The 53,313-nt window shown below is 68.6% G+C and carries 49 protein-coding genes and 15 pseudogenes; 37 read left to right on the forward strand and 27 right to left on the reverse strand.

The window, feature by feature from the left end; all coding sequences use genetic code 11:
- A partial coding sequence (locus tag ACZ4YY_RS34595; RefSeq protein WP_468298981.1) for an RICIN domain-containing protein occupies positions 1 to 544 on the forward strand: 544 nt, incomplete at its 5' end.
- 234 nt (positions 545 to 778) lie between these two features.
- Here the strand turns inward: ACZ4YY_RS34595 and ACZ4YY_RS34600 are convergent.
- Positions 779 to 1,084 carry an AbfB domain-containing protein gene (locus tag ACZ4YY_RS34600; protein ID WP_468299063.1) on the reverse strand — a complete coding sequence of 102 codons (306 nt, stop codon included), beginning with the start codon at positions 1,082 to 1,084 and terminating at the stop codon, positions 779 to 781.
- Positions 1,085 to 1,189: 105 nt separating this feature from the next.
- A pseudogene (locus ACZ4YY_RS34605) lies at positions 1,190 to 1,614 on the reverse strand (sugar ABC transporter substrate-binding protein); the annotation flags it as partial.
- 629 nt (positions 1,615 to 2,243) lie between these two features.
- Between ACZ4YY_RS34605 and ACZ4YY_RS34610 the strand changes: the two are divergent.
- On the forward strand, positions 2,244 to 4,196 hold the full coding sequence (locus ACZ4YY_RS34610; protein ID WP_468298983.1) for an RICIN domain-containing protein: 1,953 nt from the start codon (positions 2,244 to 2,246) through the stop codon (positions 4,194 to 4,196).
- Positions 4,197 to 4,216: 20 nt separating this feature from the next.
- Positions 4,217 to 4,639: a Tn3 family transposase gene (locus ACZ4YY_RS34615; RefSeq protein ID WP_468298985.1), complete on the forward strand. Its 423-nt coding sequence runs from the start codon at positions 4,217 to 4,219 to the stop codon at positions 4,637 to 4,639.
- Positions 4,640 to 5,114: 475 nt separating this feature from the next.
- On the opposite strand, the pseudogene ACZ4YY_RS34620 reads toward ACZ4YY_RS34615, so the two are convergent.
- Positions 5,115 to 5,681, reverse strand: a pseudogene (locus ACZ4YY_RS34620) (MFS transporter); the annotation flags it as partial.
- 2 nt (positions 5,682 to 5,683) lie between these two features.
- Between ACZ4YY_RS34620 and ACZ4YY_RS34625 the strand changes: the two are divergent.
- The 3 genes and pseudogenes from ACZ4YY_RS34625 to ACZ4YY_RS34635 all read left to right on the forward strand — a co-directional run.
- Positions 5,684 to 5,830: pseudogene (locus ACZ4YY_RS34625) on the forward strand (ArsR/SmtB family transcription factor); the annotation flags it as partial.
- A gap of 462 nt (positions 5,831 to 6,292) precedes the next feature.
- Positions 6,293 to 6,460, forward strand: coding sequence for a hypothetical protein (locus ACZ4YY_RS34630; protein WP_468298987.1), 168 nt, complete (start codon positions 6,293 to 6,295; stop codon positions 6,458 to 6,460).
- Between the two features lie 235 nt (positions 6,461 to 6,695).
- Positions 6,696 to 6,845 (forward strand): annotated as a pseudogene (locus ACZ4YY_RS34635) (DUF4440 domain-containing protein); the annotation flags it as partial.
- Between the two features lie 83 nt (positions 6,846 to 6,928).
- Here ACZ4YY_RS34635 and ACZ4YY_RS34640 read toward each other — a convergent pair.
- The gene (locus ACZ4YY_RS34640; RefSeq protein ID WP_468298988.1) at positions 6,929 to 9,160 is read right to left on the reverse strand and encodes an alpha-L-fucosidase; all 2,232 of its coding nucleotides are present in this window, start codon (positions 9,158 to 9,160) and stop codon (positions 6,929 to 6,931) included.
- Between the two features lie 483 nt (positions 9,161 to 9,643).
- Between ACZ4YY_RS34640 and ACZ4YY_RS34645 the strand changes: the two genes are divergently transcribed.
- The 12 genes from ACZ4YY_RS34645 to ACZ4YY_RS34700 all read left to right on the forward strand — a co-directional run bounded on the left by ACZ4YY_RS34645 (position 9,644) and on the right by ACZ4YY_RS34700 (position 21,404).
- Positions 9,644 to 10,705: a sugar ABC transporter substrate-binding protein gene (locus tag ACZ4YY_RS34645; protein ID WP_468298990.1), complete on the forward strand. Its 1,062-nt coding sequence runs from the start codon at positions 9,644 to 9,646 to the stop codon at positions 10,703 to 10,705.
- Positions 10,706 to 10,752: 47 nt separating this feature from the next.
- The gene (locus ACZ4YY_RS34650; protein WP_468298992.1) at positions 10,753 to 12,318 is read left to right on the forward strand and encodes a sugar ABC transporter ATP-binding protein; all 1,566 of its coding nucleotides are present in this window, start codon (positions 10,753 to 10,755) and stop codon (positions 12,316 to 12,318) included.
- A complete protein-coding gene (locus ACZ4YY_RS34655; protein ID WP_468298993.1) occupies positions 12,311 to 13,351 on the forward strand; it encodes an ABC transporter permease in 1,041 nt (346 codons plus the stop codon). Before ACZ4YY_RS34650 ends, ACZ4YY_RS34655 begins: the two co-directional genes overlap by 8 nt.
- Positions 13,352 to 13,446: 95 nt before the next feature.
- Positions 13,447 to 14,772, forward strand: a complete 1,326-nt coding sequence (locus ACZ4YY_RS34660; RefSeq protein WP_468298995.1) for an L-fuconate dehydratase — start codon at positions 13,447 to 13,449, stop codon at positions 14,770 to 14,772.
- A complete protein-coding gene (locus tag ACZ4YY_RS34665; RefSeq protein ID WP_468298997.1) occupies positions 14,765 to 15,664 on the forward strand; it encodes an amidohydrolase family protein in 900 nt (299 codons plus the stop codon). The genes ACZ4YY_RS34660 and ACZ4YY_RS34665 overlap by 8 nt, the downstream gene beginning before the upstream one ends.
- On the forward strand, positions 15,658 to 16,089 hold the full coding sequence (locus ACZ4YY_RS34670; protein ID WP_468298999.1) for an RbsD/FucU domain-containing protein: 432 nt from the start codon (positions 15,658 to 15,660) through the stop codon (positions 16,087 to 16,089). The genes ACZ4YY_RS34665 and ACZ4YY_RS34670 overlap by 7 nt, the downstream gene beginning before the upstream one ends.
- A complete protein-coding gene (locus tag ACZ4YY_RS34675; RefSeq protein ID WP_468299001.1) occupies positions 16,086 to 17,129 on the forward strand; it encodes a zinc-dependent alcohol dehydrogenase in 1,044 nt (347 codons plus the stop codon). Before ACZ4YY_RS34670 ends, ACZ4YY_RS34675 begins: the two co-directional genes overlap by 4 nt.
- Positions 17,126 to 17,887, forward strand: coding sequence for an SDR family oxidoreductase (locus ACZ4YY_RS34680; protein ID WP_468299003.1), 762 nt, complete (start codon positions 17,126 to 17,128; stop codon positions 17,885 to 17,887). The genes ACZ4YY_RS34675 and ACZ4YY_RS34680 overlap by 4 nt, the downstream gene beginning before the upstream one ends.
- Positions 17,884 to 18,516 (forward strand): bifunctional 4-hydroxy-2-oxoglutarate aldolase/2-dehydro-3-deoxy-phosphogluconate aldolase, encoded by a 633-nt coding sequence (locus tag ACZ4YY_RS34685; RefSeq protein ID WP_468299005.1) that lies wholly within the window; start codon positions 17,884 to 17,886, stop codon positions 18,514 to 18,516. Before ACZ4YY_RS34680 ends, ACZ4YY_RS34685 begins: the two co-directional genes overlap by 4 nt.
- Entirely contained in the window at positions 18,513 to 19,616 is a 1,104-nt protein-coding gene (locus ACZ4YY_RS34690) for a PfkB family carbohydrate kinase (RefSeq protein WP_468299007.1), read from the forward strand. The genes ACZ4YY_RS34685 and ACZ4YY_RS34690 overlap by 4 nt, the downstream gene beginning before the upstream one ends.
- A 7-nt stretch (positions 19,617 to 19,623) precedes the next feature.
- Entirely contained in the window at positions 19,624 to 20,691 is a 1,068-nt protein-coding gene (locus ACZ4YY_RS34695) for an aldo/keto reductase (protein WP_468299009.1), read from the forward strand.
- Positions 20,682 to 21,404, forward strand: a complete 723-nt coding sequence (locus ACZ4YY_RS34700) for a FadR/GntR family transcriptional regulator (RefSeq protein WP_468299011.1) — start codon at positions 20,682 to 20,684, stop codon at positions 21,402 to 21,404. The genes ACZ4YY_RS34695 and ACZ4YY_RS34700 overlap by 10 nt, the downstream gene beginning before the upstream one ends.
- Before the next feature lie 148 nt (positions 21,405 to 21,552).
- Here the strand turns inward: ACZ4YY_RS34700 and ACZ4YY_RS34705 are convergent.
- Positions 21,553 to 22,064, reverse strand: a pseudogene (locus ACZ4YY_RS34705) (sugar nucleotide-binding protein); the annotation flags it as partial.
- A 141-nt stretch (positions 22,065 to 22,205) separates the two neighbouring features.
- A pseudogene (locus ACZ4YY_RS34710) lies at positions 22,206 to 23,112 on the reverse strand (oxidoreductase).
- 71 nt (positions 23,113 to 23,183) lie between these two features.
- On the opposite strand from ACZ4YY_RS34710, the gene ACZ4YY_RS34715 reads away from it, so the two are divergent.
- Positions 23,184 to 23,807, forward strand: a complete 624-nt coding sequence (locus ACZ4YY_RS34715) for a TetR/AcrR family transcriptional regulator (protein WP_468299013.1) — start codon at positions 23,184 to 23,186, stop codon at positions 23,805 to 23,807.
- A 256-nt stretch (positions 23,808 to 24,063) separates the two neighbouring features.
- Here ACZ4YY_RS34715 and ACZ4YY_RS34720 read toward each other — a convergent pair.
- Positions 24,064 to 24,338, reverse strand: a pseudogene (locus ACZ4YY_RS34720) (transposase); the annotation flags it as partial.
- A 287-nt stretch (positions 24,339 to 24,625) separates the two neighbouring features.
- On the opposite strand from ACZ4YY_RS34720, the pseudogene ACZ4YY_RS34725 reads away from it, so the two are divergent.
- Positions 24,626 to 24,796, forward strand: a pseudogene (locus ACZ4YY_RS34725) (transposase); the annotation flags it as partial.
- The gene (locus ACZ4YY_RS34730) at positions 24,769 to 25,083 is read left to right on the forward strand and encodes a transposase (RefSeq protein ID WP_468299065.1); all 315 of its coding nucleotides are present in this window, start codon (positions 24,769 to 24,771) and stop codon (positions 25,081 to 25,083) included. The pseudogene ACZ4YY_RS34725 and the gene ACZ4YY_RS34730, both read left to right, overlap by 28 nt.
- 99 nt (positions 25,084 to 25,182) lie before the next feature.
- Here the strand turns inward: ACZ4YY_RS34730 and ACZ4YY_RS34735 are convergent, their stop codons facing one another.
- From ACZ4YY_RS34735 to ACZ4YY_RS34755, 5 genes are all read right to left on the reverse strand, one after another.
- On the reverse strand, positions 25,183 to 26,052 hold the full coding sequence (locus tag ACZ4YY_RS34735) for an alpha/beta fold hydrolase (protein WP_468299067.1): 870 nt from the start codon (positions 26,050 to 26,052) through the stop codon (positions 25,183 to 25,185).
- 814 nt (positions 26,053 to 26,866) lie between these two features.
- Positions 26,867 to 27,064, reverse strand: a complete 198-nt coding sequence (locus ACZ4YY_RS34740) for a hypothetical protein (protein WP_468299015.1) — start codon at positions 27,062 to 27,064, stop codon at positions 26,867 to 26,869.
- 59 nt (positions 27,065 to 27,123) lie between these two features.
- Positions 27,124 to 27,549: an MBL fold metallo-hydrolase gene (locus ACZ4YY_RS34745; protein WP_468299017.1), complete on the reverse strand. Its 426-nt coding sequence runs from the start codon at positions 27,547 to 27,549 to the stop codon at positions 27,124 to 27,126.
- Positions 27,476 to 27,874 carry an SDR family NAD(P)-dependent oxidoreductase gene (locus ACZ4YY_RS34750; protein WP_468299068.1) on the reverse strand — a complete coding sequence of 133 codons (399 nt, stop codon included), beginning with the start codon at positions 27,872 to 27,874 and terminating at the stop codon, positions 27,476 to 27,478. The genes ACZ4YY_RS34745 and ACZ4YY_RS34750 overlap by 74 nt, the downstream gene beginning before the upstream one ends.
- Positions 27,875 to 27,938: 64 nt before the next feature.
- The gene (locus ACZ4YY_RS34755; protein ID WP_468299019.1) at positions 27,939 to 28,790 is read right to left on the reverse strand and encodes an oxidoreductase; all 852 of its coding nucleotides are present in this window, start codon (positions 28,788 to 28,790) and stop codon (positions 27,939 to 27,941) included.
- Between the two features lie 186 nt (positions 28,791 to 28,976).
- Here ACZ4YY_RS34755 and ACZ4YY_RS34760 point away from each other — a divergent pair, with 186 nt between their 5' ends.
- The gene (locus tag ACZ4YY_RS34760; RefSeq protein WP_468299021.1) at positions 28,977 to 29,975 is read left to right on the forward strand and encodes an AraC family transcriptional regulator; all 999 of its coding nucleotides are present in this window, start codon (positions 28,977 to 28,979) and stop codon (positions 29,973 to 29,975) included.
- Positions 29,976 to 30,034: 59 nt separating this feature from the next.
- Here ACZ4YY_RS34760 and ACZ4YY_RS34765 read toward each other — a convergent pair whose 3' ends face one another.
- The 5 genes and pseudogenes from ACZ4YY_RS34765 to ACZ4YY_RS34785 form a co-directional block, all read right to left on the reverse strand.
- Positions 30,035 to 30,193 (reverse strand): hypothetical protein, encoded by a 159-nt coding sequence (locus tag ACZ4YY_RS34765; protein ID WP_468299023.1) that lies wholly within the window; start codon positions 30,191 to 30,193, stop codon positions 30,035 to 30,037.
- Between the two features lie 251 nt (positions 30,194 to 30,444).
- On the reverse strand, positions 30,445 to 31,959 hold the full coding sequence (locus ACZ4YY_RS34770; protein ID WP_468299070.1) for a family 43 glycosylhydrolase: 1,515 nt from the start codon (positions 31,957 to 31,959) through the stop codon (positions 30,445 to 30,447).
- A 328-nt stretch (positions 31,960 to 32,287) separates the two neighbouring features.
- On the reverse strand, positions 32,288 to 33,712 hold the full coding sequence (locus tag ACZ4YY_RS34775) for a family 43 glycosylhydrolase (RefSeq protein WP_468299072.1): 1,425 nt from the start codon (positions 33,710 to 33,712) through the stop codon (positions 32,288 to 32,290).
- A 558-nt stretch (positions 33,713 to 34,270) separates the two neighbouring features.
- Positions 34,271 to 35,027, reverse strand: a pseudogene (locus ACZ4YY_RS34780) (IS6 family transposase).
- Between the two features lie 331 nt (positions 35,028 to 35,358).
- On the reverse strand, positions 35,359 to 35,613 hold the full coding sequence (locus ACZ4YY_RS34785; RefSeq protein WP_468299025.1) for a hypothetical protein: 255 nt from the start codon (positions 35,611 to 35,613) through the stop codon (positions 35,359 to 35,361).
- Between the two features lie 594 nt (positions 35,614 to 36,207).
- On the opposite strand from ACZ4YY_RS34785, the gene ACZ4YY_RS34790 reads away from it, so the two are divergent.
- The 6 genes from ACZ4YY_RS34790 (at position 36,208) to ACZ4YY_RS34815 (ending at position 39,665) form a co-directional block, all read left to right on the forward strand.
- The gene (locus ACZ4YY_RS34790; protein WP_468299027.1) at positions 36,208 to 36,714 is read left to right on the forward strand and encodes a hypothetical protein; all 507 of its coding nucleotides are present in this window, start codon (positions 36,208 to 36,210) and stop codon (positions 36,712 to 36,714) included.
- Positions 36,715 to 36,892: 178 nt separating this feature from the next.
- Positions 36,893 to 37,189: a putative ATP-grasp-modified RiPP gene (gene tgmA, locus ACZ4YY_RS34795; protein ID WP_468299029.1), complete on the forward strand. Its 297-nt coding sequence runs from the start codon at positions 36,893 to 36,895 to the stop codon at positions 37,187 to 37,189.
- A complete protein-coding gene (locus ACZ4YY_RS34800) occupies positions 37,189 to 37,533 on the forward strand; it encodes an MvdC/MvdD family ATP grasp protein (protein WP_468299031.1) in 345 nt (114 codons plus the stop codon). Before tgmA ends, ACZ4YY_RS34800 begins: the two co-directional genes overlap by 1 nt.
- Positions 37,530 to 38,153 carry an MvdC/MvdD family ATP grasp protein gene (locus tag ACZ4YY_RS34805; protein ID WP_468299032.1) on the forward strand — a complete coding sequence of 208 codons (624 nt, stop codon included), beginning with the start codon at positions 37,530 to 37,532 and terminating at the stop codon, positions 38,151 to 38,153. The genes ACZ4YY_RS34800 and ACZ4YY_RS34805 overlap by 4 nt, the downstream gene beginning before the upstream one ends.
- Positions 38,153 to 39,118 (forward strand): methyltransferase domain-containing protein, encoded by a 966-nt coding sequence (locus ACZ4YY_RS34810; protein WP_468299034.1) that lies wholly within the window; start codon positions 38,153 to 38,155, stop codon positions 39,116 to 39,118. Before ACZ4YY_RS34805 ends, ACZ4YY_RS34810 begins: the two co-directional genes overlap by 1 nt.
- A gap of 229 nt (positions 39,119 to 39,347) precedes the next feature.
- The gene (locus ACZ4YY_RS34815) at positions 39,348 to 39,665 is read left to right on the forward strand and encodes a DUF6087 family protein (protein ID WP_468299036.1); all 318 of its coding nucleotides are present in this window, start codon (positions 39,348 to 39,350) and stop codon (positions 39,663 to 39,665) included.
- 97 nt (positions 39,666 to 39,762) lie between these two features.
- Here ACZ4YY_RS34815 and ACZ4YY_RS34820 read toward each other — a convergent pair.
- From ACZ4YY_RS34820 to ACZ4YY_RS34830, 3 genes and pseudogenes are all read right to left on the reverse strand, one after another.
- A pseudogene (locus ACZ4YY_RS34820) lies at positions 39,763 to 40,013 on the reverse strand (DUF6233 domain-containing protein); the annotation flags it as partial.
- A 61-nt stretch (positions 40,014 to 40,074) separates the two neighbouring features.
- Positions 40,075 to 40,173 carry an excalibur calcium-binding domain-containing protein gene (locus ACZ4YY_RS34825; RefSeq protein ID WP_468299038.1) on the reverse strand — a complete coding sequence of 33 codons (99 nt, stop codon included), beginning with the start codon at positions 40,171 to 40,173 and terminating at the stop codon, positions 40,075 to 40,077.
- A 357-nt stretch (positions 40,174 to 40,530) separates the two neighbouring features.
- Entirely contained in the window at positions 40,531 to 40,701 is a 171-nt protein-coding gene (locus ACZ4YY_RS34830; protein WP_468299040.1) for a transposase, read from the reverse strand.
- Between the two features lie 693 nt (positions 40,702 to 41,394).
- Between ACZ4YY_RS34830 and ACZ4YY_RS34835 the strand changes: the two genes are divergently transcribed.
- Both ACZ4YY_RS34835 and ACZ4YY_RS34840 read left to right on the forward strand, forming a co-directional pair.
- Positions 41,395 to 41,859, forward strand: a complete 465-nt coding sequence (locus ACZ4YY_RS34835) for a DUF6623 family protein (RefSeq protein WP_468299042.1) — start codon at positions 41,395 to 41,397, stop codon at positions 41,857 to 41,859.
- Positions 41,860 to 42,035: 176 nt separating this feature from the next.
- A pseudogene (locus ACZ4YY_RS34840) lies at positions 42,036 to 42,487 on the forward strand (transposase); the annotation flags it as partial.
- A 34-nt stretch (positions 42,488 to 42,521) separates the two neighbouring features.
- On the opposite strand, the gene ACZ4YY_RS34845 reads toward ACZ4YY_RS34840, so the two are convergent.
- On the reverse strand, positions 42,522 to 43,040 hold the full coding sequence (locus tag ACZ4YY_RS34845; RefSeq protein WP_468299043.1) for a helix-turn-helix domain-containing protein: 519 nt from the start codon (positions 43,038 to 43,040) through the stop codon (positions 42,522 to 42,524).
- Positions 43,041 to 43,161: 121 nt separating this feature from the next.
- Here ACZ4YY_RS34845 and ACZ4YY_RS34850 point away from each other — a divergent pair, with 121 nt between their 5' ends.
- A complete protein-coding gene (locus tag ACZ4YY_RS34850; RefSeq protein WP_468299045.1) occupies positions 43,162 to 43,653 on the forward strand; it encodes a YbaK/EbsC family protein in 492 nt (163 codons plus the stop codon).
- 42 nt (positions 43,654 to 43,695) lie between these two features.
- Positions 43,696 to 44,430, forward strand: a complete 735-nt coding sequence (locus ACZ4YY_RS34855) for an SDR family NAD(P)-dependent oxidoreductase (protein WP_468299047.1) — start codon at positions 43,696 to 43,698, stop codon at positions 44,428 to 44,430.
- Positions 44,431 to 44,834: 404 nt separating this feature from the next.
- Here the strand turns inward: ACZ4YY_RS34855 and ACZ4YY_RS34860 are convergent, their stop codons facing one another.
- A complete protein-coding gene (locus ACZ4YY_RS34860; RefSeq protein ID WP_468299049.1) occupies positions 44,835 to 45,401 on the reverse strand; it encodes a TetR/AcrR family transcriptional regulator in 567 nt (188 codons plus the stop codon).
- 778 nt (positions 45,402 to 46,179) lie between these two features.
- Positions 46,180 to 46,653: a hypothetical protein gene (locus ACZ4YY_RS34865; protein ID WP_468299051.1), complete on the reverse strand. Its 474-nt coding sequence runs from the start codon at positions 46,651 to 46,653 to the stop codon at positions 46,180 to 46,182.
- Between the two features lie 81 nt (positions 46,654 to 46,734).
- On the opposite strand from ACZ4YY_RS34865, the gene ACZ4YY_RS34870 reads away from it, so the two are divergent.
- The 5 genes and pseudogenes from ACZ4YY_RS34870 (at position 46,735) to cas2e (ending at position 49,799) form a co-directional block, all read left to right on the forward strand.
- Positions 46,735 to 47,151 carry a PPOX class F420-dependent oxidoreductase gene (locus ACZ4YY_RS34870; RefSeq protein WP_468299053.1) on the forward strand — a complete coding sequence of 139 codons (417 nt, stop codon included), beginning with the start codon at positions 46,735 to 46,737 and terminating at the stop codon, positions 47,149 to 47,151.
- Positions 47,152 to 47,282: 131 nt separating this feature from the next.
- A pseudogene (locus ACZ4YY_RS34875) lies at positions 47,283 to 47,795 on the forward strand (MFS transporter); the annotation flags it as partial.
- A gap of 40 nt (positions 47,796 to 47,835) precedes the next feature.
- Positions 47,836 to 48,474, forward strand: coding sequence for a hypothetical protein (locus tag ACZ4YY_RS34880; RefSeq protein ID WP_468299055.1), 639 nt, complete (start codon positions 47,836 to 47,838; stop codon positions 48,472 to 48,474).
- A pseudogene (locus ACZ4YY_RS34885) lies at positions 48,390 to 49,328 on the forward strand (carboxylesterase family protein); the annotation flags it as partial. The gene ACZ4YY_RS34880 and the pseudogene ACZ4YY_RS34885, both read left to right, overlap by 85 nt.
- Before the next feature lie 154 nt (positions 49,329 to 49,482).
- Positions 49,483 to 49,799, forward strand: a pseudogene (gene cas2e / locus ACZ4YY_RS34890) (type I-E CRISPR-associated endoribonuclease Cas2e).
- Positions 49,800 to 49,951: 152 nt separating this feature from the next.
- Here the strand turns inward: cas2e and ACZ4YY_RS34895 are convergent.
- The 4 genes and pseudogenes from ACZ4YY_RS34895 to ACZ4YY_RS34910 all read right to left on the reverse strand — a co-directional run bounded on the left by ACZ4YY_RS34895 (position 49,952) and on the right by ACZ4YY_RS34910 (position 53,063).
- Positions 49,952 to 50,680: a transposase family protein gene (locus tag ACZ4YY_RS34895; RefSeq protein WP_468299057.1), complete on the reverse strand. Its 729-nt coding sequence runs from the start codon at positions 50,678 to 50,680 to the stop codon at positions 49,952 to 49,954.
- Between the two features lie 171 nt (positions 50,681 to 50,851).
- Positions 50,852 to 51,406, reverse strand: coding sequence for a hypothetical protein (locus ACZ4YY_RS34900; RefSeq protein WP_468299059.1), 555 nt, complete (start codon positions 51,404 to 51,406; stop codon positions 50,852 to 50,854).
- Positions 51,407 to 51,803: 397 nt separating this feature from the next.
- A pseudogene (locus ACZ4YY_RS34905) lies at positions 51,804 to 52,556 on the reverse strand (transposase); the annotation flags it as partial.
- Positions 52,557 to 52,598: 42 nt separating this feature from the next.
- Positions 52,599 to 53,063: a MarR family transcriptional regulator gene (locus ACZ4YY_RS34910; RefSeq protein ID WP_468299061.1), complete on the reverse strand. Its 465-nt coding sequence runs from the start codon at positions 53,061 to 53,063 to the stop codon at positions 52,599 to 52,601.
- Between the last annotated feature and the right edge of the window lie 250 nt (positions 53,064 to 53,313).

Here is a 53,313-nt window from a genome sequence, read left to right on the forward strand (position 1 = left end):
CACCCAGGGCTGCGGCGCCACCCGCACCACCCGGATCCAGAAGATCACCTGGAACGCGGACGGATCGCCGAACCTCGGCGTGCCGGTGGCGACGAACACGGCGCTCACCGTGCCCTCCGGTGAACCGGCGGTGACGTACTACCGGTTGGCCAACCGCAACAGTGGCAAGGTCATGGACGTCCAGGCGCCCAACACCGACGACGGCGCCAAGATCGGCCAGTACGCCTGGAACGGCAAGCCCTGGCAGCAGTGGCGCTTCGTCGATGTGGGCAACGGCTACTTCCAGATCGAGAACCTCAACAGCGGCAAGTGCCTGGACGTGAACCGCGCGTCCACCGCCGACGGCGCCGGCATCGTCCAGTACCGCTGCCATGCCGGCGCGAACCAGCAGTTCGCCTGGGTCGCCACCGACGGATACTTCCAGCTCAGGGCTCGCCACAGCGGCAAGTGCGTCAACGTCGCCGGCGCCTCGGCCGAGAACCTCGCCCTGCTCGAACAGCGCACCTGCGGCACGGCAGCCAGCTTCCAGTGGTCGCGTTCCTGACGACCCGCTTCCATCCCGTCACGACACCCGCAGAGAGAACGAGACACACCGAGGGTCTTCACCCGGCTGGCGGCGACACTGACCGCCGTCGGCCGGTTCTTCGCCCCCCCCGATCTTGAGAGGTTCGTCAGCGCGTGAAGCGGTTGCGGACCGTCTGCCAGGCGGCCGAATCGCTGGGGCATCTCCCGCTACCGGCTGCCGGTGCGGAACCGCCAGACAACCCCCTCGAACTGCTCAGGCGGCCGTTCCGGGTAACGGGCCGTTCCTGCCGACCGGCACGAACGGCCCACTGAAAACCCACTCACTGGCGGTGAGTTGGGCACGCGTCACACCACACTGGTAGCAGTTGGCGTCGGCCAGGCCGGGGACGACGGTGAAGGTGGCGTCCTGCTTGGTCTGGATCGTGCTGGAGGCGTCCACGGGGTCGGTGTAGCCGAGGAAGTTGCGGTGGCGCATGTACCGGTCGGGGTTCACCGACTGGAAGGAGTGGGTGGTGTTGAGCGGCAGGGTCACGCCTCCGGTGACGGTCTCCTTGACCACCGTGAGGTGTTTGACGTTGCCGGACAGTCCGGGCAGTTCGGCCGGTGCCTCGGCCGCGAACCGCAGCGCGGCCGCGCGTCCCTGGCCGCGGGCCGTGCCCGATATCAGCTTCGTGCCGGGGTACTGGCACGCCTTCTCCCCGTACGCGCGGTTGTCGGCCCGCACGACCACGTAGACCTTGCCGCTGTCGGGACGGGTGTCCACGGTGACGACCGGGATCTTCTTCGCCTCCAGCTGCGCCAGTGTCGGCGCGATGGCGCCGGTGTCCTGCGGGCCATCGCAAGGCCCTTGACGCCCTGGCTGATGAAGGTCTGGGCGTTGGCCGTGAGCTTGGCGACGTCATTCTGCGAGTTGGTGGTCTTCAGGGAGAGGCCGAGTTCCTTGGCCTGCTCCGGCGTGTACTTGATGTAAGAGTTCCAGAAGTCGGTGTCGGAACGCGGGTAGTCGACCCCGACCAGCGGGGCTCCGCTCGAGGACCCCTCGGTGGTGGCGGATCCGCCGCAGGCGCTGAGCAGCGCCAGGGCGGACAGAGCGGTGACGGTGGAGCAGAGGGCATTTCTGAGTCTCCTCGGTACTTCCTCGCGCTGGTCCCGAAGCGGGGGATTGTCTCGGAGATGCGACTGCTGACGTCACCCCGGAGAGATGGGATGTTTATAGATGGTAGTTGGTGGCGTCGTCTAGGCAAGGGGTCGAAGTCCCCTGGAGGAGTCGGATAAATGATCTAGCGGAACCCAGCCGCGTGGCCGCTATGGCGGAGTAATCCATCCCATCAATGATGCGCATTCGTGACGCACGGACGCTTGCACTCGTGTCGATGTCCCGTGCATCCGCTCTGAGCAGGTGGCGCAGCCGAACTCGGGCATGTAGCAGCACCTTTGGGCGTCGCGCTCCGGCTCTCCGCAAAAACATGGCATGTCTCTGGCAGAACGAATAGCCGTATAGGCGGACAAAACCGTGTCATCCGCTCCTCGCTTGAGCGCTTTCATCCGCTTACCTGTTGACACGGGGCAGTCAGCTCACCGACCTTCATGCGTGACATCCGGCGCCTTGGAGCCCTGACCAGTCCGCACCTGACGGTCTGGGGACCGAACGCCCTCGGGCTGCCGCCCCACCTGCCTCACCCCGAGCACCACAGCCACCTCGAACCGGGAGTACCCCCATGCCATCAGGAAGACTGTCCCGTCGCGCGCTGCTGGGTGCCGCGGGCGCCGCTGCCGCCGCGACCGCGCTGCCCGTGATCCCCGCACTGTCCCCCCTGCTGACGCAGGCGGCCGCCGCGGACCCCCAGACCAACCTGGAGAACTTGGTGAACATGCGGTTCGGCATGTTCAACCACTTCAGCCTGGGCACGTTCACCAACGAGGAGTGGGCGGCCCCGAACCAGAACCCCGCTCTGTTCGCACCCACGGCCGTGGACTGTGCCCAGTGGGCGGCCGCCGCCGCGGCGGCGAAGATGAGCTACGGCATCCTGACGACCAAGCACCATGACGGCTTCGCCCTGTGGCCGAGCGCTTATGGCACTCAGAACGTGGCGAACAGCTCCTACAAGCAGGACGTGGTGAAGGCGTACTGCGACGCGTTCCGGGCGAAGGGGCTGAGGGTCGGGTTCTACTACTCGATCTGGGACCGCACCTTCGGTGTCGAGGCGTGGGAGAGCCGGCACAAGGTGTCCGGCCTCGAGATCACCGATGCCATCCAGCCCAGCGACATGACCTTCATGCTGGGCCAGATCACCGAGCTGCTGACCAACTACGGCACCATCGACATGTTCATCACCGACGGCTACGCATGGCAGATGGGCCAGCAGGCCGTCTCCTACCAGCGGATCCGGGAGCACGTGAAGTCGCTCCAGCCGGACATCGTCATGATCGACCACGGTGGACTGTCCGTGCCGTGGCTCGGCGACGCGATCTACTTCGAGGAGCCGCTGGGCATCACCGCGCCGGCCGGGAACAACTACGCCGCCACGCAGGGACAGACGATCAGCAACGGCTGGTTCTGGCATCCGACCACGCCGACCGAGAGCCTGATGAGCAAGGACGCGATCCTGTCCCATCTGGCGGACCTGGAACCGAAGTACACCTCGTTCATCCTCAACTGCCCGCCGAACCGCAACGGCAAGCTCGACACCAACATCGTCAACCGGCTCGCCGAAGTCGGAGCGGCATGGAGCCCCAACACCTCCAGGCCACCACTGCCGACCCAGGTGCTGCGCGCCGAGCACCCCGTGACACCGGTCAGCGCCTACGCGACCGGATTCCGCACCGGCGAGGGACCGCTCAACGCCATCGACGGTCTGAGCGACAGGGGCTACGAGACCTGCTGGTCGACGTGGGGGCTGTCCTCGGCCCTGCCGCACTCGATCACGATCGATCTGGGCGGCGTGTGGAGCAATGTCTCCACCCTGGAGTACCTGCCCAAGCAGTGGAACCGCAGCAACACCACCGACGGCGACATCACCTCGTACACCATCTCCACCAGCGTCGACGGCACGAACTTCACCCAGGTCGCCACCGGCACCTGGGCCGGTGACCGCGCCACCAAGGTGGCCGAATGGCCCGCCCGCAACGTGGGTTTCGTACGCATCCGGGTCAACGCGGCCACCGGCGGCTACGTCAACATGGGCGGCGTCCACATCGGTGGCCGGACGGCCAAACCGGCACTGGTGTCCACCACGCTGCCCGGCGACGGCACCGTCTACCGGCTGGTCGCCCGGCACAGCGGCAAGGTCGCCGACGTGGAAGGCGGCGGCACCGCGAACAACACCAACGTCCTGCAGTGGCCCTGGCTCAACAAGGCCAACCAGAAGTGGACCTTCGCCAAGACCGGCGACGGCTACTACGAGATCAAGGGCGTGGGCAGCGGCAAGCTCCTGGAGGTCGCGGGTCTCCTTCGCGCCGACGGCGGCAACGTGGCCATCTGGTCGGACGCCAACGCTCCCCAGCAGCACTGGGCCGTCACGCCCACCGGTGACGGCCACTACTTCCTCATCAACCGCTACAGCGGGCTCTGCCTCGCCGTCGACGAGGGCAGCACCGCCGACGGAGCCAACATCGCGCAGCAGCCGTACGCGTCACTGACACGACAGCAATGGCAGATCATCACCGTCTGACGATCCCGACGACACCCGCCATGGGTACCGACGCGGAGCTGCGCCGTGAGATCAACGACGGCCTCCAGGCCGTGGCGAACTGGAACTCCGCCAACCACAACTCTGCTCTACGGCAAGGACGGCGACCTGACGGCTCCGACAAGGGGACCCAAAAGGTCTCGATGTGCGCCCTGCACCTGCTCCAGTCCGCGCTGGTGCACGTCAACACCCTGCCCCTCCAAGCCATCCTGAGCGAGGAGAGGTGGCGGAAGCGGCTCACCGGCGCCGACCGGCGGGCCCTGTCCCCGGTGTTCTGGACCCCTGTGAACCCCTACGGCCGGTTCGAGCTGGACATGAGCTCCCACCTCGACCTCGCCGCGGCGGCCACGCTCCCCGGCCCCCGCACCACGCCCGAGACGGAAACCGCCCGGTCGAGGGACGGTGCGGCCCGGTCAGCATCATGAAGACCAGCACCCCCGCGCCGCTCCCGGACGGCTGGATCCGGTGGAGTGCACCAGGCCACCATCGTCGTCCGGGGCGTGCTGGGAAGGCGGCGGTGCCGTCGGAGACGTGGCAGCGAATCTGCCGCGGCGGGCTGCCCGGCAGCGTGTCACTGATCAGCCGGCTGCCGTCAAAGCCCTGCCCGCGGTGGTGAGGATCTCCTCGGAGAGCGGGGAGCCGTTGGTGGCCCGGGCCAGGACTAGGGGCGCACTGACGATCACCGCCCGCAACCCGGAGCCACGCCTCCGGATGCGGAGGTCAAGGTCCTCCGGGTCTCGCTCCCAACCGTTCTGCGTTCCTTCGTGTCCACAACACGAACCAGGGGAACCCCGTCCCCGCCGCCTCCCCCTCCGCCCAGCCTCACTGACTCCTTCGCCAATCCGGCCCTCGTGGGCAGGGAGAAGAGGGACGAAGGCAAGCCCCCGCCTTCAGCGGGCGGAGGCGGAGAGGAGTGGCGCGGCAGCGAGGGACGTTGAGGCAGAAGACGTAGATCACGTTGGTGGCCAGCAGCGTGCGCATCCGGGGTACAGGCTCGTCGTCCCCCTCCCCGTCCTTGGCCGCGGCAGCGGCCGGATGAGTGTGCACGTGGACCGACCACGCCAAGGCCGCCGCGGCGAGGTAGGCGAGTCCGGTGACGGTTGCCAGCGCCTGCAACGCGGTGGTGCCGCCCGCCAGGCACACGGTGGCAAGGAGCGCGCCGGCGCCCAGACCTGCGTTGCGCAGGGCGCGACCCCCTGCGAGGCCGGCGTCGCGTTCCCGGCCGTGGGCGACCGCGGCCACGAGAGCCGCGTGGGCGGCAGCCACGCCTGGTTGCCGATGCCGAGGAAGAGCGCCGCTGCCGCGAACAGCCAGACGTCCCCCGTCGGGGTGGCCAGCAGCAGCGCCACGCCCCGCACCCGCACCGACGCCGCCACGACCGTGCTGCGTGCGACCCGATCCAGCCATCGGCCCACCGCGGGCATGCACACCAGACCCGCGACGACGCCATGTCATGGCGGTGCCGGTGACCCCCGGAGGTCTCGCGCCACCTCGCCGTCCTGCGCCGCGCGGGCCTGCTCACAACCCGGCGGCACGGGCGCTACGTCCACTACACCCTCAACCTGCCCGAGACGACGACGCTTGGCACAGACCTGCTGGCGGCCGTCCTGCGCTGAGCAACTGCGGTATGACCTCCACCGGAACCCACGTTGCGCCGTCCTCCAACAGCACCCTGGAGTCCGCCCAGGCCACCACAGGCGTACGGCGTGCTCGGGTCGCTGACATCCCCGTTGTGACCCCCTTCGACCATGCCCTGGCTGGAGTCGAGGGTGAGGGAGGAGCCGGATGGGCGGCGCGGACGCAGCCGGGGGTCGGGGCGCGCTCGCTCTTGCTGCGCGTCGGCGGGGCCGCCGCGCTCGGGCCGCGTCAGTGCGGTGGCGACGTCCAACGGGGGACGCCGGCGGGGGAGAGGTCGGGGCGGGCACGGTGCAGGCGTGCTGGGTGGCGCCCCCGGCCGGAGGCGTCACGGGCGACGTCGACGCCGACTTCCACCACCAGCTCGGGTTCTACCAGCGTGACGTTCAGCGTCTCCCGACTGCCCCACCCGACGGAGAACGACCAGCCCGTCCACTGAGTCCTTGCAGTCCTATCGCCTGCCCACAGACCAGCTCGCGCGATTGCTGAACCAAGCCGGTTTCACCATCGACGCTCAACTGGTGCAGGAGCTCGACGAAGAGCTGAAGTGGAAGATCGCCAGCTTCTTCGCCCACAAGCCAACTACCGAGGAGGCCAGCTTGACTTCTTAACTCCCAGAGATGCCTAGACCACGTCCTGTGACTCTGATGGTCGGTCCCACTGGGCGGCTGTCGGAAGGCCGTGCGGCTTGGCTCCTGTTTGGCGGCAGCACGTGCGCTGAGTTCCGGAGGCAGGTGATGATCACTCCATTGAGGCATGTTCTCGAGTACGGCATCGCCGTTGCCGTCCTCGCGTCGAGTGATCAATTCGCTGTGCCTTGGCAAGCAGGGTCCGTAGGGTTTCCCCATGACGGACGAAAGTAAGCGGGCCGTACAGGCGGCCATCGATGGGGAGATGCGGCTTCTCGATCCCAGGGTGCGTGCTTCCCCTGCCCGTGTCCTGGAGCTTCTGGATCCGGAGTTCACCGAGTTCGGGGGTTCTGGACGCCGATGGGATGATGTTCGGGGGTGAGGCGGTGAAGGCGGCGGGCAGGCCCGAGAGCGCGCCCGCCGCGGCCGTGGGTCATGGCGCTGCGGGAGTCACAGCGCCGTGAAGGTCCACTGCAGGTTGGTGCTGTTGCCGTAGGTCCACTGCTTGGTGACCGAGCCCGAGGTGACGTTGCCACCGCCGTCGAGGACCAGGCCGGTGGTGCGGTTGGCGATCGTGTAGCTGTTGCCGCCCCGGGTGGTGATCTTCCACTGCTGGTTGGGGCCGCCGTTCCAGGGAGCCTGCTGGGCCGGGGAGCCGTCGGCGGTGCTGCCCCAGCCGTCGGCGACCATGCCGTTGGTGCGGTTGACCAGCTTGTAGTAGCCGCCGCCCACGTCGACCGCCTGCCACTGGAGGTTGGTGCTGGAGTCCCAGCTCCACTGCTTGAGGTTGGATCCGGAGGCGACGTTGCCGCCGCTGTCCAGGGCGAGGCCGTTGGTGGCGTTGGTGATCCGGAAGTACCTCGACGGATTGAACTGGACCCTGAGCGAGGTGATCTGGTCGTTGTTGCCGGTGACCCTGAGGTCCGGGTTGTCGGCGGTGAAGGTCCAGGCGGTGCCGGTGAAGTTGTCGCCGGAGTAGCCGATCACCTGGTAGCCGGGGGCGGGACGCAAACTGGAGATGGTGCGGGTGCCCAGTCCGGCCGCGCTCAGGTCGGCCGCGGTGTAGTCGCCGGCGGGCAACGGGGCCGAGTTGCCCGTGTAGTTGACGTCCGTGAAGGCGGCGGCGCCGGCGAGCGGCAGCAGGCCGGGGATGGTGCCGGAGAAGGCCAGCTTCAGGACGTAGGCGCCCGCGCTGTACGGCGCCGAGGACGGCAGGGTGACCCTCAGGCCGGAGGAAGTCTGCGTGGGTGCGGGCAGGTCGATGTAGGTGCCGGCGGTGGAGCCGAGCAGCTTCACCGAGGTCAGCGAGGAGAGGTTGATGCGGTCCGAGCTGAGCGTCTTGATCGTCACTGAGCTGCCGGGCCAGCCCAGGACGGTGGCGTACAGGACGTTGGCCGCCTTGTTGCGGGTGAAGCGGATGTCCTGCGCGGTGCCGGCCGTCGGATTCGTGAAGGCGCCGCCGCCCATCTTCGTCGGGCCTTCGCCGTACACGCTCCAGGCGCGTGTCGAGTACACCGACTCGCCGAAGCGCTTCAGGTAGTCGCCCATGCCGAGAAGGATGTCCTTCTGCGCCTGGGGGATGGTGCCGTCGGCCATCGGCGCGATGTTCAGCAGCACGTTGCCGTTCTTGCTGACCCGGTCGAGGAACGAGTGCAGCATCTGCTGGTTGCTGTAGTAGCCGATGCCCTGCGTGTAGCACCAGCTGGAGCTGGAGATGCTGTCGTCGGTCAGCCAGTACGGGCTGGTGAGGTCGCCCGGCCCGCCGCGCTCGTAGTCGAAGACCTCGCCCTTGCCGTTGAACCCGTCCTTGTAGGTGGCGACGACCTCACGGCCCCAGGCGTTGGCCTGATTGTAGTAGTAGGACAGGAAGTTCAGGCGCTGCGTCTCGTCGACCGCGTCCAGTTTGAAGTCCTGCCACAGGATGTCCGGTTGCGCGAGGTCGATGACTTCCTTGAGCTTGTCGTACCAGAGCTGGTTCTCCGCGGCCGCACCGAGCTGGCCGTAGAGCTTCTTGAGGCTGGGGTCGGTCTGGGCGGGGGCGAACTCGTAGAAGCCGTTGTAGTGGTACGCGTGGTGCATGGCGACCAGCAGCTTGAGGCCCTTGGCCCGGATCGCCGTGGTGAACAGCTGCAGCAGGTCGAGCTTCGGGCCCTTGGTGACCGAGTTCCACTCGTTGACCTGGCTGTTCCACATGGAATAGCCGTCGTGGTGCTCGGCGACCGGCCCCGCGAACCTCGCGCCCGCGTCGATGAACAGCTGCGCCCACTCGTTGGGGTCGAAGTTCCCGCCGGCCGACTTCAGCTTGGGCGCGAACTGCACGAAGTTGCCCGCCAGGTCCTTCGCCCCGTTGATGAAGTTGTGGTACGGCCATGCCGAGGGCTGGCCGTAGGTCGCGATGTGGTGCTGGTTGACGCTGTCGCCCGCCTGATACATGGTCCGCGGATACCACTCGTTGCCGAAGGCGGGAACGCTGAAGACGCCCCAGTGGAAGTAGATCCCGAACTTCGCGTCCTGGAACCACTCCGGAGCCGGCGGGTGTTGATCGACCGAGTTCCAGTCGGGGGTGTAGGTGCTCGGTGCCGCCTGGGCGACGCCGGCGCCCAGGCCACCACCGGCTATGGCTGCCGCCGCCACACAGGTGGCGGCGGACAGGAACTGGCGTCTGTTGAGCGAACGCGACATGAGGACATCCCTGAGGTAGGGGCAAGGGGGGCAGGGGTAGACGCGGGACGCCGACGGTTCTGGAGCGTCGGAGGTTACGCATGAAGTTCGACCATGTGACGCACTGATGTCAACGGGTGTGCAGGGATGAAAACCCGTATCAGCATTAGCTTTTGTCCATATATAGGCGCTATCAGCGCATTGCAGTGGCGGCAAACATGGAATGTCTAAGGACCCGACACAGGGTGCGCCACCACACGGGCAGTCCACAGGCAAGCCATCAGCGCATCACGAGTACGCATCATTGATGGGATGGATTCACTGCCCAGGAAGCCCGACGGCGGCCCCGGCGAGATCATCCAGCGGTCATCTCCAGCAGTTTTGCCGCACCCACTAGACAACCTCGCTTCCCCCGCTCTATAAACATCCCATCTCTCCGCCGACGACACACAGCCGTCGCATCGGAGTAACAACCCGCTCCGGGACCAGCGCGAGGAAGTACCCATGAGACTGAGAACCGCACTCGGCTCCACCGCCTCCGTCGTTTGCGCACTGACGCTGCTCAGCGCCTGCAGCGGCTCCGGCACCACCGCCTCGTCGAGCGGCAAGCCGCTCGTGGGCGTCGATTACCCGCGCTCCGACACCGACTTCTGGAACTCGTACATCAAGTACACGCCCCAGTCGGCCAAGGAGCTGGGGCTGGACCTGAAGACCACGAACTCCCAGAACGACGTCGCCAAGCTCACCGCCAACGCGCAGACCTTCATCAGCCAGGGCGTCAAGGGCCTCGCGATGGCCCCGCAGGACACCGCCGCCATCGCGCCCACCCTGGCCCAGCTGGAGGCGAAGAAGATCCCGGTCGTCACCGTGGACACCCGTCCCGACACCGGCAAGGTGTTCATGGTGGTGCGGGCCGACAACCGCGCCTACGGCGAGAAGGCCTGCCAGTACCTGGGCACCAAGCTCGGCGGCAAGGGCAAGGTCGTCATGCTCCAGGGCGGCCTCGACTCCATCAACGGCCGTGACCGCACCGAGGCGTTCAACGACTGCATGAAGAAGAACTACCCCGGCATCAAGGTGTTCGGCGAGGCCACCAACTGGGACGGCGCGGTCGCCGCGCAGAAGCTCCAGACCGACCTGACCGCCCACCCGGACATCAAGGGCGTCTACATGCAGTCCAGCTTCGCCCTGGCCGGCACCCTCCAGGTCCTCAAGCAGAAGGGCCTGCTGGTCGACCCGAAGGACAAGAAGCACGTCTTCGTCGTGTCCAACGACGGTATTCCCGAGGAGCTGAAGTCCATCGCCGCCGGGAAGATCGACGCCACGGTCTCCCAGCCGGCCGACCTCTACGCCAAGTACGCCCTGTACTACCTCAAGGCCGCGATAGACGGAAAGACGTTCAAGCCCGGCAAGACCGACCACGACAGCACCATCATCCAGGTCCGCGACGGCCTGCTGGAGGACCAGCTCTCCGCTCCCCTGGTCACCGTCGACGGCGGCACCTACGGCGGCGTGCCCAGCGTCAAGAGCGACGACCCCTCCCTGTGGGGCAACAACCTCGGCTGACCGGCCCTCTCAGGCATCCAACGGCTCACCACTACAAGGCGGTTGAAATGAGAGACGGGGAGCGAGCAGTCACCCCCGCGCCCGCCCCGGCGGACGACGGACGGGCCCCCGCGACACCGCCCGTCGTCGAGGCGACGGGCATAGTCAAACGATTCGGTCCGACAGTTGCCCTGAACGGCGCCCGAATCACCATCCGGCCAGGGGAGACCCACGCACTCGTCGGCCGCAACGGAGCCGGCAAGTCGACCCTGGTCTCCGTCCTGACGGGCCTGCACGCCCCCGACGAGGGAACGGTCACCTTCGGCGGCGGCCCCGCCCCCCGGCTCAGCGACCGCGACGCCTGGCGACAGCGCGTGGCCTGCGTCTACCAGAAGTCGACGATCATCCCCACGCTGACCGTCGCCGAGAACCTCTTCCTGAACCGTCACCACCACGGCCCCCACAGGTTGATCAGCTGGACCGGCGTACGCCGCCGAGCCCAGGAGCTGCTGTCGACCTGGTCGGTGGACGTCGACCCGCAGTCCCCGGCCGACGAACTCAGCGTCGAGCAGCGGCAGTTCGTCGAGATCGCCCGGGCGCTGTCCTTCGGGGCCCGGTTCATCATCCTCGACGAGCCCACCGCACAGCTCGACGCGGCCGCGATCAACCGGCTCTTCGACCGCATCCGCGACCTGCAACGCCAGGGCGTGACCTTCCTGTTCATCAGTCACCATCTCCAGGAGGTCTACGAGATCTGCGACATGGTGACGGTGTTCCGCGACGCCCGGCACATCGTCACCGCCCCCGTCGCGGACCTCCCCCGCACGGAGCTGGTCGCCGCCATGACCGGCGAGGCGGCGGCCGACCGGCAGCAGGTGCGCTCGGGCACCCTCGACCCCGCCGCGGCCCCCGCGCTGTCCGTGCGGGATCTGGGCAGCGACGGCACGTACGAAGACGTCACCTTCCAGGTGGGCGCCGGCGAGATCGTCGGCCTCGCCGGTGCCGCCGCCAGCGGACGCACCGAGGTAGCCGAGACCGTCGTAGGGCTGTGGGCTGCCGCCACCGGCGAGGTGGAGATCGCCGGGCGGCGGCCCCGGCCGGGCAGCGTGCCCGCCGCGCTCGCCGCCGGCGCCGGGTTCGTCCCCCAGGACCGGCACCACCAGGGCTTCGTGCCCGACATGTCGATCGCCGACAACGCCACCCTGTCCGTGCCCCACCGGCTCGGCAGGAACGGCCTCCTCAGCCGTGACCGACGCGACCGGCTCGCCGACAACATGATCGAGAAGCTGGCGATCAAGACGCCGGGCCCCGATCTGCCCGTCTCCGCCCTGTCCGGAGGAAACCAGCAGAAGGTCGTCATGGCCCGCGCCCTGGCCGACGACCCGCGACTGCTGGTCCTGATCAACCCGACCGCGGGCGTGGACGTGCGCTCCAAGGAATTCCTCCTCGGCAAGGTCGAGGAGACCGCCCGGACCGGCACCGGAGTGCTCATCGCCTCCGACGAACTCGACGACCTGCGCATGTGCGACCGGATCCTGGTGATGTTCCAGGGCCGGGTCACGACAGAGATAGCCCGCGGCTGGCACGACCACGACCTCGTGGCCGCGATGGAAGGAGTGGACCTCAATGCCTGAAACCGTCCTCGCGGACACAGCCGCCAAGGCCGCGGAACCGAAGCAAGGGCGCACCGCGCTGCTCGGCGGCCGGATCCCGCTGGCCCGGCTGCGCGACCTCGCCCTCGTCCCCGCGATCGTCGTCATCGCGATCGTCGGTCAGATCGTCAACCCGGTCTTCCTTCAGACCGACAACCTCATCAACGTTCTCCAGACGATGTCCGAGATGGCCCTGCTGGTCCTCGCCCAGACGATGATCCTGATCGTCAAGAAGATGGACCTGTCGCTGGAGTCCACCATGGGCCTCGCGCCCGGTGTCGCGGCCTGGCTGGTCGTGCCGGCCGGCGCCGGACACGGACTCGGCCTGCTCTCCGGCGCCTGGGCGATCCCCGTCACCCTGGCCGTGGGCGTGTTCGTCGGCGTGGTCAACGCCCTGCTGATCATCCGCTTCGGCCTCAACGGCTTCATCGTCACCCTCGGCATGCTGATCGTGCTGCGCGGCATCCTCACCGGTATCTCCGGTGGCCAGACGTTCTTCCAGCTGCCGCAGTCGATGCTCTACCCCGGCACCGCGCAGTGGCTCGGAATGCCCGCGTCCATCTGGATCTGCCTCGTGCTGTTCGCCGTGGCCATCGTCGTGCTCGGCTGGACCAGCTTCGGCCGCTCGCTGTACGCCATCGGCGGCAACGTCGACGCCGCGAAGGCGGCCGGCATCCGCACCGACCGCGTGCTGTGGATCGTCATCGTCACCGGCAGCCTGCTCGCCGCACTCGCCGGACTGCTGCTCTCCGGACGGCTGGCCTCCGTCGCCTCCGCGCAGGGCAACGGCTACATCTTCACCGTGTTCGCCGCCGCCGTCATCGGCGGGATCAGCCTCAACGGCGGCAAGGGCACCATGTTCGGCGCGTTCTGCGGCATCCTGCTGCTCTTCATGATCCAGAACGTGCTCACGCTCGGCGGCGTCCCCGCCCAGTGGATCGGCGCCCTCAACGGCCTGATCATCCTGGTCGCCCTCGCCATCTCCCGCATCACCGGCGGCAAGGTCCAGGAGTGACCCGGGCGGCCGTCGCCGGCCGCCCGTCCCGCGCCGCGTTCACCGCTCGTCGCAAGGGGCCCGATTCCCCCTTTGCCCTCACAGGAGTTGCCGCCATGTCCTCCACCCTGCCCGCATCCGCCCGCATCACCGCCCTGGACGTCCTGGACGTGCGGTTCCCCACCTCCGAACACCTCGACGGCTCGGACGCCATGAACCCCGAGCCTGACTACTCCGCCGCCTACGTCGTCCTGCGTACCGACGCCGACGACGCACTGGAGGGCCACGCCCTCGCCTTCACCACCGGCCGCGGCAACGATGTCCAGGCCGCCGCCATCGCGGCCCTCGCCCCGCACGTGGTCGGCCTCTCGGTCGAAGAGGTCTGCGCCGACCTCGGGGCCTTCTCCCGCTCCCTCGTGCACGATCCCCAACTGCGCTGGCTGGGCCCGGAGAAGGGCGCCATCCACATGGCCACCGGCGCGGTCGTCAACGCCGCCTGGGACCTGGCCGCCAAGCGCGCGGGCAAGCCCGTGTGGCGCTTCCTCGGCGAGATGTCGCCCGAGGACCTGGTCGCGCAGGTCGACTTCCGCTGGCTCAGCGACGCCCTCACCCCCGAGGAGGCGCTTCAGATCCTGCGCCGTGCCGAGCCCGGCCGCCAGGAGCGCGTCGCGCGTCTGCTGGAGCGCGGCTACCCCGCCTACACCACCACCCCCGGTTGGCTGGGCTACTCCGACGAGAAGCTGGCCCGCCTGTCCCGCGAGGCCGTCGCCGACGGCTTCACCCAGATCAAGCTGAAGGTCGGCGCGGACCTGGAGGACGACGTACGGCGCATGCGCACCGCCCGCGAGACCGTCGGGCCGGACATCCGCATCGCCGTCGACGCCAACCAGAGATGGGACGTCCAGCCCGCCATCGACTGGATGCTCGCCCTCGCCCCCTACGACCCGTACTGGATCGAGGAGCCCACCTCCCCCGACGACATCCTCGGCCACGCCGCCGTCCGCAGGGCGGTCGGCCCCATCAAGGTCGCCACCGGCGAACACATCGCCAACCGGGTCGTCTTCAAGCAGCTCCTGCAAGCAGAGGCCGTCGACATCGTGCAGATCGACTCCGCCCGCGTCGGCGGCGTCAACGAGAACATCGCCATCCTGCTGCTCGCCGCGAAGTTCGGCGTGCCGGTCTGCCCGCACGCCGGAGGAGTGGGCCTGTGCGAGATGGTGCAGCACCTGTCGATGTTCGACTACGTCGCCGTCTCCGGCACCACCGAGGACCGCGTCATCGAGTATGTCGACCACCTGCACGAGCACTTCGTCGACCCGGTCCGCATCGCCGACGGCCACTACCTCGCGCCGGCCCTGCCGGGGCTGAGCGCGCAGATGCACCCCGAGTCCCTCAAGGAGTACACCTACCCCGACGGCCCCGTGTGGACGGCCCGTGTCTGACGCCCAGATCCTCGTCGACGCCCACCACCACGTGTGGGACCTGGACATCCGGCCACAGTCCTGGCTCGACGAGCCCGGACACGAGCCCCTGCGCCGCAGCTTCGGCACCGACGACCTGCGCACGGCCGCGACCAGGCCGATCGCGGGTCGGCGGCTGGAGTGCACGGTGCTCGTCCAGTGCGTGGCGTCGCTCGACGAGACGCGCGAGTTCCTCGCCCTGGCCGACGGCGACCCGCTCGTCGGCGCGGTCGTCGGTTGGGCGGACCTCACGTCCCCGGCGATCGGCGACATCCTCGACGCGCTGCGCGCCGGGCCCGGCGGCACGTACCTGCGGGCCCTACGTCACCTCGTCCAAGGCGAGTCCGACGCCACCTGGCTCCAACGGCCTTCGGTGGAGCGGGGACTGCGGGCGGTGGCCGGACGCGGCCTCGGGTACGACCTGCTGATCCGCGACCACCAGTTCCCGCAGGCGATCCGCCTGGCCGAACGCCTCCCCGGCCTTCCCCTGGTCCTCGACCACGCCGGCAAACCACCCATCGTCCGACGTGACCTGGGCGACTGGGAGCGGGGCGTGCGGCGGCTGGCCGCGCACCCCCAGGTGCGGTGCAAGGTGTCGGGACTGATCACCGAGGCCGACCACGAGAAGTGGACCGTCGACGACATCCGGCCGGTGTGGGAGGTCCTGCTGGCGGCCTTCGGCCCGGACCGGCTGATGTTCGGCTCGGACTGGCCGGTCTGCGCCCTGGCCGGCGGCTGGAACCGCTGGGCCGCCACCGTCGGGGAACTCCTCGCCGGCTGCTCCGCCGCCGAGACCGAGGCGGTCCTCGCCAAAACCGCCACCACGTTCTACCGCCTCGACCCCGCTCGAAGGAAGGAGCGCACCGCATGCTGATGACCGAACTCCTGCACCCGGGCATCCTCGAAGCCCTGGCGGGCGCCGGGCACGGCGCCCGGGTCCTGCTCGCCGACGGCCACTACCCGGCGAGCACCGCCACCGGCCCGCGCGCCAGAACCGTCCACCTCAACCTGGCGCCGGGTCTGCTGGACGCCACCACCGTGCTCGACGTCCTGCTGCGGGCTCTGCCCGTCGAGTCGGCGCACGTGATGGTGCCGCCCGAGGGCGAGCCGGAGCCGCCCGCCATCGCCGAGTACCGCTCGATGCTGGCGCCCGTCCCCGTCGAGACGCTCGGCCGCTTCGCGTTCTACGACGCCGCCCGCTCGCCCGACCTGGCCCTCGTCGTCGTCACCGCCGACATCCGCACCTACGCCAACCTGCTGCTCACGATCGGCGTCCGCGCCGAAGGGACCCTGAGATGACACTCGCCGTCCGCTACCTCGCCGCCCGCACCCTGGACACCGCGCCCGCCGAGAACCCGCCCCCCGGCCCCGGCGAGGTGGAGATCGCCCCCGCCTATGTCGGTATCTGCGGCACCGATCTGCACATCTTCCACGGCGACATGGACGCCCGGGTCGCCGCGCCCGCCGTCCTCGGCCACGAGATGTCCGGCCGGATCGTGCGGGTGGGCGCGGGAGTGGAGAACTGGGCGCCCGGTGACGCGGTCACCGTGATGCCGCTGCGCTGGGACGACACCTGCCCGGCCTGCCACGCCGGCCACCAGCACATCTGCCAGCACCTCGACTTCATCGGCATCGACTCGCCGGGCGCGATGCAGCAGCGCTGGACCGTGCCCGCCACGACCCTGGTACGGCTGCCCGGCTCCCTCCCGCTCGACCACGCGGCCCTGGTGGAGCCCACCGCGGTCGCCGTGCACGACGTCGGCCGGGCCCAGGTCCGCGCGGGCGAGAAGGCCGTCGTGGTCGGCGGCGGCCCCGTCGGCATCCTCATCGCCCTGGTCGCCCGCGCCGCCGGAGCCGAGGTCCGGGTCGTCGAGCTGAGCGCCCACCGTCGGCGGCTCGCCGAGAAGCTGGGGCTCACGACCTGGGACCCGGCCGCCGACGACCCGCCCGAGCTGGTCCGGCAGTGGACCGGCGACGCCGGTGCGGACGTCGCCTTCGAGGTCTCCGGCGCGCAAGGCGGGGTGGACACGGCGGTCGACGTGCTGGGGGTGCGCGGGCGGCTGTGCCTCGTGGCCATCCACCCCCGGCCCCGCGAGGTGAACCTGCACCGCTTCTTCTGGCGCGAACTCACCCTCGTGGGCGCCCGGTTGTACGACCGCTCCGACTTCGAGCGGGCGGTGACCCTGGTGGCCGACGGCACCGTTCCGGCCGAGCAGCTGATCAGCAAAGTCGTCCCCATGGCACAGGCGCCCGACGCGTTCGAGGCCCTGGAGGGCGGCGGCGACGTGATGAAGATCCTCGTGGACTGCACCGACGACTCCCAGGGAGCCGACCAGTGAACGCCTTCGACCTGACCGGCAGGCTCGCCGTCGTCACCGGTGCCCGCCGCGGCATCGGCCGCGCCATGACCCGCGCCCTCGCCGAGGCCGGCGCGGACGTCATCGGCGTCAGCGCCCAGCTGGAGGAGACCGGCAGCGACGTGGAGAAGGACGTCCTGGCCGCGGGCCGCACCTTCGAGGCCCTCCGCACCGACTTCGCCGACCCCGAAGCCGTCCGCGCCCTGGGCGCCGACCTGGCGGGACGGGAGCGCCCGGTGGACATCCTGGTCAACAACGCGGGCACCATCCGCCGCGCCCCGGCCGCCGAACACACCGACGAGGACTGGGAGTTGGTGCTCCAGGTCAACCTCAACGCGCAGTTCGCCCTGTCCCGCGCGGTGGGCGCGTCGATGGTGGCGCGCGGCCAGGGGAAGATCGTCTTCACGGCGTCGCTGCTCAGCTTCCAGGGCGGCATCACCGTCCCCGGCTACACCGCCGCCAAGCACGGGATCGCCGGACTGACCAAGGCCCTGGCCAACGAGTGGGCCCCGCACGGCGTCAACGTCAACGCCATCGCCCCCGGCTACATCGCCACCGACAACACCCAGGCCCTCCAGGACGACCCGGTACGCAGCAAGGCCATCCTGGAGCGGATCCCGGCCGCCCGCTGGGGCAGCGCCGACGACCTCGCGGGCGCCACCGTGTTCCTCGCCTCGGACGCCGCCGCCTATGTCCACGGCGTCGTCCTGCCCGTCGACGGCGGATGGCTCGGCCGATGACCGGCACCGACCTGGCCGCCGTGCTGGACGGCGCCCGCGTGCTGCCGGTGCTGACGGTGCCCGCCGCCGCGATGGCCGGCCCGCTGGCCGACGCGCTCGCGGCGGGCGGCGCCCGGTGCGCCGAGGTCACCTTCCGCACCCCCGACGCCGAGCAGGTGCTCAAGACGATGGCCGCCCACGGAGGGCTGACCGTCGGCGCCGGTACGGTCCTCACGCCCGAGCAGGCGGAGCGTGCCGTGGCGGCGGGAGCCGGTTTCGTGGTCTCGCCCGGCTTCGACGAGGACGTCGTCGCCAAGTGCCGTGAGCTGGGCGTGCCCGTGGTGCCCGGCATCGCCTCGGCGACCGAGCTGATGCGCGCCCTGCGGTGCGGCCTCGACACCGTCAAGCTCTTCCCCGCCGAACCCCTCGGCGGCATCCCGATGCTGCGTGCCCTCGCGGCTCCCTTCCCCCAGGCACGGTTCGTGCCGACGGGCGGCATCGACGCTCCGCGCCTGCCCGCCTACCTCGCCCTCCCGGCGGTCCTCGCCGTCGGCGGCAGCTGGATGGCCACCCCCGCCCACCTGGAGCGCGGCGAGTACGACGAGATCCGCCGGCTGACCGCCGAGGCCGTGCACGGGAGCGCGACGTGAACGACGTGGTGGCCCTCGGCGAGGTGATGCTCCGCTTCGACCCGGGCGAGGGCAGGATCCGCACCGCCCGCACCTTCCAGGTCTGGGAAGGCGGCGGTGAGTACAACGTCGTCCGCGGACTGCGGCGCTGCTTCGGCCTGCGTACGGCCGTCGTGACCGCCCTCGCCGACAACCAGGTGGGGCGGCTCGTCGAGGACCTGATCCTCCAGGGCGGCGTCGACACCTCCCTCATCCGCTGGGTGCCCGACGACGGCATCGGCCGCACCGCCCGCAACGGCCTCAACTTCGTCGAGCGCGGCTACGGCATCCGAGGCGCGGTGGGCGTCAGCGACCGCGCGAACACCGCCGTCTCGCAGCTGCGCAAGGGGGACGTCGACTGGGACGCGGTCTTCTCCCCAGGCTCGACGGGGCCGCGCTGGTTCCACACCGGCGGCGTCTTCGCCGGTCTGTCGGACACCACCGTGGACGTCGCGGACGAGGCCATGGCGGCCGCTCGACGGCACGGTGTCAGGGTCTCCTACGACCCCAACTACCGCCCCAGTCTGTGGGCCGGCAGGGGCGCCGCCGCCGCCGCCCGCGAGGTCGACCTGCGGCTCGCCCGCCACGCCGACGTCGTGGTGGGCGCCCTGGGCCTGGCCGGACCGTACCCGGGCGCGGTACGCATCACGGCGGACGAGGTGCCCGACGCCCTCGTCGAAGTGGCCGCGCTCCTGCCCCGGGCCGAGGTGCTCGCGACCACCCTGCGGGACGTGCCCTCGGCCGGCGTCAACGACTGGTCCTCGGCCGCCTGGTCGCCCCGTACCGGCTTCGTCCGCGGCCCGGAACTGCCCGGCCTGCACGTCCTGGACCGCATCGGCTCGGGCGACGGATTCGCGGCCGGCCTGATCTACGCACTGCTGACCCTCGGCGGTGACGAGGACGGACCGGCGGGCCGTGCCGCGCCCGTGGCCGACCTCGACACCGCCGGACTGAGCCGAGCCCTGGCCTACGGCACCGCGCACGGCGCCCTCACCATGACCACCCCCGGCGACGTGTCCATGGCCTCGCTCGCCGAGGTCGAGGCACTCATGGCAGGCGGCTCGGCCGCCGTCAGAAGGTGAGGGACCCATGGACGCTCACGCCTTCGCCGCTTCCGAAGGAGCACAGTTGACACCGCACAGCATCGGGCGCCGGAAGGTCGCGAGCACCCCGGTCGAGCTCACCGGACTCGGCTTCGGGGCATCCGTCATCGGCAACCTCTACAGAGTCACCCCGGCCCACGACGCGCAGGCCGCACTCGAGGCGGCCTGGGAAGCGGGCATCCGGTACTTCGACACCGCACCGCACTACGGGCTCGGTCTCTCCGAGCGCCGCCTGGGGGCAGCGCTGGCGGGCCGGCCACGTGACGCGTACGTCGTCTCCTCCAAGGTCGGCCGCCTGCTCGTGCCCAACGAGCACCCGCGCGGCACCGACACCGAGGGCTTCGCGGTGCGCGACGACCTGCGCCGGCAGTGGGACTTCAGCCGGGACGGAGTGCACCGCTCTATCGAGGACACGCTGGAGCGCACCGGCCTGGACCGCCTGGACGTCGTCTACCTGCACGATCCCGACGACCACTGGAGGCAGGCGGCGGAGGAGGCCATGCCGGCCCTGGCGGAGCTCCGGGACCAGGGAGTGATCGGCGCGATCGGCGCCGGAATGAACCAGTCGGCCATGCTCGCCCGCTTCCTGCGCGAGACAGCGGCCGACGTGGTGATGCTGGCCGGCCGGTACACCCTCCTCGACCAGTCGGCACTGGACGACGTCCTGCCCGCCGCCGAGGAACTCGGCAAGAGCGTGGTGGCCGTCGGCGTGTTCAACTCGGGGCTGCTCTCCCGCGACCACCCCACCGAGGGCATGAAGTACGACTACCAGGAGGCCCCGCCGGAGCTGCTCGACCGCGCTCGGGCGATCGCCGACGTCTGCGCGGCCCACGGCACCACCCTGCCCGCCGCCGCGATCGCCTTCCCCTACACCCACCGCAGTATCATCAACGTCACCCTCGGTATGCGAAATCCGCAGCAGGTCGTACGGAACGTAGAACTCCACCGCCGGTACGTCCCCGACGCGCTCTGGGACGATCTCCGCGCCCGGGAACTCATCAGGTCGGACGTGCCCGCGGCGCACGGGCCCGGAAGGAGCGCGCGGTGTCGCTGACGGACAAGGCCATCGGGCAGATCCGGGAGCTGATCCGCAGCGGAGCGCTGCCGCCGGGCTCGAAGCTCCCGCCGGAACCGGAGCTGGCCGCCCAGCTGGGCCTGTCCCGCAACCTCGCCCGGGAGGCCGTGAAGGCGCTGGCCGTCGCCCGGGTCCTGGAGGTCCGGCGGGGCGACGGCACCTACGTGACCAGCCTGCAGCCGAGCCTCCTCCTGGAAGGGCTCGGCGGTGCGGTGGAACTGCTGCAGGGCGATTCCGCCGCGCTCCAGGACCTCATGGAGACACGACGGCTCCTGGAACCGGTCGCCACCGCACTGGCCGCCACCCGGATCTCCGACGAGCAACTGGCCGAGGTCGAGCAGCACCTGAACGCCATGCGCGAAGCCCAGGACGACGTGGAACGGCTCAACGCTCACGACGCCGCGTTCCACCGCGCCGTCATCTCGGCCACCGGCAACGAAACGCTCCTCACGCTCCTGGAAAGCATCTCCGGGCGCACTCTGCGCGCCCGCATCTGGCGCGGCCTGGTCGACACCGAGGCCTCCGGCCGGACCCTCGCCGAACACGAGGCGATCTTCCGGGCCCTGTCCGTCCGCGACGCCTCCCTCAGCCAGGCCGCCGCACTGCTGCACGTCAGCAACACCGAGCTGTGGCTCAAGGACCACCTGCGTTCGGGACAGGCCCTTCCGTGGGGCGTGACCACAGGGCTCTGACCAGCCCTTCCCGGGACGCTCTTCCGTCTGGCAGAAGCCGCCTTGCGGAGCCACCGACGGCGTCGGGATCCTGTTCCCCACCACGGCACGCGGGGCGACGACGCCGCGCCCACAGGAACGGGAACCGCATGCCTCACACGACCGCCTTGTCGCCGATGATCAGCGACGTGCGGGCGACTACAGCTTCCGTGTGCACGGCGAGGATCCCCGTCTCCGGCGCCGCCTTCGCCGCTCCGTAGGGGGTGATGGGGTCAGGCAGGCACGATTCGTCGTAGTGGACCCGGGCCCCGGAGAACACGGCATCACTGGAAACGTGGACGAGGCGGACACCTTGACTTGCCGCAGTCATTGCGAGCTGGATGGCGGCCTGCGCCATCACGGCCCAGTCGGACCCGCCGCTCGATGCGTTGATGACGAGACGCGGGCTCACCTCGCTCATGACGGCGTCCAGGCGGCTGGCGTCCCGCAGATCGAGGGGGTACCAGGCGGCCTGGCGGCGTCGCCGGGCCTGGTGGCGTACGTCGCTGCCGTGACCTGCTTGGCTGCGGTGGCCTGCCGAATCAGCTCGGTGCCCAGGAAGCCGCTGCCACCGATGATTAAGTGCGTGTGGCAAAGGGAGTCCCTGTTCGATGAGCAGGGGCTTCTTCGTGTGCGGGGCATGACCGCGTCAGTGCCTGTTTCTGATCCCGGGTTTTGAGTAGCTTTGGGACCTTAAGCTGGCGGGGTGTCCGAGGGCACCGGGCAAGCGGGAGAGCGGGTGTGTGCGGGCGGGGGTTTCTTCGCCCATCCGACGGGTCGCACTCAGCCGCGTACGGCCGTCTCAAGCGGGAACCGTGTCCCCGTCAGCTCCTCCGACATCGTCCACAGCCTCTTCGCCGCCTCCGGGTCGCTCGCCGCCGCGCTCCGGCCGACCAGGGTGGGTGCACCGCGCATCTCCTGGAAGCCGTCCGGGCCGACGTAGCTCGCGCCGGGGAGGTCCTGCGTCGCCGCGTACAGGGTGGGCAGCGCGCCCGCCTTGTCGTCCTGGGCCATGAACCGGTTGCCGAGCTTCGTGAAGAGCCGGGACAGCGGGCTCGCCACATGGCTCCCGATATTGGTGGCGGCGTACCTGGGGTGGGCGGCGATGGCGCGGACCGGGGAGCCCGCCTCCGTGAGGCGGCGCTGGAGCCTCCAGGGTGAAGAGGAGGTTCGCGAGCTTCGACTGGGCGTAGGCGCCCATGGAACTGTAGTTCTCCGTCCGGTTCAGGTCGGCGAAGTCGATCACTCCGGTGCCGCCGCGGTGCATGGTCGAGGAGATGGTGACGACCCGGTCGGTGATGTGCGGCAGCAGCAGGTTGGTCAGGGCGAAGTGCCCCAGGTGGTTCGTGCCGAACTGCATCTCGAAGCCGTCCCGCGTGCGCTGCTCCGGCAGCATCATCACACCGGCGTTGTTCAGCAGCAGATGCAGTTCGCCCTGCCAGTCCGCCGCGAACTCCCGTACCGAGGACAGGTCCGCCAGATCGAGGCGGCGGACCTCCGTGCTGCCGTGCACGGTGGCCGCCGCCGCGTGGCCGCGCTCCAAATCCCGTACGGCGAACACGACATGCGCGCCCGCGCGGGCCAGCGCCTCCGCCGCCTTGAGGCCGATACCGCTGTTGGCTCCGGTGACCACGGCCGTGCGGCCCGTGAGGTCAGGGAGGTCGGTCGCGTTCCACGTGTCAGTAGCCATGACCGCAATGTAGACGTCGACAATAATGATGCCAATGACAACAATGCTGGCGCCGTCTACATCCGGATACGATGGTGCCCATGCCGTCCGAGAAATCCGAGAGCCGCGAGACCCGCCCCTACCACCACGGAGACCTCCGCTCCGCCCTGCTCGCGAGCGCGGAGCGCACCCTGCGGGAGAAGGGGGCCGGGGCCCTGTCCCTGCGGGAACTGGCCCGGGACATCGGCGTCAGCCATGCCGCCCCGGGGCGGCACTTCAAGGACAAGCAGGCCCTGCTCAACGCCCTGGCGCTCACCGGCTACGAGCGGCTGACCCGGGCCCTGACCGCCGTCGACGACCCCGCCCTCCCGCTGGAACCGCGACTCGTCACCCTCGCCCGGGCCTATCTCGGCTTCGCCACCGAGAACGCCGAGCTCCTGGAGCTCATGTTCGCCCGCAAGCACGACCCCGACGCCTCCGAGGAGATGGCCGCCGCCGTCGACCGTGCGGTGGGGACGCTGGAGCGGATCATCGCACACGCCCAGAAGCGCGGGGAGATCATCGAGGGGGACCCCACCCACCTCACTCTCGTCGTGGGCGCCACCCTCCAGGGCACCGCCACCCTAGCCGCCAACCACCGGCTCGACACTCAGACCACTCTCGACGGCGTCCCCCAACTGGTGCACCTGATGCTGCACGGCCTCAAGCCCAGGTGAGTTTGCAAAGTCCGGTGCGTTTGGGTGGATCAGCAACTGCCACTGAGCATGGTGATCGCCCATCAAGAGCCCCCACCAGGAACCGTGGCAGCTCCTGCCGCGGCAGTCAGGACCTGGACGACATTCGGATCCGCTGCCTGGGGATCGGAGGACACAGTAGTTGCGGCGCGGGCCGAGGAGATGACGCTGTCCTTGAAGACGTTCAGTCTCGTGCGGCTCCTCGGGAAACAGGCTGGCCGCTGAGGCGGGAGGTCCGGCGGGTGACGCGCCCGGTCATGATGGTGATTGCAGCCCAGGTGATCAGTGATTCCGAGTGCTGGATGAGCCGTTCGTACTCCCGGGCGTGACGGCGGGCATGCATGCTCCAGGCAAGCGACCTCTCCACCACCCAGCGGCGGGGCAGGACGACGAACCCGCTCGCGTCCTTGGACGGCTAACGGTCTTCAGGGTGAGGCCGAGGTGAGTCTTCGCCCAGATCACAAGCTTCCCGGCGTAGGCGGAGTCGGCCCAGGCGATCGTGATTTCGGGGTGCACGCCCACCGAGTCCCGGGACCGGCTGATCGCGGGAGACGCCGGGATCCAGCTCCTGGACCGGGTCCTTGAAGCCACCGTGGAACGCGGCTTGCTCAAGGCCGGCGGCCGTGCGCGCACGGACTCCATGATCGTGCCCACCGCCGCACGGCAGATCAAAGGGCGGGTACGGCTCGGTGAGACGCTGCGTGAGCCTGGCGGGTCCAATCCTCGCCTCTGCCAGCTGGCAGGCCAAGGACGGCGGCTTCTCCCAGGCGGACTTCGTCATCGACTGGGAGAACCGGCAGGTGACCTGCCCCAAGGGCGACACCAGCAGCCGTTGGGCCGAAGACCGCTCTCAGGAGGGGGCAGCCGTGATCCGAGCGCGGTTCCCGCCGGCCGCCTGCCGTCCCTGCAAGAGCCGAGAGCAGTGCACCCGTTCCAACAGCAGATGGGACATGGGCCGTCGGATCCCCTCCGTCCACAAGCGGAGTATGAAGCGATCCAGCAGGCACGGGCCCAGCAAGACACCCAGGAGTGGAAGGAGCAGTACGCGCACCGGGCCGGTGTCGAAGGCACGAGCTGCCAAGGCGTTCGAGCCTTCGGCCTGCGCCAATGCCGGTATCACGGCCTGGCCAAGGCGCGGCTGCAGCATCAGCTCACGGCCACCGCTATGAACTTCCACCGCCTCTACGCCTGGTGGACTGACGCCCCAAGGGCCCTCACCCACACGTCCCATCTGGCAGCCCTGCGGCCGGCTGCGTAGAGCTCGGTGCACTGACATTTCAGCCTGTGCCCCACTGTCAGGCATCAGCGTGCATTCGCGCTCCCAGAAGGCGAGCGGCAGGCGGCGCAGGCAGGGTTCTTACTCAGACCGCCCGGCGAAGAAGTCCGCAAGGGAGGACGCGAGCGCTTCTGGAGCCTCTTCGGCCACGTGGTGCCCGGAGTCGATGCCGTGGCCCCGTACGTCCGGTGCCCACTGCCGCCAGATCTTCACCGGGTCCCCGTACAGGTCCTCGATGTCGTCCCGGAGCGACCACAGGATCAGTGCGGGGCACCGGATCTGTACCCCGGCGGCGCGGTCATCCTCCTCGTGCCGCCGGTCGATGGTGAGGCCAGCCCGGTAGTCCTCCAGCATCGCCCGCACCACATCGGGGTTCCTCATGGCCGCGCGCCACTCGTCGTGGTTCTCCTGTCCCATGCTCTGCGGATCGCCGCGGTACCAGCTGTCCGGATCGGCGTTGATGACCCGCTCAGGTATGTCCGGCTGGGCGAAGAAGAACCAGTGCCACCACTGCGTGGCGAACTCGACCGTGATGCGAGACAGGTGCTCGGTGAGGGGCAAACCGTCGATCAGCGCCACCCGCGAGACCGCGTCGGGATGATCGAGTGCGAGACGCAGCGCGACGCTGCATCCGCGGTCGTGCCCGGCGAGCGCGAACCGGGCATGGCCGAGAGAGCGCATCACCTCGACCACGTCACCGGCGACGGCCCGCTTGGAGTACCCGGCGTGGTCCGCGGTAGGCGTCGGGCCGGTGGAACGGCCGTACCCCCGCAGATCGGGACAGACTACGGTGAAACCGCGCCGGACGAGGAGCGGGGCGACGCGATGCCAGGTCGCGGAAGTCCGGGGATGGCCGTGCAGCAGTACCACCGGCGGCCCTTCCCCGCCGTGGCGAACGAAAATCGATGCCTCATCGACCTGAACCCGCCTGGTCTCAAAGCCCTCGAACAAGGCCCGAACCTCCCGCCCGCGTGATACACCGCCCACGGCACCTACCGGCACAGGGCAACCCTGACTTGCTCACGAGAACCACCGGACCAACAGACAGGCTGCGCAACCTGGCCTCCCTCGCCGACGAGTGCTTAAACCGACACGGTCTTCCTCTTGCCCCCGCGGGCGCCTTGGACACAACCGCCTGATTCGCCAACAGTGTCGCTGGAATGCCGGGGACGGGGCGCCTTGGTGTGCGGGTCAGGCCGTGACGCGTTCGATCTCGATGGCGGGGACGGCCAGGGCCTCCTCTCTCCGCCCCTGGCGTCGGCGTTCCTTGTGAGCTGTCAGGGCAGGCCAATGAAGTGTTCGCAGTCCGGACAGCGCCTCTTGGCGCTCAGTGCGGTGTTACCTGCCGTGGGCTGTGCAGGCTCAAGTTCACTGATCCTTGCCCACCGTCCTGGGGCTGGGTTGGGGATCCATCCCCATGCCGCGTCTTCGGGCGACTCCACATGGGTAGTGGAGCGGAGTATTGGTTGGATCATGATGCACCGCCGCCTCGCTCGCGACAATGAGACGCTCACGGCCAGCTCCGAGGTGATGATCCACATCGCCTCGATCGACAATCTCAGCAAGCGCATAACGGACGAGACCACGCCAACCTGGCGAGGAACCTACTAGGGCATACAGGGCAATGCGCCTAGATCAGATGCCCTCTCAGTGTTCGTGGCACACCTCCAGCCGTAGATCGTGATACGGCGCGCTTTGTTCTCCTGATCTGCCCAAGCCGAGCCTGGTGTAGTGGCCTACAAGCACGAGCTGCGTGGGAAGAGGGTCAGCGCTGCTTGGCCAGGAATGCCTGGAACGCATCCACCCCCGGTCCGGTCAGCGGAGCGCCGTGGCCGAAGCCGACTGCGGTGACGTCAGTGGGAATGCGAGCGGCGCCGGATGCACGGGCGGCGGGCTCGGCGGCGAAGGTGGCTGGCCCGTAGCCAAGGAGGCGGGCGTGGAACACTGCGTCGCCGACCAGCACCGGGCGGGCGGTTCGTGCAGCGGCGCAATGTGGCCGGGGGGAGTGGCCCGGCGTGTGAATCACACGCAAACCGCCGGAACCAGCGATGAGTTCGCCGTCTTCAACCGTCGCATCGGCTTTGAACGGCGTCCATGCGCGGCCGGAAGCTGGTCGAACCACCGGGCTGCCGGGCTGGACCGGCCGTCCGCCGGCACCCGTCCGTCGGCCAGCCACGCTGCGTCGGCGGCATGGATCAAGACGCGGGCACCGGTGTGCTCGCGCAGTGCGGGCGCGCCCCGCACGTGATCGGGGTGCGCATGGGTGAGCACGATCCGGTTCAGATCGGCAGGGTCTCGGCCCGGCTCGGTCATCGTGCGCAGCAGCATATCGACGGCTTTGCCGCTGCCGACGTCGACGAGGGTCAGGCCGTCATCACCGTCGATCAGGTAGGCGTTGTTGGTCTTGGATATGGCGATGTGGATGACGCCGGGAGCAAGGAGTGGCACGGGTTCTCCTCGGTGCGGAGCGGGGTGAGTCACCAGCGCAGTGCGGTGAAGTCGATGGGTCGCGGTGAGAGGTCCGCATGCGGGTGGCCAGGCCGTGCATCCTGCGGGCGATGATCGTCCCCCGTCGGCCACGCAGGTGCGGCAAGACCAGCTGGGTGAGGCGGGCGGCGCCGAAGACGTTGACCTCCCTCCGGCGGCGCGCCTCGTCCATGTGCACGTCCTCGACGGCACCGTAGGAGCCGTGGCCGACGTTGGTGACCAGCACGTCGACCCGGCCGGTTCCGGCGGCGCCGTGGACGATGCAGCCGAGGGCGACCAGCTTGATGGCGACCGCTTCGCCGAGACCCTACGGCGCGCCGGTGACCAGCGCGGTCTTCACGACCGTCACGTCAGTTGTTCGCGGGCACATAGTTCGCGGGCACGCCGGTGGCGCGGCGCATGAACGCGTCGAAGGTGCGGTTGGGCAGCATGTTGTGCAGGAAGATCATGGGCTTGGCACCGAAGCCGACGGCGTAACGCGTCTTGGGCCGGCGTGCCCGGACGGACTTGACGATGGTCTTGGCGATCAAGTCCGGCGACGACATGCGGCGTTGACTGGCCTCCGAACTGAGCGATTCGGCCACGGCGTTGCCCTGCGGGGCGTACGGGCCGGTGCCGGAGACGGCGCGGACCTTCTGCGCGGCGATGCCGCCCCACTCGGACTTGACCCCGCCCGGTTCGATCACCACGACGTCGATCCCGAAGGGCTTGAGCTCCATGCGCAGGCAGTCGCTGAGCGCTTCGAGCGCGAACTTCGTGGCGTGGTACCAGCCTCCCAGCGAGGTGTACATGCGGCCGCCCATCGAGGTGATGTTGACGATGGTTCCCGAGCGCTGCGCCCGCATGTGCGGCAGGACCAGCTGGGTCAGGCGCGCCGCGCCGAACACGTTGACCTCGAACTGTTCCCTGGCCTCCTGCAGGGGTACGTCCTCGACGGCGCCGTAGGAACCGTAGCCGGCGTTGTTGACGAGGACATCGATTCGGCCGTTGTCGGCGATGATCTTCTCGACGCCGTCCCGCATGGAGGTGTCGTCGGTGACGTCCATGGCCAGCAGCTGGATCCCCTGCTTGGTCAGGTGTTGCATGCGCTGCACACGCCGCGCCGCGCCGTAGACGGTGTAGCCGGCCTCGCGCAGCTTGAGTGCGGTGGCCTCGCCGATCCCCGACGAAGCTCCGGTGACGAGTGCGACCTTGGTGGTCATGGTGGCGATCCTTCCGGTGGACGTGGTGACCTTTCGCCGTAAACGCTAGAAATGGATCTGCGGCCTGGCACTAGCGTGGCGCGCCAACCCACTTGCATATGACGCCAGCTCTCGATGGCGCGCTTGGCGAGAGGGGTGGCGCCATCTGTTGGTGACAGGCATGCCGGCGGCCGTTACGCTCCCGTCGTGAGCACCGGACGATTCACCCTGGATCCCAGCGTCAAAGTCCTGCTGAAGGACCTCGGCGTGTCATCCACCCGGGTGCTCCGGCGCGCCCGGCTGCCTGCCGACCTGTTCGGCCGCGGCCCGGTCGACCTCCCCCTCGAGGAGTACTTCCGGCTGTGGGAGGCACTCGACGCCGAGAGCGGCGATCCGGACCTGGCTGTCGCGATCGGCCGGTCGATCTCGGTCGAGATGTTCCACCCGCCGATCTTCGCCGCCCTGTGCAGCCCCGACCTGCGGACCGCAGCAGAGCGCATCGCCACCTACAAGCCCCTCATCGGGCCCCTGCACCTGCGGCTCGACAACGGCGACCAAGGCTTGACGATCAGCTTCCGGTGGCCGCCGGGCACGCCCCCGCCGCCCGTGCTGGCCGCCTCCGAGATGGTGTTCTGGCCCGCTCTGGCCCGGATCGCGACCCGACACGACCTCCGGCCGGTCCGGGCCGTCGATCCCTGGCTCCCTGCCGAGCACGCCGGCCTGGACGACTACCTCGGCGTAGAAGTCCACAAGGGGCAGACGCACGCGATCACCTTCGCGCCCGCCGACGCGAACCGCCCGTTCCTCACCGAGAACGAGCAACTCTGGCGGTTCTTCGCCCCGGAACTCCGCCGACGCCTGTCCGACTTGCAGGCGACGGCCAGCGTCGCCGAGCGGGTGCGGGCCGCGCTGCACGAAACACTTCCCGCCGGCGGCAGCTCCATGACCGCGGTCACCCGTCACCTCGCCGTCAGCAACCGCACCCTGCAACGACAACTGAAGCTCGAAGGGACCAGCTTCCAGGAAATCCTCGCCACGACCCGCGAAAACCTCGCCCGCCACTACCTCGGCAACAGCACCATGCGCATCGCCGAAATCGCCTACCTGCTCGGCTACGACGACACCAACTCCTTCTACCGTGCCTTCCGCACCTGGACCGGAACCACCCCCGACGCCCTCCGAACCGCAGCAGTCGCCCGAGCCTGAACGTCCACCTACTGGGAGCAGGGAGCAGGGAGCAGGGAGCAGGGAGCCAGCCTGGCCTGTCACTCCGCGGGGCTCGCAGCCTCCGGTGCCGGGAGCAGGCGTCGCAGCAAGGACTCCTCCCGCTCGATCAGGATGGCCTCATTGCCGGCGGCGGAACTCGGCAGGGTACGCCACAGAACGAGCTGACCGTGCAGGTCGGTCCACAGGTGGACACCCAAGTCCCGCGCCTCCGCCCGACGGCCGGGGACCACTTCGGCGAGGTAGGCGTCAGCCGTGTCGGTCCACGCCGAGCACGGTCAGGGACGCGCCTTGGGGAAGCACGACTGGCGAGGCCGCCAGGGCTGGGCCGCTCGGGTTCTCCGCCTACGAGCCGTGCGCCGGGGGTGGGCCACCACGCTTTCACGATCTGATTCTCTGTTTCGCGAAGCGCTTGTGGCGTCCACCCGGCGCACGGGCCGCGTCAGGCCGCTCAGGCAGTCGTGGGCACGAGCCGCCACTTCTGGCAGTTGTTGTTCAGCCAGGACCACTGGCGCACGTCGACGCCGTCGCCGGTGCCGCAATTGGCGACGTCGGCGACCTTCCCGGTGCTGACGTTGGTGATCCGGACGTGGTCGCCACCGGTGTAGATCAGGCGGAACTTCTGGCAGTTGTTGTTCAGCCAGGACCACTGCCGGATGTTGGTGCCGTCACCGGTGCCGCAGTTGGCGATGTCGGCGACCTTGCCGGTGGCCACGTTCACCAGTCGGCTGGAGTCGTCGGCCATATCCTCGATGCGCCACTTCTGGCTGGCGCCACCGGTGCAGCTCCACTGGAAGATGTTGGCGCCGTCGGCGGTGCTGCCGCCCTCGACATCGAGGCACTTGCCGCTGTTGCGGTTGACGATGGTGTACGCGGTAGGGGTGGTCGCGGTCTCGCCGGACGGGCCGGCCAGCGTCGTGCCCAGGGCGACCGGGGTACCGAAGTCGGGCGTGCCGTCGGCGTTCCAGGTGAACTTCTGCGCGCGGGTGGTACGGGAGTTGCCGCAGCCGGCGGTGGCTGAGCTGTTGGCGTGGTAGACGATCCAGTTCTCGGTGCCGTCGGGCGAGGTGAAGAAGCCGTTGTGACCCGGACCGTAGACGCTGTTGGCATCACTGCGCTGGAAGACCGGCGTCTGCTTCTTCGTCCAGGAGGCGGGGTTGAGGGGGTCGCTGCCGGTGAGCTCCAGCTGGCCCAGCTTGTAGTCGGGTGTCTGGCAGTCGCTGGCCGAGAAGGTCAGGAAGGTCCGGCCGTCGTGGTAGAGCGGCTCGGGGCCCTCGTTGACGGGGGTGCGGGAGGTCTCCCAGCTCAGGGTGGGACTGGAGATGATCTTGAAGGGGCCGCTGAGTGTGTACGGGTTGCTCATCGGGGCGATGACCAGGCTCTGCGTGCTCCCGTTGATCTTGCCGCTGCCCACCAGGTAGAGCCGGTTGTCGTGCTTGAGAACGGTGGCGTCGATCAGCCAGCCCTGGGCGCCGGCCGGGCCGGGGGTGAGGCTGGCGTCGGTGAGGATGTTCTTGTACGTGTAGGTGCCCATCGGGTCGGTACCCGAACTCTCGAGCACATGGGTGCGCTGGGTGTCGCAGCAGCGGGCGCCGGCCTGCGCGGCGGAGTAGTACAGGTACCACTTGCCGTCGAGGAAGTGGATCTCCGGTGCCCAGATGTTGGCGTTGCGGCCCGCGGTGGTGTCCGACCAGATCTCGACGCTCGGGGCGGTGCTCAGCCCGGCGAGGGTGGGGGACTTCCGCATGAGCAGCTTGTTGGTGAACGTGGTCGTCACCAGGTAGTAGTTGCCGTCGTAGTACTCCAGCCAGGGGTCGGCGCCCTTCTGCGACTTGACCGGGTTGGTGAACGGCTTGCCGTCGGCTGCGGCAGTGGGCTGCGTGACGACGCCCAACAGGGAGGCGATCAGGGACAGCAGGGCTGCCCCGAGCATCGCCCTGCGACGACTCGACCGTTGACGGTTCATGGTGCGGAACACGGATGGTCCTTTCAGCGGCGCCTCGTCCGAGCCACTCTCCCGCTCTGCTCGTTCGAGATCGATCAATGTTCGCTTTTCGGACGGAATAGGATTCGCTGGGTTCGGCATCAAAGGGTCGACTCCGGCGCGTTCGTCGGCCCGCTGCTCGGTGGCCTGTTACCGCTCGTGGGCGGCCTCGGCACCGCCTGCCTCGCCAGTGGTGGCGTCTTCTCACCCTCGTCCTGACCGGTTCTGAAGGCTTTCCCGTCCGGGGCGTGGGGACTCTTCGCGTGCGGCGGTAGGGGCTGCCCGAGGGGTTACCGAACGCCAGCGTGGGTCACTGGGTGTAGAAGGTGGCGTCCGCCCGGGCGGTCGTCGTGCCGGGAGCCTGAACCCGCAGCAGGTAGTTGTAGTGGCGGATGTAGCTGCCCGGCAGGTTGAACGACTCGTACGAGACTCCGGCGGAGTCCGCGAGGCCGGCCCGGGCGATGAAGGAGGCGTCACCGGCGAACAGCGACGTTCCGTCGTTCTTCTCCACCCACACCTCGCTGTTCTTGTGGCGCATGAAGTAGCCGGGGAAGTTCGCCGACTCCAGAGAGACGGTGCCCGTGCCGGCGAGACCGGTGACGACCCGGAACTGCGAGTCGGCCAGCGGGGAGACGTTCGGGTCGATCCTGGCGCGGAACTCCCAGTGCCGGATGAACCGGTCGGGGTAGTTGTAGGAGGAGAGCCGGATCGGGGTCAGGCCGTCGGCGACCGGGATGCCGAAGTCGGGGGTGCCGTCGGCCTTCCAGTAGATCTTCTGCACGCGGGTGCGGCGGTTGGGGTCGTTCAGCGGGGAACCGCTGATGTCCTTGTAGCTGCGGTCGTGGTAGACGAGGATGTCCGACTTGCCGTCCTCGGAGACCGTGAACTGGTTGTGGCCGGGGCCGTACTGGCTGGTGGCGGCGAAGCTCGCGAAGACGGGGTTCGGGGTCTTGGCCCAGGAGGAGGCGTTCAGCAGGTCGGCGGAGGCGGAGGCGGTCAGCAGGCCCATGCAGTAGTTGGCGTCGGTGGCGGCGGCCGAGAAGGTCATGAAGACCTTGCCGTTCCGCTGGATCACGGCCGGACCCTCGTTGACCGTCTGGCCACCGGCGAGTTCCCACGAGGCGGTCGGCCGGCTGATCATGACCGGCGTGCCGGTGATCGTCCATGGGCTGGACATCTGGGCGATGTAGAGGTTGGTGCCGCGGCCGACGGCCGGGTCGTTCTGCGCCCAGGAGAGGTAGCGGGTGCCGTTCACGGCGAAGGTCGTCGCGTCGAGCGAGAAGGTGTTCAGCGGCAGTACGATGCGCCCCTTCACCGTCCAGGTGCCCGTGATCGGGTTCGCGTCCGCGCACTCCAGGACGTAGGGCCGGATCCTCCAGACGTCCCACGAGGCGCCGGCGGCGACGTAGATGTACCACTTGCCGTCGATGAAGTGGATCTCGGGGGCCCAGATGTAGCCGCCCATCTCACCGGTGGTGGGCCTGCTCCAGATGGTCGTCTCCGGGGCGGACGTGAGCCCCTGGATCGTGGTGGCCCGGCGCAGCACGATGCGGTCGTATGCCGGCACGGTGGCGGTGAAGTAGTAGAAGCCGTCGGTGTGCTTGAAGATGTGCGGGTCGGCCCGCTGCTCGGCGATGGTGTTCGTGTAGGTCACACCGGGGGATGCGGGCACGGCGGCGTGGGCGGTGCCGGCCGAGACACCGGTGACGGTGGCGGCGGCCGAGCCGGCGATCATGCCGAGGACCGTCCGGCGGGTGAGCTCAGGTCTCACAGGGTGCTCCCTCTGGTGCTGGCGGTGCGGAGATACCGTCGATGTCGGTATATCGAACGCGGTTCGTGGAATCGGTCAGAAGATAGGTTCTGCGCCTACTCCGGTCAACGCTTCCGTCACATAAAGTCTCCCTATGCACAGCTGCTCAGGCACTTTCGCCCGACCGTCGGCTGCTTGAGAGTCCGTGGTCACCGCTGCGGCAACGTCCTCGACTCTGGCCAGGGAATGGACCGCGGTGGGTCTTCTCCAGCCGGGTGACGGGCTTGACGACCTGCGGACCGACCCGGCGATTGGCTCCGGCGTCCACCGACTCTGACGCCGAGAAGGTGAAGGGCACCCCGACACCCGGCTGTCCTTCTGCCACTTCGACGCGGCCCGCCTCGCAGACCTTGAGAGTGATGTGGTCGTTCTGTAGGGAGGAGAGGCGTGCGATAAGCCGTCAGCAGGGCGTTGTCACGTTGTTGGGTGTGTGGGTGCCTGATGGTGTACCGGGGTGTGGTGGGGCGGGGTGTCGACCTTGGGTCAGGCTGTTGCGGGCTGGCCGGCGGTGCCGGTGATGTGGTCCCAGATGGCGAAGCGGATGGTCATTTCGGCTCGGTAGTCGGGGGCGGTCATCAGATGGCGGCAGGGCCGGAAGTGCGGTGAGACACCGCTGAACGCGGACAGGAACCGCTGCGCCCCTCCAGCGGAGCGGAAGCCCTTCATCGCCCGTTCACGCTGCCTCGTCGGCTGACGGCTGTTCTCCGCCCGGTTGTTCAGCCCTTTGTGCGAGCGGCGCTCGACCGAGGGCATGACCTCGCGGTGAGCGGCGCCGTAGGAGCGGAGCTTGTCCGTGACGACCACCCGCGGCACCGTACGGGTCCTTTTCACCAGACGACGGAAGAATCGCCTGGCCGCGGTCCTGTCCCGCCGGTTCTTGCACCAGGATGTCCAGCACCATGCCGGCCTGGTCGACAGCCCGCCAGAGGCACTTCTGCTCGCCGTTGATCTTGATGAAGACTTCGTCCAGGTGCCACTTGCCACCAGGCCGGGGCCCGCGACGGCGCAGCGAATTGGCGTACCGCTGCCCGAACTTCACTCACCAGCGGCGGATGGTCTCGTAGGAGACGATCACGCCGCACTCAAGCATCAACTCCTCGACCTCACGGAAGCTGAACGGGAACCGGAAGTACAGCCACACGCAGTGGGAGATCACCTCGACCGGGTACCGGTGCCCCTTGTACGACAGCGACGCACTGCCCACGGACGACCCTCCCAGCTTGATCGACCCGAAGATCATCCCACCGGTCAGCCAACGTGACATTACCCGCAGAAGCGGTGTGCTCCGCGGTGCCGTACGTTGCGTGCGCCGACCGCCACAAGGGCCTCCCGGAGCCAGACGGCCGGGGTGCAGCCGGCCCGCGGCATCGGTGTTCCAAGTGCGATGAGCTGGGCTTCGGCGTACTGATGACCCCGCTCCTGGCGGCGGATCTTCTGCGCCGCGCGGTCGGAAGCAAACGAGTTCGCGACTTCCTGTACCTGTTTGCGCTCCAACCCGCGCGTCTATTAGGGCTCTACGGCGCCTCTGCGCGCGGATTCGCCTTCAGACAGCCGGACGGTCTTGCCTTCGACTACCTCAATCCAGCGCTTTGTTCCTCAAATTCACAACTCACGGTGGAGGATGTGGGCGGAAGGCCGCCGCTGGGTGAGGAGGCAGCGCTGGCCTCGGTGATGGTCTTGGTCGTGAACCCGACGCGGTCGACGAACGGCCGGAAGAAACCGGGGGCTGTCGCGACGATCGCGTGGGCGCGGCGCGCGGTGATCGTCTGCGCGCGACGTTCGATGCCTGACACGATGCTGCGCACGGCCTTGTCGACGGTGCACATCCGCCACAGTCCCCGTTCGTTTCCGCCCCACAGGGCGCCGACCTGCCGGATCCGCGTGGATCGCGTCCAGCATCGGCGTTTCGAGGACCCCGCGAACGGGTGGCTCTACTGGCTGGTCCCTCCAGGATCGTCCGCCCAGTGGGCATCGCACTCCCACGCCGTATGCCTGGGCGCTCCACACACGATCACCCTGCCGTCCCTCAACCGCACTGCACCGCCGCGGCCCTACTGGCTCCGGCCGTCAGCGAGCGACCGACTCGTACGACTTGGACCGCTGCACCAGGCGCTCGCGCAGTTCCGTCCCGAGCCGACCCCCCACGCTGCGCTCGCTGCCCAACTCGGGGTGAGCACCTGAGACTCCGTGCTCGCCGGCGACACTCCCCTCGAACGCCAGCGGGCACGGGCCGCCTCCCCTGCCGCCGGAACGGTTCCGGTTCCGGCCACAGGGACCCCTTGCTACCTATTTGCTGCAGCCGCCATACGGGGGAACACCGTGGACAGACCGATAGCGCCGTACGTAATCCCGAGGACGGGGGAGATCACACCGGACGCGCGGGTGATCATCAGCTCAGCCGGCGTCTCGTACGCAGACCCGTGCAGGACGCCCTACAACGCGACCTGGACAACGCGCTGTGGAAGTTATGCGGCGGCACGGCCACGGGCCACCCCGAGTACGCCGCCGAACTCCACCCCGAGCGGCAGAAGGCCGCAATGGAGGACTTCTTGTGCGCGCTGTGCAAGAAGCCGGCCGCCCGCGATGAGCGCGGGATGCTGTGGATTCTCCCGCTCCTGGACGACACGGTGCCGGAGTCCTGGGAAGGCGTGCGTACCGCTATCCCGCCCATGTGCGAGCCGTGCGCGAAGGTGGCACCGAAGGTGTGCCCGCGGCTGCGTGATGGCCATGTGGAGCTCCATGTCGGCGAGGCCGAACAGATCAGTGTCCGCGGGACGCTCTACCCCCGCCCCGGGGAGCAGGGCGAGCCCGACCCTGACGCCCTCGTCCTGTACGACTCGCCCGACCTGCCGTTCGTCGTGGCCCGCCAGGTCGTCCGAGAGCTGCGCCGCACCACCGTCGTCGCCTTCGCCGCGGCAATCCCATGAATCCCTGTCCGGTGGCCAGGTGCCGTCTGACCTTGGCCATCGGACAGGCCGCACGCTCCGCCCGCGCTCACCCCATAGCCCCCCCGGCGCGGGGACTACTGCCCGACTCGTGTTCCCCCACGACAAGGTCCCGTCCCGCGCCGGGGTCCCGCACCACCACGACGAATTGGAGAAAACTGTGACCACAGCTCTGGAACGTGAGGCTTTCTCCCTCACCCCGCCCGGAGGCCGTACCCCGTTCAGTGAGGAAGCACCGTCGGGTGAGCAGACCCGGCCGTGGGCGTTGCGGTTCGCTCGCGTCCCCGACTCCACCGGGGCCGCCCGCATCCCGGCGCACGCCTACGACTACGGCCGCCAGGTCAACATCTCCGACGACGGCGGCCTGCTGACGTGCATGGCGAACACGCACACGCCGACCGTCCCGGACGGCTCGACGACGAACCCGCCGCCGCTGGACGAGGGGCCGAAGGACTGATGACCTCGCCCGTCCTGATCATCGCTGCCTCCGACGACTGGCCCACTGACAGGGTCGTCGTCGAACTGGGGGGCCGGGGAGTCGAGGTATTCCGCATGGACACCGCGGACTTCCCGCAGCAGCTCGCCCTGGCCGGAAGGATCGACCAGGGACGCGCATGGACGGGCGAACTCACCACCGACCACCGGACGGTGGAGCTGTCCCGGGTCGACGCGGTCTACTACCGCGCCCCCGGGGCGTTCCAATTCCCCCAGGGAATGTCTGGCCCGGAGGAGAGGTTCCAAGCCGCCCAAGCCCGCGCCGCCTTGGCGGTGTCCTGTCCGCGCTCGAATGCCGTTGGGTGAACCACCCGACCGCCATGGCCCGCGCCGAGTACAAGCCCGTGCAGCTCGCGGCCGCTCGCGCCTGCGGGCTGCTCATCCCACCCACCCTGATCACGAACAGGCCCGAGGACGTACGGGCATTCGCCGCCGAGACCGCCGGGACGATCGTGTGCAAGCCGGTCGCCTCCCCCGTGCTCATCGAGGACGGCCAGCTCAAGTCCGTGTATACGCAACGCCTGCGCCCGGAGGACCTCGACGACCTGCGGGGGATCAACACCACCGCGCACCTCTTCCAGGCCTGGGTCAGCAAGGAGCACGAGGTTCGTCTCACGGTCGTTGGTGAGCGCATGTTCGCCGTCGCCATCCACGCCGGGAGCGAAGCCGCACACGAGGACTGGCGCAGCGACTACAAGTCCTTGACCTACACCCCCACCACGGTCCCCGAGCAGGCCGCCAAGGGAATGCGGCACCTGATGGAGAGGCTCCAGCTTCGCTACGGGGCCGCAGACTTCATCGTGGGCCCTGACGGGCAGTGGACGTTCCTCGAGGTCAACCCTTGCGGTCAGTGGGACTGGATCCAAGGAGAGACCGGCCTGCCGATCGTCGAAGCCATCGCCGACGAGTTGCAAGGAGGCAACTGATGGACTGGGAACCGTACGCGGCGGGCCTCGCGGCCCGGATCGCGTACCCGGAATCGGACTGGTGGGCACCCGTCGCCGCCACGCCCCGGCACGCGCTCGTAGAGCGCTGGTTCACCCCCAGCGAGGGCGGGTGGACGGTCGTCGACGGGCCGTCCGACAACGCGGCATGGGTGACGGCCGCCTATGCGGACACGACGCTGGTCACGCGAGTCAGGCCCGCACACGCCGATCATGCCGAGCGAGACCAGATCATCGTCGGACACCCCACCTCGTCGGCCACGCTGCCGAGCCTCGTTCTGACGATGCTCCGGCATGGCCGTGTCACCCCGGGCGTTCGACTGCTGGACGTGGCCACCGGATCCGGATACAGCGCTGCCCTGGCCTGCCACCGGCTCGGCGAGCACCTGGTGACGACGCTGGACGTCGACCCATACTTGACGGAGGCCGCGGCCACGCGTCTCGACCGGATCGGCTTGCACCCGACCGTTGTCACCGCCGATGCCGGGAACGAACTTCCGGGGACCTTCGACCGGATCGTGTCCATGGTTTCCATGCCGCGTATCCCCGCTCAGTGGCTGGAAGTTCTCGCCCCCGGCGGCCGGCTCGTGACGACGATTGCGGGCACCGGCCTCATCGTCACCGCCAACAAGACCAACGACGGTGGCGCGACAGGGCGCGTCGAGTGGGATCGAGCCTCCTTCATGGCCACTCGTTCCGGCGACGACTACCCGCCGGCGCTGAACGAGGTGTTCGCCAAGGCCGTCGGCGATGAAGGCGAGGAAGTCACCAAGTCGCCGTTCCCCGTGCTGGATGTCATGCAGGCCTGGGAGGTGTGGTCGATGCTCTCGCTCATGGTCCCCGGCATCGAGCACCACACCGGCACCGGTGACGACGGCAGCCGCATGACGTGGATGCTGCATGCGGACGGGTCCTGGGCGCGGGCGAGCACCAGGCCGGGCGGGTGACCGCGACGGTGCACCAGAGCGGCCCGCGCCGCCTGTATACGACGAGCTCGAGGAAATCCGCTGGTGGTGGCTGTGCCACGGCCAACTCCCCGTATATGGGGCACGGGTCACCATCACCCCGGACGGCAAAACGACTCTGTCACGCGACGGGTGGTCAGCAACGCTGTAGGTCCTGTGGCGGCGCTGATACGGCAGACTGGACGAGATCCGACAAGGGAGGGAGCACCCCATGGAAGACGAACCTCTCGAGGAGTGGGCGGCCCGCCGTGAACAGCGCCGTCCCACGCCCGGGGAACGTCGGGCCGTCCCGCTCGGCGAACAGCCGGAGCAGGGTTCCCATGTCGCCCCAGACACGCCCCGCGGCATCCAGGAGTGGGACGGACACGAGTGGACGCCGGCCGGAGTCGCCCAGGACCAAGAGGCCGCCGCGGGCGAGGCCGGTGAGGACGCAGCGCTCCGGGCCGAACGGGTCCCTCTGCCGACGTTCAGCAAGCTACCTCCGGCGCCTGAACCCTGGCGGCCGACCACGCCGTGGCACCGGCCTTAACTCCACCTGGCCCGCCCTCCACTGCGCCCCCCGAGCCCGTCCGGTTCGGGGGGCGCAGCCGTTGGGGTGTAACAGAACACGGCCGTTGACGTTCGCTCGGCGCGCCCTGCGGAGCCTCTTCGTAGTCCGGCGCGTGCAGCACACCCCGGGCCGGGCCCCGCCCCTCACGCACCTTCGCCAGCACCCACCCCGAAGGGCGGCGCTCCCCGAGCACCTCGCGGACCGCCGACTTCGGTGACGGCTCCAGCCGCTCGGTGGCGCCTGGTCGTAGTCGACGCCGTCGACCGGCGGCACATGGTCGGGCGCGCGGACCCACACCCGGTACTCCGCCGCCTCCGCGCCGCCGTCCAACTGGTGGATGGGCAGTATTCGCAGCATGCGCTATTGGCACCGCGGGTCTGTCAGCGGATCAGTCGGCCTCGCAGCCGATGCCGTCACCGTCTCGGTCAAGGCGGTGCGGGTCGCCGGGGCCGACCCAGACGGGGCCTGGCAGGTCCGAGCAGTCCACATCGGGCGCACCGGCGGGAGGTCCGTCCGGGAGGTCTGGGCGTGCCGGGGTGTCCGGGGCGGAATCAGGTGAGTCCGGGGGAGACGTGGAGGTCTCCGGCTGCTCGGGGCAGGCGGTCCACAGGCCGGCTCCGGCCTGCTGGGCGGCGTTTTCGGCGTCAGAGATCCTGGTCCAGTACTTGTTCGCGAGGACTGCGGTGATCCAGGGATGCTTGAGGCGCTTGGGCCCTCTGGGGCCACGGGGGCCACGAGGGCCACGGGGCCACGGGGACGAGGTTGCCAGGGCTGGTCGCGCGAGGCGTTCGCGTCAGGAGGCGGAGAAGGGCACATGGCGCCCTCCAGGGGTGGCGAATGCTGCTTACCAGGACAGCACTGGCCTTGCCCGCCACTTGATGCCGTTGTCGATGAGGTAGCGCACCGTGTCGATCATCTGCCGGTGGCAGTAGCCCTCTGGCCGGCCGACCCGGCCCGCCATCCAGGCTGGCACCGGCAGCAGATCCCGCACCAGCGCCCACTCCGCATCGCTCATGTCCGAGTCGTACCGCCGCACCCGGCCAGGCCGGTCGCCCGCGTTCCCGAACCGGTGGGCGAGACAGCCACACTCCCGGGTGGCCAGGCTGGATTCCCCGACCACTACCACGCAACACTTCGACATCAGAGCCTCTTGCCACTCGCTGGATTCGACAACCGCGAGCTACCAAGAGGCCCTTCCTCTATGCCCTACCAGCAGCCAAGTCACCCGATCCAGCACCCCGTTCGAAGCGGATCGACCACGCGAGCGGATAGAGAACAGCCAGTTAGTTAGGCGGCCACTCGACGGAATCGGTAAGGGTCCCCTGATCCCATGCTCGCATTCCGGCCTTGCGCTCGCGTAGCTACGGCCAGGTGACAAGTAGCACTGGGCTGAAGAGGCTCGCTGCGGGATCATTCCACTCGCCGCTCCGAACCACCCACACCGTGCAGACCAGGGCACCGGAGCGCGGCAGGCGGAAGTGACATCCGACGTTCTCTTTCCCCCAGCCGGCGCGCGCCGGGAAGTTCGGCCTTGGGCCAACCAGTTGCGACACCGAGCCTGGAGTTCGACACTGAGTTCTAACGGATATGTAAGTCGACCAGAAGCGCCCGGCAAGAGGTTATATGCCGAGGTCGTTGGTCTAGAGCTGCATCCAGTGAACGTCCAAGCATAACGTTACTTGAATGACCGTACGCTCAAGGAGGTATCGTGGGACTGCATGCAAGTTGGGCTCACGGAAATGCGGTTACCGTTGAGTCCCCAGAAAATCTGGCCCGCGTGGGGTACCTCGGTTGGGGTGGCGACATGCTGATCCGCCCCGGGAAGTCGAGCTGGTTTCACATCCCGATCCCGACTCCAGTGATCGTTCCTGAAGGTCGGACAAACCTGCACCGGGTCTTTCTTATGGTCCTCACAAATCGAGGATTCGGCACCATCAGGAGCGTCCATGTTTACGATGGAGCGTCCGTTGTTCAAAAATTTGATGGTCTTTCCCTGCAAGGCGACCATCGTGGGGCTATAAATGGGCAGAATACCTTCAACCTGAGCCCGCCGCATAGGGTGTCTGTCGGTATCGGTATTTCGTTCCTGTGCGTCGCGGCAATTGGGTTCGATAGTCCCATACCGCCATCAGCTATGACCATCGCTAGCGCAGGCGGTGATTTCACGACCTGACGGATTCAACTCAACTCGGGCCTCGGCGAAGTTTTCGATCAAGCTGCCGGAACCACCGAAAGGCACTCGTCGCCTGGGTCCTCGTGGTCCGAAGTGCAACCGTTCGTCGAGGTATCCGAGGTCGCGGGGACCATACCCGCTTCCCAGTGCTTCGCCCTCCAAAAGTCCGCGAGCGCCACCCCGCCATCACCAAAGCCTGGGCCGACAACGGCTACAAGACCAAAGCCGTCGAACAAGCCGCCCACCTCGGCATCAACCTCGAAATCGTCCAACACGACCCCACCACCCGAGGCTTCCACGTCCAACCCCGCCGCTGGGTCATCGAACGCACCCTCGGCTGGCTCATGCACCACCGCCGCCTGGCCCGCGACTACAAAACTCACCCACACCGCTTAGCCGCCATGATCCAACTCGCCTCTCTCGGCGGCGTGAGCGGCACGTGCTGGGACCTGCACGAGTGCGGCTCTCCGGACTCACTCACCTCGGCGAGGCCGGAGCGAGCCTGCTGATGCTCATGGCAAAGTCCCGGCACAAGAAGCCCGAGAACGTACGGCGTTACTTCCAGCCCTCAGCGGACGCGGTCACCGAAATCACCAGTCTTCTCGCGCCCGGCGACAGCAGGCGCTGACCGCTGTTGGCCCGGCGTGGGGCCGGATGAGGTTTCACTGGGGGTAGCGCACGATCAGCAGAGCCTCGACGTCTTCGGACGGTGCTTGGTACAGGTGCGGAACGTCGGCGGCCCAACTGCCATGCATGGCGGGGCCGATCAGGGCAGGAGCGGAGATTGTGCCGACGCGCGCGGTGCCGGCTAGGACGAAGATGTGCTCTGTTGTGCCGGGGGTGTGGGCGGCAGACTCCTGCGTCGTTCCGGCCCGGATGCGTACTCGGTAGGTTTCCGTGACCGCCGCTGCAGTCTCAAATCGCTCGGTGAGGACGGCGTCCACGGCGTGACCGGAGACCTTGGTGGGAAACGCGAGGTTGTGCAGCGCTGTGCTGAGCGGCACTTTGAGGGCCGTCGTCAGAGCGTAGAGCGTCTCCAGAGTGGGATTGCGCCGGCCGCTCTCCAACTCGGAGAGCGTCCCTTTGCCGATCTTGGACCTGCGGGCCAGCTCGGACAGTGACATCCCCTGCGCTTCGCGCAATTCCCGCAGGCGCAATCCGACGCGAGTGGCCAGGTCCATGGGGAGCCCCTCCTTGTTGCCGAGGCCAGTTGATCCGATGCCGCGTGAGATCTATCGTTCCACATACGGAACGTTCTGTATATGGAACACATGATGATGCGACCTCGTATGAAGGAGTCCCATGGGGCCTCAGGAAAACGCGTCCCTGCCCGTTCGCAGCATGCAGGTGGCCCGCGTCCTCGCTGCGGCCGGCGTCGAGGGTCAGGTACGCGAGCTGACGGAATCGACGCGCACGGCCCCCGAGGCCGCCTCGGCCCTGGGGTGCGACGTGGGTGCGATTGCCAACAGCCTCGTGTTCATCTCCGATGATGAACCCGTACTGGTTCTGACCAGCGGTCGGCACAAGGTGGACACCACCGCACTCGCCGTCCGATGGGGACGTGGCAAGCTACAGCGCGCCACCCCAGAGCAGGTGCGCCAGGCCACCGGGCAAGCGATCGGCGGTGTGGCCCCCGTCGGCCACCCCCGTGCACTTCCCACCGTGGTCGATGCGACCCTGGCCGACTATGCCCAGGTCTGGGCCGCCGCCGGAACTCCCCGCACGGTCTTCCCCACCACTGCTGGCGAACTCGTCCGGCTCACAGGTGGACTTCTGCTCCCGGTCGGCCCATGAGGAAGGGGTCCGTCGGCCCGGGGACGGATCTGTCCGGGCAGGTTGCTCTGGTCACCGGGGGGCTCGACCGGGCTCGGCCGGGCCATCGCGCTCGGTCTGGCGTCCGCCGGATGCACGACGGTGGTGGCCAGCAGACGGTCAGAGGTGTGCCGTCAAGCGGCGGCCGAGATCGCTGCCCAGACGGGCGGTGCTGTCTTGGGCCTCGCCTGCGACGTAACAGAGGAGGGCGAGGTTCACCACCTCGTCGAGAAGATCGTCACCGAGTACGGCCGCGTGGACGTGCTGGTGACCAGCGCCGGAATCCAGGCCCGAGGCGAGCTCGGGGCGCTCGACGCTGTCACGTTGCGCCGCTGCCTGGATGTCAATGTCGTCGGAACCTTCCTCGCCTGCCAGGCGACCGTGCCGGTGATGCGCAGTGCCGGGTATGGCCGCATCGTCACCATGGCCAGTGCTCTCGGGCTCGTCGGTGCCGCAGGCCGGGCAGGCTACGCGGCCAGCAAGGGCGCGGTCGTCCAACTCACCCGCAGCCTCGGTGCCGAACTCGCCGGCACCGGCATCTGTGTCAACGCGCTGGCGCCCGGTCCCTTTCGCACACCATTGAACGACGGCATCGATGACGACCCGCACGTACAGGACCTCCTCGATCACCAGGTCCCCATGGGGCGCTGGGCCGACCCTGAAGAACTGGTCGGCGCGGCAGTCCTGCTGGCCAGCCCAGCGGCCTCTTACCTCACGGGTGCCGTACTTCCGGTCGACGGAGGCTGGACCGCCCACTGACGGCGACGGTCCCCGGCCGCCCCCGGCCGAGGGCAATTCGATCTGCCGAGGGTATGCCTGTTCGGTATGTCACTTACCGGGCCCGCCGCTGAAGAACACAAGTGGGTGCAGCGAGCCGCCGTCTCTGGCGCCTCGCTGCACCCATTCCGATGCTGAACAGCGCCAGCGTGGGGATGAAGGTGACCCGACAGGAGGCGGTCACTCGTCCTCGGGGGCATGCGGATCGCGTAGGGGCGCAGTCCGCCGGGTATGTCGGGGAGCTGGAAGGAGTAGCGGCCGAGCATGTTGATGTGGTGCCGCACGAACGGGGAGAGGCGGGCGACGTCCTCGTCGCGGACGTCGAAGCCGTCCGCGCGGCCGCGAGCCTCTCATACGCGGCGGAGGCGAGTGACGCACGCTGTCCGTCACAGGATGCGCCGCACGGCCTCCATGATCGCGCTCCGGCATTCCGCCGGGTCCGACGTCAGGAGAGTCGTCGCCGGCATGCTCGCGGCATTCGTCGGGCTCCAGGCCGAGGCGATGGCCAGGACGAGGGTGAGAAGCGTGGCCGGGGCGAAGTCCGATGTGCCCACTTGGTCCTTGCGGACCGCTTCCAACGAGGCGAGCTTGTTATTGCGGGTCGGCGCGGCGACGGCAGGGTCCCGTTCCACGGCAGTGCCGCGTTCCAGTCGGTGCCAGGTCGCCAGGCGGAGCACCTCGGGGTGCTTCTGGTAGAAGTCGAACAGTCGCCCGGCGTAGTCCGGCAGGTCGTCAGGTGTGAAGGGCACCATGTCGAGGCCTCGCCGGACGTGTGCGTCGAAGACGGCGTCGAAGAGCCCGTCCTTGTTGCAGAAGTAGACGTATATGAGGTTCTTGTTCGCCGAGGCAGCCTTGGCAATCCGGTCGACTCGGGCTCCCGCGATCCCGTATGCCGCGAACTCCTCCGTCGCCGCCTGGAGGATGCGCGCCTTCGTGGCTTCGGCTCGGGACATGGGGGGCATATTAACAGCGCCTAATGGGCCTGGCTGTGGCGAAGAGACTCGGTGCCGTTGCCGTCGGCAGATGAGCGCTTTAACCGCCGGAACCGGTGAGTTCGGTGGTCAGACCGTGCCCCGATGGTCGGCCGGGAGGCCGGACCGCTGATGGGGTGGCGTGCCTGCCCTTGGTGGTGTGAGCATTGAATGCATGAGGCCGTGCGCCGCCTCACGTAGGCCGCGGAGAGCGAAGTGCCTGAAAGCGCAGCTGAGTTGCCCCTGATCGGCGATGGCTGGGACGAAGGCCGACGCGATGTGGAGACCCGGGACGAGGCGGGCCGGAAGCCACAGCGGAGCTGCCCGAGGGAGTGGAGGGCATCGTGAAGCCGCACCAACTCGTCGCGCGGCACGGCGGGGATACCTGGGTCCGGCCGGGTGGTAGTGGGGATCGAAACCGACCGCGGTTCGCGGGTGCAGGCCCTGATCGCCTCCGGTTGCCAGGGAGGACGAGGTAGGTAGCCGGGAGGCGTACTGCCTCCGGTGATGTCGGACGCGGTCCACTATCTGGTGGACAACGGCATCAAGTGGCGAGCAACGTCATTGGGCGCCCCGCCGTGGAATCCTCCCGGTCCATGCCCTCTTCCGACGCCGTCGTGACCACGGTCTGGTCATCGAGATCCACGACTGGCCGCGCGGGAAACTCCGTGAGAAGGCGGGCCGGCTCGGAGCCGAGTGTCGGTGTGATCGACTCCCGGCCGGTGAAAGGCGGACGCCGTCGTGGGCCCGGCGGGTGTCGTCACCTCAGTCCGAGTGCGTCGATCAGTGCCTCGGAAGCGAGCAGCATGACGGTGCACCACAGGGTGACGCCTGCCATGAGCCAGCCGATCAGCTGCCACCGAGGCAGGCCCAGCGCCGTGCCCAGCATGGCCGATCCCCAGGTGCCGAAGAGCGCCGGCCCGATGATGCCGAAGCCGATGACGCCGTACCGGTTCACCACGCGCCGGGCCCGTCGGCCGGTGGGGCCGTCGAGTCGGTTCCGACGTTTCCCGGGCGGTGCCCCGGTGGTGATGGGTCGCCGCTTCGAGCGGCAGACCTGCCAGCGGGTACGCAGCCATCCGACCGTGAAGACGGCGGACAGCAGGCACCCGGCCGCGCCGAGAAGCACGGCGAGGAGTGCGATGGGCGGTGCGAGGGAGATCGAGAGGCCGAACGGCACGGCCGGGGTACCCAGGGTGAATCCGGCGAGCACGGCCCAGGCGAAGTTCAGCACGGTATCGCTCCTCGTCGGGTGGGGCGGAAGCCGCGTCGGGTCGCGGCGACAGTGTGCTAACTAACCAGTTAGTCTAGCGTGGTGGCCACCTCACCATTCCCCTCAGCACCTTTACCGAGCGGCTCGGTTGAGCGACTGGCGGCATGCAGGTACGTACTTCTCACGACGTTCCGCCGGGACGGGCGGGCGGTGCCCACTCCGGTGTGGGTGATGAGGGACGGGGACTGCCTGGCCGTGTGGAGCGTAGCCGACGCCGGCAAGGTCAAACGGATCCGAAACAGCGGCCGGGTGACCGTCGCCCCGTGTGACTGGCGGGGGACCCCGAAGGGAGAGTCTGTGTCGGGTGTCGCCGAGTTGCCCGCGGATCAGGACACCCTTCACTACCTCGACTTGATGAAGCGCAAGTACGGTCTCGTCGCGCGGGTCGGCTTGCTCGGTAGTCGACTGAAGGGGCCCGGGCACCGCACGGTGGGCATCCGGATCCGACTCACGGAGTGACCCTCAAGGCCCCTTGCCGTGTCCGTCATGTCCCGTCCGAACCCTTGTTGACGGACCCTCGGATCTCCGGCCTTGCGCCAGAAGGTCAACCATCTAGTTAGTCAAATATTTCCGAACGGAGTGGCCCCGCCATGTCGTTATCCACCGGCGAACCCACCAGCATTCCGCCCGAGTCGGGACCTTCGTCCCCGCGGTCCTCGCGGCGGTGGTGGGCGCTGGCCGTGATCGCTCTGGCTCAGCTGATGATCATGCTGGACGCCACCATCGTGAACATCGCGCTGCCGTCCGCCCAGACCGACCTGGGCTTCTCCGACAACGACAGGCAGTGGATCGTCACCGCCTACGCACTCACCTTCGGTAGTTTGCTGCTGATCGGCGGGCGTATCGCCGATCTCTTCGGCCGCAAGGAGACCTTCCTCGCGGGTGTCGTCGGTTTCGCCGCCGCCTCGGTGCTCGGCGGAGCCGTCGGCAACTTCGAACTCCTGGTGCTGGCCAGAGCGCTCCAGGGCGTCTCGGGTGCCCTGCTGGCGCCGGCGGCCCTCTCTTTGCTGACGACCATCTTCACCGACGTCAAGGAACGGGGCCGGGCCTTCGCGCTCTTCGGTGCCATCGCGGGCGCCGGCGGGGCGCTCGGCAATCTGCTTAGCCCCGGGCGACCCAACGCGCCAAGCTCGACGTCCCCGGATGCGCAGGGGTAGCAGCGGCCGGTCCGTCGTCGACTGCCAGTACGCGAAGAGGGCGAGCAGGCGCTGCTGGGCGTGGGCGTGGTCTGGTTCACCCGCCTGGAGCTGGACAGCACTTACGTGGGAGGCATTTCGCAGCACCACGCAGCAGATCGGTGGTTCGCTGGGAATCGCCGTCCTCAACACGCTGACCGCCCAGTTCCTGCACCGGGGCGCCCACGCCCTGGTCCTCGACCACCGGCGGATCTCCCACCTGTGGGCCAAGGCCCTGCCGACGGTGACCCACCGCGGCAACACCGCCGGCATCCACGACGCCCTGGTCGGCCCCGCCGACGAACTCCGACGCCGCAACGACCTCGCCGCCGACCAGCTCGCCGCCGTGCCGCGGCTGATCGTCGCGATGGACAGCGCCAACGGCACAATGCGTCGGCTCGCCCGCTACTGTCCTGAGGCGGACAGGCGGTTCTCTCCGCATCCGTACTCAGAAACCGGTCGCGGTCTGGGGCCGACAAGTCGTTCGCGAAGTCGCAAAAGGCTGTGGGAGGCTGGTGGCGTATGGGTGACAAGTCATGGGTGGGGGCGGTTTTCCGCACGACGAGCGGCCGTGTGCGCGGCAGGCGATCGCTCGACGGCGTTATAGCTGTCCTCGGTATCCCGTACGCCGCCGTGCCCTTCGGTCCCAACCGTTTCCGCGAGCCGCAGCCTGTTCCCGGCTGGAGCGCATCGCGAGACTGCACGGGCTTCGGCCCCATCGCGCCGCAGTCGGCGGAACTGCCCGGTTCGCCGGTGTGGCGCCCCGGGGACGAGGACATTCTCACCGTCAACGTGTGGGTACAGCAGCAGCCGGATGGCAGCCCGCTGCCGGTGCTGTTCTGGATCCACGGCGGCGCCTACACCTTCGGCTCCTCCGCCCAGCCCGACTTCGACGGCACCGCGCTCGCCCGTACCGGACTGGTCGTGGTCAGCTGCAACTACCGGGTAGGCTTCGAAGGCTTCGGCCATGTGCCGGGCTTCCCCGACAACCGCGGACTGCTCGACCAGGCGGCCGCTCTGCGCTGGGTTCGGGAGAACATCGCCGCATTCGGTGGCGACCCCGACAGAGTCACAGTCGCCGGGCACTCCGCCGGAGCGGGATCAGTTGCCTGCTTGATGGCCATGGAGCAGGCGCGCGGGTTGTTCCGGAGGGCCATCACCCACAGCGTGCCCAACGCCTTCTTCACTGTCGAGGTCGCCGCCGCGATCGCATCAAGGATCGCGGCCGAGGCCGGGGTAGCGCCGACGGGCGACGGACTGCTCTCCGCCTCACCGCAGGAACTGGTGGCCGCCTCTGACAAGGTCGCCGGACAGTGCGAGGACGACCCCGTAGTGGCGATCCAGGCATTCGACCCGGTGGTCTTCCAGCCTGTCGTTGACGGCGACGTGCTGCCCATGGAACCGCTCTCCGCGCTGGCCGCCGGCACCTCCCGCGATGTAGACCTCCTGGTGTGCCACACTCCCTGCTGACCCCGCCCCACGCCCATACGACCACAGCCGACGGCGACACGGACGAGGAACACTTCGAACGGCGTGACGTGCGGATGGTCCACCTCTGGGACCCCAAAGCCGGAGTCCTCCCAGCAGGCGTCAACTACGCCAAAGGAGGCGACTGATGCCCTCCATGGTCGTCATCGCCACCACCGCGGTCCCCGACCGCTTACGCGGCGCCCTCAGCCGGTGGACCAGCGAAGTAGTGCCGGCATCTTCGTCGGCAGCGTTTCGGCCCGCGTCCGCGATGAACTCTGGCAAGCCGTTACCGAAGCCGTGGGCAACGGCGCCGCCATCCTCGTCCACCCCGCCGCCACGGAACAGGGCTACGCCATCCGCACCGCAGGAACCCGCCGCCGGGTCCCCGTCGACTTCGACGGCCTTACCTTGATCCGCATGACCGCCGTGCCAAAAGTAAAGAAAACGGAAAGCCCCTCTTAAGGTGCAGGTCAGAGAGGGTCCTCCCCGCCGATGCGGGGATGCTCCGAAGTAAGACTCCGCCAACTTGAAGTCGCAGGTCAAAGGGCTGGTGTGAGCGGATCGCAGGGTATTCATGCCAGTCGTGGGTGGGAGGCAGTGGAGAAGATCGTCCGTCAGCGGTTGACTTCGAGGTTCGTCAGGACGAGCAGAGCGCGCAGGAGCTGGGTAGCGCGGGCGGGGTCGGTACGCAGTTTGGTAAGGATCCGCCAGTTCTTGAGGTGGGCGAAGCCGTGCTCGACCGGTGCCCGTCCAACGGCGAGGACGCGGTTTGCGGTCTTCTGGCCGGGGGTGAGTTTGTGGGTGCGGCTGGCGGTGTAACCGGTGACGATCACGGGGTCACGCAGGTCGTTGTCCAGGCCGCGGAAGCCGAGGTCGGCCAGCGTCCCGAGGCCGGCGGTACGCAGGTGAGCCAGGATGTGGTCGTGGCGGGCGGCGGTGTTGTCGTGGGTGCGGCCGGGCCGGGCGGCGGAGATCCAGATCAAGCGGCCGTTCTCGTCGGTCAGGGCGAGAAAGTGCAGGCCATGGCTTCGGTGCTTGCCGGAGTAGTTGCGCCGGTCGGCCTTCCCAGTTCGGCGCTGGGTGCGGATGAGGGTGCCGTCGATCAGGACCACCTCCCCGCCCTGCCTGGCGACCTTCTTCAAGGCTCGGTCCAGGCGCGGCGCCTGGGCGGCGAGCAGTCCGATCAGCTCGTCGCGCCAGTGGCGGACGGTGGACTCGGACACGTCGTTGCCGCCGGCCATGTCGGCCAGTCGCTCGTCATGGCGCAGTACCGCCAGGACGATCACCGCGATCTTCCCCGGCGGCAGGATCCGCCACCTGTCCAGCAGCTCGGGATCCAGCATGCAAGGGATCGTAGAGGGCCGTCGAACGCAGCGGGCAACAACTGGAAAGCCAGCGAGGTTCAGGCAGGGGCGGATCAATGGCACTGGCGAAAGCGGCCCGGCACCGCCATGTGCTGGCAGCGATCTGTCGCGACGGCGTGCCGGGACCGGCTGGGCTTTCCGTCGTGTGGGTCAGGTCCACCCAGCGGACTTGAGAATCGCGGAGGCGACGCCGGGGAGCGGTACGTGGGTGGTGTCGACAGTGAAGTCGGCGATGTCAGCCTGATCGAGGATCTGGTGGAGCTGGCCGGCCCGTTCCAGATGCCAGGGCAGGGATTCGGGGTCGTGGTCGGCTTCGTGACGGCGCTGGAGCCGGGTGTGCACGACAGGAAGGTCCGCTGTCAGGCGGCAGACCCTGAGCGGCATGCCGATGGCGGCTTGGTAGCCGTCGCGGTCGGCCATGTTCTCGGCGACCCCGGCAAGAATCAACCGCCGTACACCGGCATCAAGGTAGTTGGCCGTCAACGCGCGCAGGTTACGCAGCAGCAGGGCGAAGTTGAACGGGTCGCCGTCAGGGGCGGGCCATGTCTGGCAGAGCCGGTCCAGGTCCATGACCGCATGCGGCACACCGGCCTCAGAGAGGAGATCGCCCATCAGACCGGCGGCAGTGGTCTTGCCGACGCCGACAGTGCCGGTGATCAGCAGCGCGCACGGCTCTGCCCCATTCGCATGGTCAGGGTGGTTCATCACTGCCCTTCTGCTGATCTGCACATTATGACGGGCGCGACGAATTCAAGTTCCAAATTTTTCGAGGCTTGCGAAGAACGGCCCGTCCCTCGGCCCAGACGAACGATCTCCTCCTCAGACAGCCGCCCACGACCAGCACGAGTACCCATAGAGCTGGTCACACCAGCCCTTTGACCTGCGTCTTCAAGTTGGCGGAGCCTCACTGACGCACCAGCTGACGCGTCCGCGGCGCGAACGCAACCGAGGCCGGCCGTCAATGCGGCGGCGCCGTTGTGCGGGGGACGTCGGCGGGAGAGAGGTCGGGGCGGGCACGGTGCCAGCGTGCGGGGTGGCGCCACCGGCCGGAGGCATCGCGGGCGACGTCGATGCCCACTTCCACTACCAGCTCGGGTTCCTGGTTGTGCAGGCGGGCGATGCCGAGCATGGCGTGGTGTACGCCGTCGCCCTTGAGGCGACAGTCTCGGAGAATCTTCCAGCCCTTCATACGGGCGAAGGCGTGCTCGACGCGGGCGCGGACCTTGCGGTGGGAGGCGTTGTGCTCCTCTTTCCATGGCGGGAGTTCGGCCTTGCCGCGCTCGCGGCGGTGCGGGATGACCAGGCCGGTGCCCTGGTAGCCGCCGTCCGCGATGACCGTGGTCTGGCCGACAGCCTCCTTCGCACCGGACAGCTCCCACGCCTTGCAGTCGTTGCGGTTGCCGGGCAACGGCCGGCCGACAGCAACGACGAGCCGGGTGTCGGCGTCGATGACGACCTGGTGATTGGTCGAGTACCGGTAGTTCTTGGACTGCTCGGCGATGCTGTGGTCGCGGGTGGGAACCAAGGTGCCGTAAACGATCAACACGGCGTCCTTGCGGAAGCGCTTGCGCTGCTGCAGGGCGAGCAACGGCCCGAGGTGGTCGACGACGCGGTCGGCCGCAGACTTGGAGACCCCGAACAGCGGCGCGAGCTGCCGCATGGTCAGGTTGGTCCGCCAGTACGCGGCGACCAGCACGACCCGATCCTCAAGAGGCAGGCTCAACGGCCGACCCTTGCGGACCGGGTCCGCGACCTCCCGACGCAGTGCCGTGATCAGCTTGCCGAACCGACTCATGCTCAAACCGGTGAACGGGGCTATCCAGGACGACTCCGACGCCGTGATCACACCAGCCACACCGAGATGTTCTCACCCATGAACGGCTGCCTACGGCACCCGTCAGTCGGGCAGGTTGCCGTCGCCACCCAGGTTGGCGACGATACGTCGCAGGACGTTGACTGTGGTCACGAAGTCGGCCGTATCAATGCCTTCGTGCATCTGCTGATGCACGCGCAAGTTGCGCTCCCTGGCCCGCAGCCGCCCGTCCTCTCCTGCCTCGGTCAAAGTCATGAGCCCTGCGTCCTCCGTCAGCCAACCGCGGGCGACAAGGTCATCGAAGACACTATTGAAGTCGATCCCGAGGTCCTCGTACTTCGCCAGCCGCTCGATCAACATTGCGCGGGTCCACTTACCCGGCTCCCCGGCAACGTGGTTGAGTGTCCACCAATGCGGCTGCGTGAGATCCTCCACCGCTAACTGCGCACGGAGGGCACCGACCACCTGCCGGTATGCCTCGCCAGTCCATGAACCGATGGGCTGAGCAGCCAACTCCTCCTGCGAGTACTCCCTGAGCGTCACGCTCACGTGCCCCTCCTTCTCGTGATCGACAGAACGCGATCACCGTAGACCCTCAGGTTCAGTTGAGGTCAAGGCGTTTCAGGGCTCGTTCACAGCATCACGCGAGGCTGAACCCCGAGGGGCGCGGCCCACCTCAGAGAGCACTAACGGGACAGCCCTTAAGCAGCGGTTCTCCACCGATGATCAGCGCCCGCGCCATGGCCATCATCCTGCGCCTTCCCCGCTCCCGACCGCAGCCCGGGACACCGCGTGGCTG

Source organism: Streptomyces sp. NPDC030143 (assembly GCF_055573695.1).

Bases quoted from the DNA above. Each gene is read 5' to 3' on its own strand.
- ACZ4YY_RS34880 (WP_468299055.1), top strand. From the start codon at position 47,836: ATGCGCAGGGGTAGCAGCGGCCGGTCCGTCGTCGACTGCCAGTACGCG.
- ACZ4YY_RS34850 (WP_468299045.1), top strand. From the start codon at position 43,162: ATGGGGCCTCAGGAAAACGCGTCCCTGCCCGTTCGCAGCATGCAGGTG.
- ACZ4YY_RS34660 (WP_468298995.1), top strand. From the start codon at position 13,447: ATGTCCTCCACCCTGCCCGCATCCGCCCGCATCACCGCCCTGGACGTC.
- ACZ4YY_RS34610 (WP_468298983.1), top strand. From the start codon at position 2,244: ATGCCATCAGGAAGACTGTCCCGTCGCGCGCTGCTGGGTGCCGCGGGC.
- ACZ4YY_RS34895 (WP_468299057.1), bottom strand. From the start codon at position 50,680: ATGCTGGATCCCGAGCTGCTGGACAGGTGGCGGATCCTGCCGCCGGGG.
- ACZ4YY_RS34650 (WP_468298992.1), top strand. From the start codon at position 10,753: ATGAGAGACGGGGAGCGAGCAGTCACCCCCGCGCCCGCCCCGGCGGAC.
- ACZ4YY_RS34830 (WP_468299040.1), bottom strand. From the start codon at position 40,701: ATGAGCGATGCGGAGTGGGCGCTGGTGCGGGATCTGCTGCCGGTGCCA.
- ACZ4YY_RS34675 (WP_468299001.1), top strand. From the start codon at position 16,086: ATGACACTCGCCGTCCGCTACCTCGCCGCCCGCACCCTGGACACCGCG.
- ACZ4YY_RS34845 (WP_468299043.1), bottom strand. From the start codon at position 43,040: ATGGACCTGGCCACTCGCGTCGGATTGCGCCTGCGGGAATTGCGCGAA.
- ACZ4YY_RS34860 (WP_468299049.1), bottom strand. From the start codon at position 45,401: ATGTCCCGAGCCGAAGCCACGAAGGCGCGCATCCTCCAGGCGGCGACG.
- ACZ4YY_RS34770 (WP_468299070.1), bottom strand. From the start codon at position 31,959: ATGAACCGTCAACGGTCGAGTCGTCGCAGGGCGATGCTCGGGGCAGCC.
- ACZ4YY_RS34785 (WP_468299025.1), bottom strand. From the start codon at position 35,613: ATGTGCACCGTCGACAAGGCCGTGCGCAGCATCGTGTCAGGCATCGAA.
- ACZ4YY_RS34685 (WP_468299005.1), top strand. From the start codon at position 17,884: ATGACCGGCACCGACCTGGCCGCCGTGCTGGACGGCGCCCGCGTGCTG.
- ACZ4YY_RS34615 (WP_468298985.1), top strand. From the start codon at position 4,217: ATGGGTACCGACGCGGAGCTGCGCCGTGAGATCAACGACGGCCTCCAG.
- ACZ4YY_RS34645 (WP_468298990.1), top strand. From the start codon at position 9,644: ATGAGACTGAGAACCGCACTCGGCTCCACCGCCTCCGTCGTTTGCGCA.
- ACZ4YY_RS34815 (WP_468299036.1), top strand. From the start codon at position 39,348: ATGGAAGACGAACCTCTCGAGGAGTGGGCGGCCCGCCGTGAACAGCGC.
- ACZ4YY_RS34775 (WP_468299072.1), bottom strand. From the start codon at position 33,712: ATGATCGCCGGCTCGGCCGCCGCCACCGTCACCGGTGTCTCGGCCGGC.
- ACZ4YY_RS34655 (WP_468298993.1), top strand. From the start codon at position 12,311: ATGCCTGAAACCGTCCTCGCGGACACAGCCGCCAAGGCCGCGGAACCG.
- ACZ4YY_RS34900 (WP_468299059.1), bottom strand. From the start codon at position 51,406: ATGAACCACCCTGACCATGCGAATGGGGCAGAGCCGTGCGCGCTGCTG.
- ACZ4YY_RS34640 (WP_468298988.1), bottom strand. From the start codon at position 9,160: ATGTCGCGTTCGCTCAACAGACGCCAGTTCCTGTCCGCCGCCACCTGT.
- ACZ4YY_RS34715 (WP_468299013.1), top strand. From the start codon at position 23,184: ATGGTGCCCATGCCGTCCGAGAAATCCGAGAGCCGCGAGACCCGCCCC.
- ACZ4YY_RS34755 (WP_468299019.1), bottom strand. From the start codon at position 28,790: ATGACCACCAAGGTCGCACTCGTCACCGGAGCTTCGTCGGGGATCGGC.
- ACZ4YY_RS34810 (WP_468299034.1), top strand. From the start codon at position 38,153: ATGGACTGGGAACCGTACGCGGCGGGCCTCGCGGCCCGGATCGCGTAC.
- ACZ4YY_RS34730 (WP_468299065.1), top strand. From the start codon at position 24,769: ATGGGACATGGGCCGTCGGATCCCCTCCGTCCACAAGCGGAGTATGAA.
- ACZ4YY_RS34800 (WP_468299031.1), top strand. From the start codon at position 37,189: ATGACCTCGCCCGTCCTGATCATCGCTGCCTCCGACGACTGGCCCACT.
- ACZ4YY_RS34670 (WP_468298999.1), top strand. From the start codon at position 15,658: ATGCTGATGACCGAACTCCTGCACCCGGGCATCCTCGAAGCCCTGGCG.
- ACZ4YY_RS34695 (WP_468299009.1), top strand. From the start codon at position 19,624: ATGGACGCTCACGCCTTCGCCGCTTCCGAAGGAGCACAGTTGACACCG.